The organism is Rathayibacter sp. AY1H2 (genome assembly GCF_002931985.1).
In the GTDB taxonomy this organism is placed as follows: Bacteria; Actinomycetota; Actinomycetes; order Actinomycetales; family Microbacteriaceae; genus Rathayibacter.
On the sequence record NZ_PSUV01000016.1, the window covers coordinates 43,425 to 86,945 of the forward strand.

The following is a 43,521-nucleotide window of genomic DNA, read 5'->3' on the forward strand; positions in this document are numbered from 1 at the left end:
CCGCGTTCCAGCGGATCCGCGTCGTCGTGCGCGTCCCGCTCCTCGGGACCCGGCCCCGCGCTGGAGCCGACTGCGGGACGCCGCGCGGGGAGCGGCGTCCTCGCGAGGCGTATCCGGGGATCCGCGTTCCAGCGGATCCGCGTCGCCGTGCGCGTCCCGCTCCTCGGGACCCGGCCCCGCGCTGGAGCCGACTGCGGGACGCCGCGCGGGGAGCGGCGTCCTCGCGAGGCGTATCCGGGAATCCGCGTTCCAGCGGATCCGCGTCGTCGTGCGCGTCCCGCTCCTCGGGACCCGGCCCCGCGCTGGAGCCGACTGCGGGACGCCGCGCGGGGAGCGGCGTCTTCGCGAGGCGTATCCGGGGATCCGCGTTCCAGCGGATCCGCGTCGCCGTGCGCGACCCGCTCCTCGGGACCCGGCCCCGCGCTGGAGCCGACTGCGGGACGCCGCGCGGGGAGCGGCGTCCTAACCAGCACTGTGCAAGGCGAACGCCGTCACGAACCCGAGCACCGCGTACAGCCCGGTGAGCACGTCGTCGCGGTCGAACGCCTCGGGGATCATCGTGTTCGAGATCATGGCGAGGATCGCGCCGGCGGCGACGGTCGTCACGAAGGCCACGACCGCGCCCGGTGCGGTGGCGAAGACCAGGAAGCCGACCAGCGCTGCGGCGGCCGAGATCGCGGCGATCCCGCCCCAGACGGTGAAGACGTAGCGGGCGGAGCGGCCGTCGGCTTTCATGCCGACCGTCGAGGACAGGCCCTCGGGGAGGTTCGAGATCGCGACCGCGGCGACGATGGGCACGCTGATCGCCGCTCCCGCTCCGCCCTGGGCGACCGAGAGGCCGAGCACGATCGATTCGGGGACCCCGTCGATCAGGGCGCCGGCCGCGATGGCCGCGCCTCCTCCTCCGCCCGATCCCTTCGCGCTCTTGCGGTTCCCCGCGCCGGCGCGGGTGAGCAGCGCGTCCGCGCCGACGAAGACGACGGCTCCCGCGAGCGTGCCGAGGATCGTCGGGAGCAGTCCTCCGTCGTCCGCCGCCTCCTGCACGAGCTCGTAGGCGAGCGCCGAGATCAGCACCCCTGCTCCGAACGCGGAGATCGCGGCGGTGAGCTTCGGGGGCACGCGCACGAACCAGGCGAGCGCGGCGCCGATCAGGAGGGTGGCGCCGCCGATGGCGCCGCTGGCGAGGGCGAGGGTCCAGGGAGGCACGGCTCCACCCTGGCACCGGCGGTGTCCGGCCGCGGCGGGCTTGACGGGGGCGCTCCGGCGGCGCTCGACCCGCCTCCGCCCGCCCCGACAGCTGTCGTGCAGGCGTCGGGCCGCGATGCCCGGCCGATCCTCGGCGATGGAGGGCCGCTCGGGCCGGGCGTCCCCGTAAACTGCCGGAATGGCGGAGTTCAGCGCGAGTGTTTTCCAGAACGAGTTCCTCTCGGACGGCGCCACCGACGTGCACGCCATCGTCACGGTGACCGCGTCCGGCACGGGGGTCGCCGGGTCCGACGGGGCCGCGGCCGAGATCATCATCGTGGACTGCTCCGGATCGATGACCGGCGAGAACATGACGGCCGCGAAGCGCGCCGCCGCCGTGGCCGTCGACCAGATCCTGGACGGCACCTTCTTCGCCGTCGTGGCCGGATCCGAGCGCGCCGACCGCGCCTTCCCGTACCCCAACGCCACCGTCTCGATGGTGCGGATGGAGCCGGGGGCGCGGGCCGCGGCGAAGGAGGCGATCGGCTACCTTCAGGCCGACGGCGGCACCGCGATGGGCACCTGGCTGACCCTCGCCCGCCAGCTGTTCGCGACCGTGCCGGAGGCGACGCAGAGGCACGCGATCCTCCTCACCGACGGCAAGAACGAGCACGAGTCGCGGATGCAGCTGGACGCGGCGATCCGCGCGGCGTCGGGCGACTTCCAGTGCGACGTGCGCGGCGTCGGCTCCCGCTGGATCGTCGAGGAGGCGCGCACCATCGCGAGCGCCCTGCTGGGCACCGTGGGCCTGATCGCGAACCCGGCCGACATGGCTGCCGACTTCGAGTCGCTGATGCGGGCGTCGATGGGCCGGGGAGTCGCCAACGGTGAGCTCCGCGTCTGGACTCCGCAGGGCGCGCAGCTGCTCTTCGTCCGCCAGGTCGCTCCGAACCTCGAGGACCTCAGCTCCCGGCGGAACGCCGTGAACCCGCTCACCGGCGCCTACCCGACCGGCGCCTGGGGCGACGAGTCGCGGGAGTACCACGTGGCGGTCCGGGTCGCGTCGAAGCCGGTCGGCTCGGAGCAGCTCGCCGCGCGGGTGCAGCTCAGCGTGCGCGACGAGGTGGTCGCCTCCGCCCTGGTGAAGGCGCGCTGGACGGACGACTCCGCCCTGACCGCCCGCATCGACCCCGCCGTCGCCCACTACACCGGCCAGACCGAGCTCGCCTCGGCGATCCAGGACGGGCTCGCGGCCAAGGCGCGGGGCGACGAGGCGACCGCCACGGTCAAGCTCGGGCGCGCGGTGCAGCTCGCCTCCGTCACCGGGAACGACGAGGCGACCGCGAAGCTGCGGAAGGTCGTCGAGATCGACGACCCGAACGAGGGCACCGTGCGGCTCAAGCGCGGCGTGGACCGCCTCGACGAGATGGCGCTGGACACCGCGTCGACCAAGACCACGCGGGTGCGCAAGTGAGCTTCCGCTGTCCCGAGGGGCACACCTCCCAGTCCGGCGACTACTGCGACGTCTGCGGGGCGCCCATCGGTGCCGCTGCGGCCCCGTCGCCCGCTCCCGCCGCGCCGACCACCGCGATCCCGACCGGCCCCTCGGTCTGCCCGCACTGCTCGTTCCCGAACGAGCCCGGCGCCCTGTTCTGCGAGAACTGCGGCTACGACTTCACGACCGGCTCCCTCCCCGAGGCCGATCCGTTCACCTCCTCCGGTGCCGTCCGCGCTCCGGGCGAGGTCGGCGGCTCCGCGACGCCGTCGGGGGACCCGGCCCAGCACCTGGGCGAGGCGCCCGCGCCGCAGGCCGATCCCGCGGCTCCCACCGAGCTGGTCCCGGAGCAGGAGGCCGGCTTCGACACCCCCGTCGCGACCGCGCCGCCCGCCGCTCCGCCGACCGAGGTGATCCCGGAGGCCCCTGCACCCGAGGCCGCAGTCCCCGACGCGGCACCCGGGGCCTCAGCGTCGGAGGAGGAGTCCGCGTCCGCGCCGGCCACCGGCTCCGCCCGCCCCGCCACCGCCTCCGCGGACCCGGACCGCCCGTGGATCGCCGAGCTCTGGGTCGACCCGGAGTGGTACGCCGAGCAGCGCGCCGACGACCCGATGCCCTCGCCCGGCCCGCCCGCGACCGTCGTCCTCCGCGAGCGCACCCTGCTCGTCGGACGCCCGTCCGTCTCCCGCGGCATCTCGCCGCAGGTGGACTGCGGCTCCGACTCCGGTGTCTCGCGGCGCCACTGCCAGCTGAGCACCGACGGCTACCGCTGGTGGGTCGAGGATCTGCAGTCGGCGAACGGCACGTACCTCGCCCCGGCCGGGGCGCCGCTCCCGCAGTCGCCGATCGCCGCCGGTCAGCGCCGCGAGGTCGAGGAGGGCGACCGGATCTACGTGGGCGCCTGGACGCGGATCGTGCTCCGTCCCGCGTTCCCGGGCGAGGCCTAGGGACCCGCGTCCGAACGGTCAGCGACCGACGAGCGCTCCGAGCATCCACGACAGTGCCGCGATCGCGCCGACGCCGACCACGCTCGAGCCGATGATCACGGAGCGCCGGATCCGTGCCGCGCGCGAGTCCGAGGCGGTCGGCGCGCCCGAAGCCGAGCCCGTCGTCATCCCGCCGCGGAGCCGGTGCGCGACGTCGTCGGCGGTCGGCCGCTTCTCCGGGTCCCGCTGCGTCATCGAGGTCAGCAGCGCCCGCCACTCCGCCGGCAGGGTGTCGGGCACGGAGGGGCTGCGGTGGAGGCGGGCGATCGCCGCCTCGAGGACGGTGCCCGAGTACTCCCGGTGACCGGTGATCGCCTCGAGGAGGACCAGGCCGAGGGAGAAGACGTCGCTCGCTCCGCTGATCGGCTCGCCCGCGACCTGCTCCGGGCTGACGAAGCTCGCGGTGCCGATCACGACGCCGTCGCTGGTCAGGCGGGAGCCGTCCATGAAGTGGGCCACGCCGAAGTCGGTGAGCTTGGCGGTGCGGGCGTAGCCGCTGGAGGCGACCTCGCTGACCAGGATGTTCGCAGGCTTCACGTCACGGTGCACGACGCCGCGCTCGTGCAGGTAGGCCAGGGCCTCGGCGAGCTGCGTGCCGATCGCAGCGACCTCCGCCGCCGGGAGGGGGCCGGACTCGAGCCGCGCCTCCATCGTGGGGTCGGCGACGAGCTCCATCACGACGTAGCGGCGGACCTCGCCGCCGAAGTTGTGCAGCCCCGCGTCGAAGAGGTTGACGATGCCCGGGTGGGCGAAGGAGCTCAGCATCCGCACCTCGCGCTCCTGGCGGGCCACGTCCTCGGGGTTCGAGGCCTCCGCGCGGAACACCTTCACGGCGACCTCGCGCTGCACGGTCTCGTCGCGGGCCCGGTAGACCGAGCCCATCCCGCCGGAGCCGATGCGCTCGATCAGGTAGTAGCGGCCGGCCACCTTCTGCTGGGCGGCGTTCGCGGCGACGGTACTCATGGCGATCCCGCCTTCCGCTCGAACGGTGCGCTCCGGAGCGCACGAGGTGGGCGCCTGCGACGACGGTACCGCGGGGCGGCGCCGGCCGGGTCGGCGGAACGGGGGGATTGACACTCCCGGCCCCGGACGGGGGGACGAATGGCCGCTCAGCGCACCGATCCGCACCCCCCCCGCCGCGAGGTCAGCGGAGGCCGCTACGCGCGAAGCCCTGCACGAAGTAGCGCTGGAACACCAGGAACAGCACCACCATCGGCACGACGTTCACCAGGGCGAACGCCATGGTCGCTCCGTAGTCGCTGCCGAACTGCCCCTGGAGGAAGAGCAGCCCGATCGGGAGCGTGAACAGCGCGTTCTCCTTCAGGGCGATGAGCGGCCAGGCGAAGTCGTTCCAGGAGCCGAGCAGCGACATGAAGAAGAGCACGGCGATGAGCGGCTTCGAGAGGGGGAGGACGATGGCCGTGAACACGCGGAAGTGCCCGGCGCCGTCGATCCGGGCCGCCTCGATCAGGTCCCGCGGGATCGCGAGGATGAACTGCCGCGCCAGGAACAGCCCGAACGCCGACGCCGCCGTCGGCAGGATCACCGCCCAGTAGCTCCCGTAGAGGCCGAGGTCGGTGACGAGCCGGAAGAGCGCCACCATGATCACCTGCACGGGCAGGGTGAGCGTCGACAGGGCCAGGAGGAAGAGCACGCCGGATCCGCGGAACCGCAGCTGCGCGAAGGCGTAGCCGCCGAGCAGGTTGATCGTCACGGTGATCAGGGCGGTGACCAGGCTGATCGCGAGGGAGTTGCCGAACCAGGTCGCCACGGGGAACGACGAGAACACCCGCTCGAAGTTCACCAGCGTCAGCTCGCGCGGCCAGAGGCGGAGGGTGCCGCCGAGCAGCTCGGACCGCGAGGAGAACGCGACGACGACCATCCAGTACAGCGGGAAGACGATGACCACCGAGACACCGAGGGCGAGGGCGAGGCGGAGCAGGCGCGAGGTGCGCGACGTGCGGATCATTCGACGAAGTCCCTCGAGCGGTTGGTGCGCCACTGCACCGCGGTGAAGATCATGGTCAGGATCAGCAGCACGATGCCGATGGCCGCGGCGTAGCCCTGGTCGCGGGTAACGAACCCGGTGTCGTAGGCGTAGGTCACGAGCACCGAGGTCGCGTTCTGCGGTCCGCCGCCGGTGAGCACGAAGACGATGTCGAACACCTGGAACGAGTAGATGACGTTGAGGATGAGCAGGAAGAACGACGACGGGCCGACCAGCGGCAGCGTCACGTGGCGGAACTGCTGCCACGCGTTCGCTCCGTCGAGCCGGGCCGCCTCGTAGAGCGCCGGGTTCACCCCCTGCAGCCCCGCCAGGTAGATCAGCATGTTGAAGCCGGTGCGCCACCACAGGGTGACGAGCACCACGGAGGCGAAGGCCGCCGCTCCGCCGGACTGCCAGGCGATGCGGGGGAGGCCGATCGTCTGGAGCATGCCGTCGAGCACGCCGCTGTTCTCGTCGAAGATCAGCACGCCCATCAGCGCCGTCGCCACTCCGGAGACCGCCATCGGCAGGATGAGGATGCTGCGGAACACCGGCCGCGCGGGCAGCACCGAGTTCATCAGCACCGCCGCGCCGAGGCCCAGCGCCATCGAGAGCGGGGTCACGATCAGGGTGAACAGCGCCGTGTTCAACGTCGAGCGCCAGAAGAGGCCGTCGCCGAGCAGCCGCGCGTAGTTGTCGAGTCCGACGAAGACGCCGTCGCCGAAGCCGTTCGTGCGCTGGAAGCCGATCAGGAACGCGCCGCCCAGGGGGACGAACACGAACAGGCCGAGCATCAGCAGGTTCGGCGCGAGGAACGCGTAGGCGGCCGCCGTCTCGCGGGCGGGGGCGCGGGAGGTGCGCCGGGGGCGGGCGGTCACCGCCTCCGGCGCGAGGACCGACCGGCTCACTGCGTCGCGGCCGCGATGCCGGAGGTGAGGCCGGCGATGGTGTCCTCGGTGCTGCGCCCGCCGACGAAGGCCTGCTCCAGCTGCTCCTTGAGCACCGTGATGATCGCGGCCATGTCGGGCGAGGCGACCTGCGCCGAGTCGGACGCCTGGACGGTGCCCGCCTGGCCGAGGAACACCTCGGCGAGCTCGGGGCGCACGGCGAACTCGATGCCCGACTCCGTGAGGTCGCGGCGAGTGGGGAGGAGGGAGGCGCCGGCGCAGAAGTCGCGCATCGCCTCCTCCTCCGTCACGAACGCGAGGAAGGAGGCGGCCAGCTCCGGGTTCTTCGCGGCCTTGGTCGCGACGAGGGCGTTGCCGCCGAAGTCGCCGCCTCCGCGCACGTTGCGCGGGGAGTAGGTGGCGCCCCACTCGAAGTCGAGGGTGGAGTCGGCGTCGGGGATGAGGAACGCGCCGGCGAAGGTCATCGCGGTGGTCTGCGAGTACCAGAGGTCGCTGGCGTAGGTGGTCGCCTGCACGGAGCTGCTCGGCGGCACGAGGCCGTCGGTGAAGAAGCTGCGGCTGAAGTCGATCGCGGCGCGGCCGGCGGCGGAGTCGATCGCGGGCCCGGACAGGTCCTCGGTGAGGAAGCGGCCGTCGGCCTGGAAGAGCAGGCTCAGCCAGCGGGTGACGCCGTTGCCCTGCCAGTTGTAGGCGAAGGGGTAGCGCTCGGCGGGGAGCGAGGCGCGCAGCTTCCGCCCGACCTCGGTGAACTCCTCCCAGGTCCACGCCTCCTCGGGCGAGGAGGGGAAGGAGGTGACGCCCGCGTCGGCCAGCACCTGCGTGTTGTAGAGGATCAGCGAGGTGTCGGTGTGGTGGGGGACGCCGAAGGGGCTCCCGCCGCTCTGCACCGCGGCCCAGGCCGGATCGGTGAACCGCTCGGCGACGTCGGAGTCGAGGAAGCCCGACAGGTCCAGGAGCTGGTCGCGGCCGGCGTAGCTGCCGAACGTGTAGTACGGGACCCGGAAGACGTCCGGCGGGTTCCCCGCCTGCAGCTGCGCGTCGATGTTGGTGAACATCTGCTCGTACGGGACCGCGTTGAGGGTCACGGTGGCGCCGGCGTTCGCCGACTGGAACGCGTCGATCGCGCGCTGGAAGCCGGCCAGCTCGGCGTCGGTGCCCCAGGTGGTGAAGGTGAGGGTGTCGCTGCCGGCGCTCGCCGCGGGGCCCGCGGGGGCGAAGCCGCAGCCGGAGAGGACCGGGACGGAGGCGGCGACGCCGAGGGCTCCGAGGAAGCGGCGGCGGTCGAGGACCGCGCGTCCGAGCTGCGAGAGGTCGAGAGCCCCCGAGGGGAGCCCCTTGCTGGTCAGGCCCATGACGGCCTCCTTCCGGGGGCCAGCGGCAGGCTCCCGGGGGCAGGCTATTCCGGCAGGGCCGCGGGAATCGCGGCTGGACGGATCGGCCGATCCATGAGAGGAGCGGCCGATCCGCGCGGCGGGCGTTCAGCCGCGGCGGCCGAGCATCCCCTCGAACGAGCCGTCGAGCGCCCACGGGTCGGGCGTGGAGCCCGAGCGGGAGGAGCGGGCGGCTTGATCGGCCAGCTCGCGTCCGGCGCGCTCGATGCGCGAGGGCAGCGCCCGTCCGTCCTCGGTCGCGCCGCCCCAGTCGTCCGTCGCCGCGAACACGGTGGTCGCGAGGGGCGCCGCGTGCAGGTAGGTGAAGAGCGGGCGCATCGCGTAGTCGACGGCCAGGGAGTGGCGGGGGGACCCGCCCGTGGCCGCCAGCAGCACGGGCAGGCCGCGCAGCGCCTCCGTGTCGAGCACGTCGACGAACGACTTGAAGAGCCCGCTGTAGCTGGTGGTGAAGATCGGCGTCACGGCGATCAGGCCGTCGGCGCCGGCGACCGCGTCGAGCGCGGTCTGCAGAGCGGGGCTCGCGAAGCCGGTGAGGAGGTTGTTCGTGACGTCGTGCGCGAGGTCGCGCAGCTCCACGACGCTCCGCTCGACGGCGAAGCCCTGCTCGGCGAGGGAGGACTCGGCGGCGTCGGCCAGGCGGTCGGCGAGCAGCCGGGTCGAGGACGGCTGGCGGAGGCCGGCCGAGAGGACGGTGATCCTGCGGGTGTCCATGGAGAGCTCCTGACTAGACGGTGACGGGCTCGGCCGCGGGCTGCGCGTCGCGCGCGGCCACGAGGGAGGCGTGGGTGGGGGCGTCGGGCACGTGCGAGGGGCGGCCCTCGGCGAAGCCCGCGCGGAGGGCGGGGAGGATCTCGCCGAGCATGTCCATCTGCTCCAGGACGGTCTTCAGCGGGAGTCCCGCGTGGTCCATCAGGAAGAGCTGGCGCTGGTAGTCGCCGACGTACTCGCGGAAGCCGAGAGTGCGGTCGATGATCTGCTGCGGGGAGCCGACGGTGAGCGGGGTCTGCTCCGTGAAGTCCTCGAGCGAGGGGCCGTGGCCGTAGACGGGGGCGTTGTCGAAGTAGGGGCGGAACTGCGAGACCGCGTCCTGCGAGTTCTTCGCCAGGAAGATCTGCCCGCCGAGGCCGACGATCGCCTGGTCGGCGGTCCCGTGGCCGTAGTGCTCGAAGCGCTGGCGGTAGAGCTGCACCATCTTCTGGGTGTGCGAGGCGGGCCAGAAGATGTGGTTCGCGAAGAAGCCGTCGCCGTAGTAGGCGGCCTGCTCGGCGATCTGCGGGGAGCGGATCGATCCGTGCCACACGAACGGCGCGACGCCGTCGAGGGGGCGCGGGGTCGACTGGAAGCCCTGGAGGGGCGTGCGGAACTGGCCCTCCCAGTCGACGAAGTCCTCGGTCCACAGGCGGTGCAGCAGGTCGTAGTTCTCGATCGTCAGCTCGATGCCGCGGCGGATGTCCTTGCCGAACCACGGGTAGACGGGGCCGGTGTTGCCGCGGCCGAGCATCAGGTCGACGCGGCCGCCGGCGAGGTGCTGGAGCATCGCGTAGTCCTCGGCGAGCTTCACGGGGTCGTTCGTGGTGATGAGGGCCATCGCGGTGGAGAGCGTGATCCTCTCGGTCTTCGCCGCGAGGTAGCCGAGCGTGGTGGTGGGGGAGGAGGACCAGAACGGCGGGTTGTGGTGCTCGCCCAGGGCGAAGACGTCGAGGCCGATCTCCTCCGCCTTCAGCGCGATCGCGAGGGTCGCCTGGATCTTCTCGGACTCGGACGGGGTCCGTCCGGTCGTGGGGTCGGTCGTGATGTCGCTGACCGTGAAGATGCCGAACTGCATCAGGCGCTCCTTCTGTCCTCCGGCCCGGTGGGGCCTGGTCCATGCGTTTGCATGTACATCCTCATTCAACCACGTGCGGCCGGATCTATTCCCGTGGATCCCCGGGCCTCCGCCGGCCTGTCGGAGGACGGCGCCGGTGCCGTGCCCGGACGTCGCCGACCCGCCCCGCTCGCCCCGCGGCCGCCCGAAACATCCCCGCAATACGCCCCGCACTAGAGTCGTGCCATGGGTGACCTCTTCGACGGATACGGGTCCCAGAAGGTCGAGCGGCCCGACACGGGCGCCACCCCCTGGGACGAGATGTTCGCCGACGTGGCGTCGACCGGAGGCCCCGACGGGGTCCGCGGCGCCTACCGCGACATCTACTCCTCGCTCGCGCGGATGACCCAGGAGGAGCTGCGCGGCCGCACCGACGCGCTCGCCTCCTCCTACCTCGCGCAGGGCGTCACCTTCGACTTCGCGGGGGAGGAGCGGCCGTTCCCGCTCGACGCCGTCCCCCGGGTGATCGAGCGCGCCGAGTGGAACGAGGTGCAGACCGGCATCAAGCAGCGGGTCCGTGCTCTCGAGGCGTTCCTCGCCGACGTCTACGGCCCGCAGAACGCCGTGGCCGACGGCGTCATCCCCGCCGGGCTGATCTCGAGCTCGAGCCACTTCCACCGGCAGGCCGCGGGCATCGTCCCCGCGAACGGCGTGCGGATCCAGGTGTCCGGGATCGACCTGATCCGCGATGAGAAGGGCGGCTGGCGGGTCCTCGAGGACAACGTCCGCGTGCCCTCCGGCGTCTCCTACGTCATCTCGAACCGCCGGGTGATGGCGCAGACGCTGCCCGAGCTGTTCGTCTCGATGCGGGTGCGCCCGGTCGGCGACTACCCGAACAAGCTGCTGCAGGCACTGCGCGCCTCCGCCCCCGACGGCGTCGACGACCCGACCGTGGTCGTGCTCACTCCGGGCGTCTACAACTCCGCCTACTTCGAGCACACCCTCCTCGCCCGCCTCATGGGCGTCGAGCTGGTCGAGGGCCGCGACCTGTTCTGCACGGGCGGCAAGGTGTTCATGCGCACCACCTCCGGCCCGACCAGGGTCGACGTGATCTACCGCCGCGTGGACGACGAGTTCCTCGATCCGCTGCAGTTCCGCGCCGACTCGATGCTCGGCTCACCCGGGCTGATGCTCGCGGCCCGGCTCGGGAACGTCACGATCGCCAACGCGGTCGGCAACGGCGTCGCCGACGACAAGCTCGTCTACACCTACCTGCCCGACCTCATCCGCTACTACCTCTCGGAGGAGCCGGTGATCAAGAACGTCGACACGTGGCGGCTCGAGGACCCGGGAGCGCTCGAGGAGGTGCTCGACCGCCTCGACGAGCTCGTCGTGAAGCCGGTCGACGGCTCCGGCGGCAAGGGCCTGGTCGTCGGGCCGGCCGCCTCGGCGAAGGAGCTCGCGGAGCTGCGCTCCCGCCTCCAGGCCGACCCGCGCGGCTGGATCGCGCAGCCGGTCGTGCAGCTCTCCACCATCCCCACCCTCGTCGACGACGGGATGCGCCCCCGGCACGCCGACCTGCGGCCCTTCGCCGTGAACGACGGCACCGACGTCTGGGTGCTGCCCGGCGGCCTGACCCGCGTCGCGCTCCCGGAGGGGCAGCTCGTCGTCAACTCGTCGCAGGGCGGCGGATCGAAGGACACCTGGGTGGTCGGCCTCGAGGAGGCGCGCAGCGCGGAGCCCGAGGCGCGCGACATCCAGGCGCTCGTCGCCGAGCAGGCCGCGGTCACCAGCTCCATCCCGATCGTCTACCCGCTCAACCACACGCCCGACCACTCGCCGCAGGACGCGCCGAACACCGACCAGGACCAGCAGCAGCAGCAGACGCTCGCGGCGGGGGAGGACGACTGATGCTCTCCCGGATCGCCGAGTCGCTGTTCTGGATCGGCCGCTACATCGAGCGGTCCGACGGCACCGCCCGCATCCTCGACGTCCACCTCCAGCTCCTGCTCGAGGACCCGTGGATCGACGAGGACACGGCCTGCCGCTCGCTCCTGTCCGTGATGGGCTCGACCCCGCCCGACGACATGCGCGAGATCACCCGCGCCGACGTGCTGGCGATCCTCGCGATCGACCGCACGAACCCCGCCTCGATCGCCTACTCGCTCGGCGCCGCCCGCGAGAACGCCCGCCGGGCGCGCGAGATCGTCTCGACGGAGCTCTGGGAGTGCCTCAACACCACGCGCACCCGGATGCCGCGCCGCGTCTCGGGCGAGCGGGTGTCGGAGTTCTTCAGCTGGGTGAGGGAGCGCTCCGCCCTCGCCGTCGGCATCATCGAGTCGGCGACCTCGCGCGACGAGGCCTGGCAGTTCTTCACGCTCGGCCGCTCGATCGAGCGCGCCGACATGACCGCCCGCCTGCTCGCCACCCGCTCGCTGACCGAGGCGAGCGGCCCCTCCTGGACCACGATCCTCCGCTCCTGCGGCGCCTACGAGGCGTACCTGCGCACCTACCGGGGCGTGCCGAGCGCGCGGAACGCGGCCGAGTTCCTCCTCCTGGACCGGCTGTTCCCGCGCTCGATCCTCTTCTCGGTCTCGCGGGCGGAGGCGTGCATGCGCGACATCGAGCCGCGCACCGGCCGCATCGGCCACTCCGGCGACGCGCAGCGCGTCCTCGGGCGGATCCGCAGCGAGCTGGAGTTCCGGCCGATCACCGACATCCTCGAGGACCTGCCGCGGCACATGGACAGCGTGCAGGAGGCGACCTCGGCCGCTTCCGAGGCGATCCGCCAGCGGTACTTCCCCACCAACGTCATGCCGAGCTGGATCGGGGAGGCGCTGTGAGCAGGCTGCGCATCAGGCACACCACGGGCTTCACCTACGCGGGGGACGTGGTCGCGTCCTACAACGAGGCGCGGATGCTCCCCGCCTCCTCGGACGGGCAGCTGGTGCTGTTCTCGAACCTCGACATCAGGCCGGTGACCTCGGTGCACGCCTACACCGACTACTGGGGCACCCGCGTCTCGTCGTTCGACGTGCTCGACGCCCACCGCGAGCTCTCGCTGACGGCGACCTCGCTCGTCGAGATCCGGCCGAAGCAGCACCCCGACCACCCGACCGGGTGGGATCAGCTGTCCGAGCAGGTCGAGACGCGCACCGAGTACGTGGAGCAGTCGAAGCAGACCCACCGCACCGCGCCGCCGGAGGACCTCGCGGCGATGGCGCGCTCGCTCGCGGACGAGGCGGCCGGCCCGTGCGAGGCCGCGCTCACGATCGCCGAGACGATCGGCCGGGCGATGACCTACCGGCAGGGCGTCACCGGCGTGCACTCCACCGCGACGGAGTCGTGGACCGCGCGCGAGGGCGTCTGCCAGGACATCACGCACATCGTCCTCGGGGCGCTGCGCTCGGTGGGCATCCCGGCGCGCTACGTCTCGGGCTACCTGCACCCCAAGCCGCACGCCGAGATCGGCGAGACCGTGGTGGGGGAGTCCCACGCCTGGGTCGAGTGGTTCTGCGGAGGAGCCTGGCGCGGCTACGACCCGACGAACCTGATCGACATCGGCGACCGCCACGTCATCGTCGGCCGGGGCCGCGACTACAACGACATCGCGCCGTTGCGCGGGGTGTTCGCCGGGCCCCGCTCGTCGAAGCTCTTCGTCCGCGTCGAGATCACCCGCGAGGCCTGAGGGCGGGCGGCGGTCGCGCCCCGCGTCGGGGGCGACCCGTCGAGTGGGCGGTCCGCGGATCCGCCCGGCGTGCGGACCGGCCGACGGAGCTTAGGCGCGCGGACGCAGCAGGGGGACTCCGCCGGTGGCGGGCAGAGCCTCCGGCCCGGGGGCCGCGAGCCGGGCGGCGCGGCGCAGGCGGAGGTGGAAGGCGAGTCCGATGGCGGCCGCCGCGATCCCGGAGGCGGCGCCGACCAGCATCGCCTGGCGCGGACCGTAGGCGTTCGCGACCCAGCCGATCAGCGGGGCGCCGATCGGGGTGCCGCCGACGAAGATGGCCATGTAGAGCGCCATGACCCGGCCCCGCATCTCGGGGGCGGTCGAGAGCTGCACGTAGCCGTTGGCCGAGGTCATCAGCGTCTGCGCCGCGATGCCGACGAAGGGGAGCAGGATCGCGAACGCCCAGACGGTCGGCATGACGCCGGCCAGCGCGAGCGCGACGCCGAACGCCGCGGAGGCGCCGACGATGAGCCGGAGCCTCGGGCGGTCGCGGCGAGCCGAGAGGAGCGCCCCCAGCACCGAGCCGACGGCTATGGCGGAGGAGAGGAGGCCGAACTCGCTCGCCCCCATGTCGAACTCGACCGTCGCCATCGTCGAGGCGAAGATCGGGAAGTTCAGGCCGAAGGTGCCGATCAGGAACACGATCGCGAGCACCACGAGGATGTCCGGCCGCTTCGACACGTAGCGGAACCCCTCCAGCAGCGCACCCGGGCCGCGGGTGGCGCGCGGGGCGCTGCGGAGCTGGTCGCGGTGCAGTGCGCGCAGCGAGAGCAGGACGGCGAGGAAGCTCGCGGCGTTGAGGAGGAAGACCCAGCCGGAGCCGACCGCGGCGATCAGCACGCCCGCGAGGGCCGGTCCGATCATCCGCGCCGAGTTGAAGGAGGCCGAGTTCAGCGAGACGGCGTTGGTGAGGTCGCGCTCCTCGACCAGCGCCGACACGAACGTCTGGCGCACGGGCGCGTCGATCGCCGCGGCGAAGCCGAGCAGCAGGGCGAAGAGGTAGACCATCCAGAGCTGGACGACCCCGGTCACGACGATGAGCCCCAGGCCGAGCCCGAGCGCGCCCATCGCGCCCTGGGTGGCCATCAGGAGCTTCCGCCGGTCGAAGCGGTCGGCGATGAAGCCGGAGAAGGGCACCATCACGAGCTGCGGTCCGAACTGCAGAGCCATGGTCACGCCGAGCGCCGTCGCGTCGTGGTCGGTCAGGTCGTTGATCACGATCCAGTCCTGGGCCGTGCGCTGCATCCAGGTGCCGACGTTCGAGACCATCGCGCCCGCGAACCAGATGCGGTAGTTCGGCACGGCGAGGGAGCGGAACATCGCGCTCATCGGTCGGCCACCGCGCGCAGGACCGCCGCCGCGTCGTGGAGGAGGCGCAGGTCCTCGGGAGGGAGCTCCTCGAGGCGCGCCACGAGCCAGGCGTCGCGGCTGCGGCGCACGTCGAGCACCAGTGCGGTGCCGGCCTCCGTGGGGCGGATGCGGGTGACGCGGCCGTCGGCGGGGTCGGCCAGGCGCTCCGCGAGTCCTTCGTCGACCAGGCAGCCGACCGTGCGGGTCATCGACGGCGGGCGGACCCGCTCCGCCTCGGCCAGCTCGCCGAGGGTCTTCGCGCCCTCGCGGTGCAGGAGCGCGAGCACGCTGAACTGCGGATCGCTGAGCTCGTGCTGGGCCTTCTCCTGCCGGAGCCGCCGTCCGAGCCGGCCGACCGCTGCCCGCACCTCGCCCGCGAGGGAGGTCAGCGGGAGATCGGTCTGCAGGGTCTCGGTCGATGGCACATAGTTAGCCTAACAAAAGAACTGCCGCTCAGGCGGAGGTCCGCGCGGTCCGCACCGCTCCGATGCTCGCGGCGACCACGAGCGCGATCCCGACGGCCTCGACGGCGCTGAGGCGCTGACCGAGCACGAGGAATCCCGAGAGCGCGGCCGCCCCGGGGGAGAGCGACATCAGGATCGAGAAGGTGGAGGAGCGCAGGCGCCGCAGCGCCAGCAGCTCCAGCGCGTAGGGCACCGCGGAGGAGAGCACCGCCACGGCGAGCCCGAGGAGCAGCACCGGCGGCACCACCAGGGCGGGCCCGGCGGAGGCGAGGCCGAACGGCAGCGACACGATCGCGCCGGCCGCCAGCGCCAGCGCGAGCCCGTCGATCCCCTGGAACCGCCCGCCGGTGCGGCCGGCGAAGACGATGTACGCGGCCCAGAGCACTGCGGCCCCCAGCGCGAAGCCGACGCCGACCGGGTCCAGCGCCGAGAACCCGCCCTGCGACAGGGTCACCACCCCGGCCAGCGCGAGCACCGCCCAGACCAGGCTCAGCACGCTCCTCCCGGCGATCACCGAGAGCGTCAGCGGCCCGAGCACCTCGAGGGTGACGGCGGCGCCCTGCGGGATCCGGGCGATGGCCTCGTAGTAGCAGGCGTTCATCCCGCCGAGGGCGAGACCGTAGGCGGCGACGGTGGCCCAGTCGCTCCGGCTATGGCCGCGCAGCCGCGGACGGCAGACCAGGAGCAGCACGACTGCTGAGAACACCAGCCGGAGCGTGACGGTGCCGATCGGCCCCGCGGCGGGGAAGAGCAGCACGGCGAAGGAGGCGCCCAGCTGCACGCTCGCGACCGACCCGAGCACCAGGCCGATCGAGCCCGCGCTCGCCGGGCGCCGCTCCGGAGCGGCCGCTGCGCTCAGCTGGAGCGCCGCTGCGTCTGGACGGGCGGGACGTTGTAGCCGAGCAGGCCGACGCCGGTCGCGTCCCAGCGCAGCGTGGTCAGCGAGACGTTGTCGACCACCGGGAAGGTGTGCCGGTAGGTCTCGGGGTTGATGCCGAGATAGGCGCACAGCAGGAGGCGGATGAGCGTGCCGTGCGCGACGACGAGCACCCGGCCGTCGGGGTGCTCGCGGTGGATGCGCGCGAGTGAGGTGTTCGCGCGGGCGACGGCGTCGAGGCCGGACTCGCCGCCGGGCATCGGCTGGATGGCCGGCGCCGCGACCCACGCGTGGTACTCGTCCGGGAAGCGCTTCTCCATCTCGTCGGTGGTCAGCCCCTCACCGCGGCCGAAGTCGACCTCGACCAGCGCCGGGTCGGGCTGCAGCTCGAGGTGGGCCGCCCGCGCGGCGGGCACGGCGGTGCGCACGGCCCGGACCAGGGTGGAGGAGTACACCGCCTCGAGGTCGGCGTCGACGGCCCAGGCGGCCAGAGTCGCCGCCTGGTCCTGGCCCCGGGGGGTCAGCGCGATGTCGGAGGAGCCCGCGAAGCGGTTCTCGGAGTGCCAGACAGTCTCTCCGTGCCGGGCGAGGATCAGGGTCGTCACCCCCTGAGCCTACCGACCGCGCGGGCCCGCGGGCCCCGCGCTCAGGCGGCGGGGACGCCGTAGTGCGCGTCGACCATCACCGGGAGGTGGTCCGAGACGCCCTGGGGCAGCGTGGAGACCCGCTCGATCCGCACGGAGTCGCTGATCGCGAAGTCGAAGTGGCCGCTGAAGTAGCGGTAGCGCGCGTAGGTCGGGGAGTCGCTCCGCGAGACCAGGTAGCCGTTCCGGGTCATCCGGCGGTCGAGTCCGCGGAAGAACCACGGGTAGTTGTAGTCGCCGACCATCAGGGAGGGGGTGTCCGGCGCGTACTCGCGCAGCCGGTTGAGCGCCTCGTCGATCTGCTTGCGGCGCAGGGCGTTGCCGGCCGAGAGCGGGGCGGCGTGGAAGGAGGAGACGGCGATCGATCCGCCGTCGCGGTCGTCGAGGCAGACGGCCAGCAGGCGCTCGTGAGCGGGGGACATCACCCGGTCGTGCATGGACTTGCTGAGCTCGAACGCGGCGCTTCCGGAGAGCTCGAAGCGGTCCTGCGAGTAGTAGACGGCCAGGCCCAGGCGGTTGCGGGCCGTGACGGACGCGAGCCGGAGCGAGCCCACCTCCTGCGGCAGCTTCGTGGTGTCGCACTCCTGCAGGCACAGCACGTCGATGTCGTGGCGGGCGGCGAGGGGGGCGATCTCGGCGTGCGCTCGGTGCTCCCGGAGGTTGTAGGAGATCACGCGGAGGGCGCGTTCGGTCGGCTGCATTTCGCCAGTGTAGGGCGCGCCGACCGAGCGCCGGCCGACCCTCCGGCGAACACGGAGGGACCTCCTCGGAACGCGGTCGGAACGTTCGCCGACCGGCCGGGGAGGTCCCTCGCGGAGCCGTGTCAGTGCTGCTCGGTGCCCGAGGCGTCGGTCTCGGCGTCGGTGCCGTGGACGCCGTCGGTGGGGCCCCAGTCGGGCAGCGGGGGGTTCTGCTCCTCGCCGTCGGCGCCGACGCCGTCGGCCAGGGGGGAGGCCGCGCCGCCGACCTCGTCGAGGCCCGCGGAGGTGCCGGTCTCGGTGGCGGGGTCGGGCGTGCGCGCGCCGTCGGTCGTGTCGGTGCCGTCGGTCGTGTCGGTGGGGGTGGGCTCGATGTCGTAGTCGGAGCTGCTCATGTCCCGACGCTACGACTCCACCGCCCGCGGGGGCACCCCCTTGCGCTCCCGCGAACGACGGAGGCCCCCCGCACCGGGAAGGTGCGAGGGGCCTCCGAAGGGGGAGTGCTCAGCGTCCGTAGGCGGAGGCGGCGGGGCAGTCGAACGGGTCGCCGCCGGCCGACAGGCCGACCTTGTTGAGGTAGCGGACGACGATCGCGTACGACTCCATCAACGAGGTCTCGGTGTAGGGGATCTGGTGGGTGGTGCAGTACTCCTTGGCGATGACCTGCGCACGGCGCAGCGCCGGGCGGGGCATGTTCGGGAAGAGGTGGTGCTCCACCTGGTAGTTGAGTCCGCCCATGTAGAGGTCGGTGAACCAGGTGCTGCGGATGCTGCGCGAGGTGAGGACCTGGCGGCGGAGGAAGTCGACGCGCGCCTCCTTCGGCAGCAGCGGCATGCCCTTGTGGTTCGGCGCGAACGAGGCGCCCATGTAGAGGCCGAAGACGCCCAGCTGCACGCCGACGAAGGCGAACGCCATGCCGAGGGGGAGGGCCCAGAAGACGACGGCGAGGTAGAGGCCGACGCGGGTGACGAGCATGGTGATCTCGACCCAGCGCTTGTCGACCTTTCCCTTGCCGAACACGGTGCGGAAGCCGTGCAGGTGCAGGTTGAGGCCCTCGAGCAGCAGGAGCGGGAAGAACGCGTAGCCCTGGCGGCGGGTGAGCCAGGCGTAGAGGCCGCGCGAGCGGGCCGCGTCCTCGGCGGTGAAGGAGACGACGTCGCGCTCGATGTCCGGGTCCTTGCCCAGCACGTTCGGGTTCGCGTGGTGGCGGCTGTGCTTGGTCATCCACCAGGAGTAGCTGATGCCGACGAAGAGGTTCGCGAGGGTGCGGCCGGCGACGTCGTTGGCCTTGCCGGACTCGAACACCTGGCGGTGCGAGGCCTCGTGGGCGAGGAAGGCGAACTGCGTCAGCACGATGCCGAGGGCGGCGGCGAGCAGGAGCTGGAACCAGGAGTCGCCCAGCAGGACGAAGCCGGTGACGATGCCGCCGAGCGCGAGGACCAGCGCGCCGAACATCGTGTAGTAGAAGCCGGTGCGGCGGCGGAGGAGCCCCGCGTCGCGGACCGTGCTGAGGAGACCGGAGTACTCGGTCGTCGGGTTGACGCGGCCGTCGGCGCGGGGGCGGGTGCGGACGACGCGGGGGGCGCCTCCGGTGACGGACGTGGTGGTGGGGGTGCTCATCGGCGCCTCGCTCTTCGTGGTGACCGTCGGCGTCGACGGTCTCTCGGTGAGCGATCCCGACGGGGGCGGTCCGCTCATGGTTCACCGCGTCGGTAGGGGCCGGACGCGGCATCAGGGCGACCGGGGTCAAGGGCAACCTGGTGTGAACACTACGGGGACGGCGGCGGCACCGCACCATGGCGATTGCCAGCCTTCGCTCCGCGCGTGTCGGGAAGGGGAGTGCGCCTCCGGCGGGACCGCCGGAGGCGCACGGGCTCAGGAGCCGATCGAGTCCTGCGGGCGGCCGGACTTGAGCGCGGCGAGGCGCGCCTCCACCTCGGTCATCTCACCGAGATCCTCGAGCGACTCGAACTGCGCGTCCAGGCTCGAGGAGGCGAGCTCCTCCGCGCCGCGGACGCGCGCCTCCTCGCGGCGGATCTTCTGCTCGAAGCGGCTCACCTCGCTCGTCGGGTCCATCAGGTCGATGCTCTTCACGGCGTCCTGGACCTGGCTCTGCGCCTCGACGGTCTTCGAGCGCGCGATCAGCTCGTCGCGCTTGCTCGAGAGCTGCTGCAGCTTCTCGCGCATCTGGTTCAGGCCCGACTTGAGCTTGTCGACGACCTCGGTCTGCGAGGCGATGGTCGGCTCGGCGTCCTTCGCCTCCTTCTCGGACTGGATCTGGCGCTGCAGAGCGACCTTGGCCAGCGCGTCGAACTTGTCGGCGTCGCCGGCGCTCCCGCCGGTGCGCAGCTCGTCGGCCTTGCGGCTCGCGGCGAGGGCCTTGCCGCCCCACTCCTGGGCGTTCTGCACGTCCTCGCGGTAGTCGTCCTCGAGCAGGCGCAGGTTGCCGATCGTGGTGGCGATCGCCGCCTCGGCGTCGCGGATGCTGTCGGTGTAGTCGCGGACCATCTGGTCGAGCATCTTCTGCGGGTCCTCGGCCTGGTCGAGGAGCGCGTTGATGTTGGCCTTCGCGAGCTGCGCGATGCGGCCGAAGATCGACTGTCTCTGAGCCATGGGTGTCTCTCCTTGCGTCGTGGGTGGTGCCGGATGTCGGAGGTGGTGCCGGAGTCGTGGGGGGAGGTGGTGGTCGTCGGTCGTGCGCGGATGCCCAGGGGCGCTCAGAAGCGCCCGCCGCCGCCGCGGCGTCCGCCTCCGCCGCTGCTGCGCCCGCCGCCGAAGCCGCCGCCGCCGGAGCGCCGGGACGAGCCGCCTCCGCCGAAGCCGCCGCTGAACCCGCCTCCGCCGAAGCCGCCCGAGCGGTAGCCGCTGCGGCGTCCGCCTCCCAGGAGCGACTCGACCAGGATCCCGCCGAGGAACGCGCCGGTCGTGTCGCCACCGTAGGGGCTGCCGACGGCGTTCGGGGCGGAGTAGGAGCCGGCGTCGGCCCGCGCCCGCTCGAGCGCCTGCTGGGCGAGCTGCGAGGCGCGCTGGGCGGAGGCGAGAGCCTCGCGGGGGTCGGTGGCGGCGATGCGCTCGGCGTATTCGGCCGAGCGGGCGGCCTCGGCGACGCGGGTGCGCGCCTCCGAGCCGACCGCGCCGCGGCGGGCCGCGATGAAGTCCTCGGCGGCCGAGACGCGGCTGCGGGCGGAGGTGAGCTCGGCGCCGAGGGCGGCCCGCTCGCGCTCGCGCTGGGCCTGCGCGTCGCGGAACCCGCCGACGGCGGCATCGATAGTGGCGTCGGCGGCGGTGAGCGCCTCGAGCAGGGCGAGCGGGTCGTTCGGCCGCACGGAGGCGGCGCGCTCGACGTCGTCGAGGGCGGCCTCGGTCGAGGCGACCGCCGCGGTGACGTTCTGCGCCTGGGCGGCGGACTCCGCGTCCTGGGAGGCGGCGAGCGATCGTCCCTGCGCCACGTCGGCGCGGATCTCGGCGACGCGGCCGGCGAGCGACGCCTCCGCCTTCTGCAGCTCGTCGCCGCGCGTGGCCACCGCGTCGACGAGCCCGGAGGCCTGCTCGGCGGCCTGCTGCCCGGCGCGCAGCAGCACGGCGGCGCGGCCGGAGTCGCCGGCCTGCAGCGCCTGCTGGGCGCCGGCGAGCTGGTCGCGGGTGAAGCGGAGGCGGTCCTCGGCCTGGTCGGCGTCGTCGCCCACGTCGTCGATCGCGGTCGGCGCGTAGCGGGAGGCGAGCTCGGCGAGGCGGGCGCGGGCCGACGGGAGGCGGTCGCCGACCTCGGCGGCGCGAGCCGAGAGCGCGGCGGCGACCTGCGGCGCGTTCTTCTCGAGGTCGCGCAGCTCCTCGAACGCACTCGCGCGCTCGTCGAGCGTCTGCTCGGCGTCGGCGCAGAGCTGGAGGATGCGCTGGTAGCCGTCGCGGCGCTCCTGATCGGTCTCCGGCTCGGCGTCGTCGAGACGCTGCTGCAGGGTGAAGGCCTCGCCGAGCAGGCGCTTCGCGGTGACGAGCGCCTCGCGGAACGCGCCGGTCGCGTCGGCGCCGAACTGCGCCTCCGCGAAGCCGACCTCCTGCTCGCTGGTGCGGACGGCGTCGTCGGCGTGGACGAGGGCCGACCCGGCACGGGTGGCGAGCTCGTCGATCGAGGCCTCCACCGCCTCCTGGGCGCGGCGCTTCCGCGCGCGGCGGACGAGCAGCAGCACCACGAGGCCGATCACGACGAGCGCCGCGAGCACGCCGAGCGCGATCAGCAGCCCCGAGCCGAGGGACTCGCCGGCGCTGGGCGCGTCGAGGCGCTGCCCGATCCCGTCGGCGGCGGCCACCGCGGCTCCGGCCCAGTCGCCGTCGGCGAGCCTCGGCTCGATGTCGTCGGACTGGAGCGAGGAGACCTGCGCGTCGTCGAGGGCGAAGCCCTGCGCGACCGACACCTGGTACTGGCGGGCGTCGACCGCGACGGCCAGGAGGACGTCGTCGGTGCCCAGTCCGTTGCGGGTCGCGGTCTCGTCCGCCCACGCGGCGCGGTCGGACGGATCGGTGAAGGAGTCGACGAAGGCGACGAACAGCTGCACGCGGTGCTGGTCGTAGAGGGCCCGCGAGGCCTGCTCGATCTCGGCGGTCTCTCCGGAGCTCAGCACCCCGACCGAGTCGAGGACGGTGGAGGAGGAGAAGGAGACGGGCGATTCGGCCGTCGCCGCGGTCGCGGGGACCAGCGCGAGGACCGCGGCGATCAGGAGGGCCGCGAGCGCCGGCAGCAGCCGGAAGCTCACGGGGTGGTGGGGTCTCGCCGGCATCGCGCACACTCCTTCGTCGTCGCCTCCCGAGTGTAGACAGCCCCGGTGTCCGAGCAGGGGTCGGGAGGCGGCAGGCCGTCGACCGCGTGCCCGGGGCGCGGGGGATGGGAGAACGCCGGGAGGAGGAATGACCGTGCTCCGCTCGCGGTTACTGCCCGGAGTGCGCCGCAGGTGCACGTGCCTCCCCCCTCAGGGCAGCCCCCTGAGACAGCTCCGTAGAAAGGCGATCCCGTGGATCCGTTCTCCCCCCTCACCGCCGGCGACCTCGACCTCCCCAACCGCATCGTCCTGGCACCGATGACGCGACTGCGCTCCGACGAGCAGGGCGTGCCCGGCGCGATCGTCGCCGAGTACTACGCCCAGCGCGCGAGCATGGGCCTGCTGATCAGCGAGGGCGTCTTCCCCAGCGCCGAGTCCAAGGGCTACGCCGGGCAGCCCGGCATCGAGACCGACGCGCAGGCCGCGGGCTGGCGCGCCGTCGCCGACGCCGTGCACGCCGCGGGCGGGCGCATCGTCATGCAGCTGATGAACGCGGGCCGCGTCTCGCACACCGAGATCACCGGCACCGACCGCATCGTCGCCCCGAGCGCCGTCGCCATCGACGGAGAGGTGCACACCCCCTCCGGCAAGAAGCCCTTCCCGGTGCCGCACGCGCTGACCACCGAGGAGCTGGCGACCGTCCGCGACGAGTTCGTCGCCGCCGCCCGCCGCGCGATCGACGCCGGCTTCGACGGAGTCGAGGTGCACGGCGCCAACGGCTACCTGCTGCACGAGTTCCTCTCGCCCGTCTCCAACGTGCGCACCGACCAGTACGGCGGGACCCCGGCCGAGCGCGCCGCGTTCCCGCTCGAGGTCACCCGCGCGATCGTCGACGAGGTCGGAGCGGGCCGCGTCGGCATCCGCCTCTCGCCGGCCCACAACATCCAGGACGTCGTCGAGACCGACGGCGACGACGTGCGCGCCACCTACGAGGCCGTCGTCGACGGGCTCGCCCCGCTCGGCCTGGCCTACCTCAGCGTCCTGCACGCCGAGCCCGCCGGCGAGCTGGTCCAGGACCTCCGCTCGCGCTTCGACGGCGTCTTCATCGCCAACAGCGGCTTCGGCTCGCCGACCAGCCGCGAGGAGGCGACCGAGCTGATCAGCGAGGGCCACGCCGACGCCGTGGCCGTCGGCCGCCCGGCGATCGCCAACCCCGACCTGGTCGAGCGCTGGCAGGGCGGGCACCCCGAGAACGGGGTCGTCCAGGAGACGGTCTACGGCGGAGGAGCCGAGGGCTACACCGACTACGAGCCCCTCTCGGCGTAGTCGCGACTCACGCGGAAGGCCCGCTCCCTCGAGGGGGAGCGGGCCTTCCGCGTACCGGGGGGATCAGCTCTCGCTGCCCCGGCTCTTCAGCTCGGACTCGATGCGGGCGTCCTGCTCGGGCGAGAGCTCGTGGTCCTCGTCCTCCGGGTCGGCCGTCTCGCCGACGCGGCCCTCGCCGAGGGCGTGGATCGAGGTGATCTCGTCCTCGAGCGCGGCGTCGCGGTCGTGCTCGCTCACGAGCCGGTCTCGATCTCCCCGGCGGAGACGGCCTCGGCGTACTTGCGGAGGTCCGGGCCGGGCTCGAAGTCGATGAAGCGGTCCTTGAGGCGCGCGTTCAGCTCCGCGAACACGTCCTCCCAGGGCTCGCCCTTCTTGCTCGTCGCGAGGTCGAGCACCGCCTCGCGGAGGACCCTGTCCGAGTCCTCGAGGATCTTGTCGCGGGCTTCGTCGTTCCAGCGGATGTCCTGTGCGTCCATGCTCCGACCGTAGGCGCGGGGCCGGGGCGCCCCAAGGACTTGCGGGCGGGGGGCGGGAGGCGTAGGAGCCCCCGCCGCTCCGCGCTCAGGAGAGCGCCGGCAGCACCTCGCGCTCGAACAGCTCGATGCCGGACCGGTCGTAGGCGGCGTCCGGGAAGTAGAGGATGCCGTAGTCCATCCCGCGCGACTGCATGCCGGCGAGCCGGTCGACGATCTGCGAGGGAGTGCCGACCGCGAGCGCGTCGGGGCTGCGGTACTCGGCGACGAAGGACGCCGCTCCCTCCGCGCCGAGGTACGGGACCACGCGCTCCTCGAGACGCTGCAGCGCCGCCTCGACCTCCGCCTCCGTCTCGCCGATCACGACGTTGTAGTTCGAGCTCCGGGTGATCGCCGAGAAGTCGGTGCCCAGGCGCTCGCAGTGCCCGCGGAGGACCGAGCTCTTGTGGTCGAACGCCTCCGGGGTCCCGGCGAAGTTCGTGTACTGCGCGTACTGGGCCGCGATCCGCAGCGTGACCTTCTCGCCGCCGCCGGCGACCCACAGCGGGATGCCGCCCTCCTGCAGGGGCAGCGGTCGGTTCTGCGCGCCGTCCACCTGGTAGTAGCGGCCGTCGAGGGTCGCGGACCCGGTCGTCCAGGCCTGCTGCAGGATCTGCACTCCCTCGTCGAGCCGTCCCAGCCGCTCGGCGATCGGCGGGAAGCCGTAGCCGTACGCGCGCCACTCGTGCTCGTACCAGCCGCCGCCGATGCCCATCTCGACCCGCCCGCCCGAGACGATGTCGACGGTCGTCGCGACCTTGGCGAGGTAGGCGGGGTTCCGGTAGCCCATGCAGGTGCACATCTGGCCCAGCCGCACGCGCGACGTGGTGGCGCCGAACGCGCTCATCAGCGACCACGCCTCGTGCGTCGCCTCCTCCGTCACCTGCGGGACGGTGTGGAAGTGGTCGTAGACCCAGATCGACTCCCAGGCGCCGTCGTCGGCGTGCCGGGCGAGGTCGCTCATGGTGCGCCACTGGTCGGCGGCCGGGACGCCGACGAGGTCGTGGCGCCAGCCCTGGGGGATGAAGAGTCCGAATCGCATGCCGCCGACCCTAGGGCGGCCCGGCCACCGAGGTCGAGGGGGTCGCGGTGCTCGCGTACGCTTCCGACCGATGCTGACCTTCACAGAGGATCTCGGACTCCCCGTCCTCGCGCTGATGATCCTCGCCGCCTTCGCGGCCGGCTGGATCGACGCGGTCGTGGGCGGCGGCGGACTCCTCCAGCTCCCCGCCCTGCTCCTCGTGCCGGGGATCTCGCCCGTGCAGGCGCTCGCCACGAACAAGCTGGCCTCGATCTTCGGCACGACCACCAGCGCGATCACCTACTACCGGCGCGCGAAGCCCGATCTGCGCACCGCACTGCCGATGGCGGCAGTCGCCCTCGCGGGCAGCTACGGAGGCGCGACGCTCGCCGGCCTCCTCCCGGCCGCGGTGTTCAAGCCGATCATCGTCGTCGCGCTGATCGTGGTCGCCGTCGTGACGATCGCGCGCCCGGCGCTGGGCAGCGTCACGGTGCTCAAGCACGCGGGCCGGCGCCACCTCGTCACGGCGGCCGTGCTGGGACTCCTGATCGGCTTCTACGACGGCCTGATCGGACCGGGCACCGGGACCTTCCTGATCATCGCCCTGATCACCGCGCTGGGCTACGACTTCCTGCTCGCCAGCGCCAAGGCGAAGATCGTCAACGTCGCGACCAACCTCGGCGCCCTGCTCTACTTCGTGCCGGGCGGGCACGTGATCTGGCTGCTGGGCCTCCTGATGGGCGCCGCCAACGTGGCGGGCGCGTACCTCGGCTCGCGGATGGCCGTCGCTCGTGGCAGCCGCTTCATCCGGGTCGCGTTCCTCGTCGTGGTCGGCGCCCTCATCCTCAAGGTCGGCTCCGACGTCTGGACCGAGAACCTGGCGCCGCTGCTGCGCTAGCGCGGGCTGCGGGACCGAGCCGCGGAACGAGGACGGGACCCCCGCCGCAGCAGAAGGTCCCGTCCTCGTTCCGATCGCTCGGCGCTCCGCTCCGCCGACCTCAGCCGAAGGGGATCGAGCCGACCAGCACGCCGACGGCGAGCATGACCAGCGAGACGACGACCGCTCGCCACAGCACCTTGCGGTGGTGGTCGCCGAGGTTCACCGCGGCGAGGGAGACGAGCAGGAGGATCGCCGGGACCAGCGGGCTCTGGAGGTGCACCGGCTGCCCGGTGATGGAGGCGCGCGCCATCTCGACCGGCGAGATGCCGTAGTTCGCCGCGCTCTCGGAGAGCACGGGGAGGATGCCGTAGTAGAACGCGTCGTTCGACATGAAGAAGGTCATCGGGATGCTGAGCACGCCGGTGATCACGGCGAGGAACGGTCCGAGCGCCGGCGGGATCACCGCGACGACCCACTCCGCCATGGCGTCGACCATGCCGGTGCCGTTGAGGACGCCGATCAGCACGCCGGCCGCCAGCACCATCGACACGACGCCCACGATGCTCGGCGCGTGCTTGACGATCTCGGCCGCCTGGTCCTTCATCTTCGGGAAGTTGATCAGGAGGGCGACCGCGGAGCCGACCATGAACACGTAGGGCAGCGGCAGGATGTCGGCGACCAGCAGCGTCATCACCGCGAGGGTCAGGACCAGGTTCACCCAGATCAGCTTCGGGCGCAGCGTCTCGCGCTCGGGGTCGAGCATCGTGTCGGCCATCGCGGTGTCGGCGTCGTCGGCCTGCACGCGGGCGGCGACGGCCACCTGGGCTCCGCGCAGGGCCTGGGGACCGCGGAGGAAGGAGAAGCGCTCCCGGGCGACGGTGCGGATGCCCCCGGTCAGGGCCGCGAGGCCGCCGGTGCGGGCGCCGCCCGAGCGGGAGGAGGAGCCGCGGCCGGCGCCGACGAGCTCCTGCTCGAGCATCGGCTCGGCCAGCGCGAGCGAGCCGAGGCGGCGGCGCTCGCCGAGCCCGAGGAACCAGGCGAAGACGAGCGTGACGACCAGGCCCACCGCGAGCGAGGGGAGCATCGGCACGAAGATCTCGCTCGGCGAGACCTGGAGGGCCGCGGCGGCGCGCACCGTCGGTCCGCCCCAGGGGACGATGTTGAGCGTGCCGTTGGCCAGGCCCGCGACGCAGGTCAGCACGACCGGGTTCATCCCGAGGCGCAGGTATATCGGGAGCATCGCGGCGGTGGTGACGATGAAGGTGGTCGAGCCGTCGCCGTCGAGCGAGACCGCGCCGGCGAGCAGCGCCGTGCCGAGCACGACCTTCGCCGGGTCGTCGCCGAGCGCGCGGACGATGAAGCGGATCAGCGGGTCGAAGAGCCCGACGTCGATCATGATCCCGAAGTACATGATCGCGAACATCAGCAGCGCGGCCGTGGGCGCGAGGCTGCCGATCGCCTCGAGGACCATGTCGCCGATGCCGAGGCCGGCGCCCGCGAAGAGGCCGAAGATCGTCGGCACGACGATCAGGGCGACCATCGGCGTCAGCCGCTTGGTCATGATCAGGGCCATGAAGGCCAGGATCATGGTGAAACCGAGTACTACCAACACAGCTGACTCCTTCGTCCAGTGCCTCCGCCCGCGCTCGGCGGGAGAGCCGGCCGGGAGATGGTGGAAACCCTAGGCAGCTCCGCGTCCGGCGCCGGGGTATCGCTCATTACGGCGACATCTGCGCATAGTGTGGCTTCTGCGCATTCTGCGCACGACGACGGCGAGGAGGCTCCGATGCGCTTCGCGACCCACGTCCTGGTCCTGCAGCTCGCCACGGTGTCGGCCGCCGTGCTGGTCTGCGCCGGCCTCGTCACCGCGCTCAGCGTCCAGCAGCTGCGCGGCGAGGCGGAGGGGACGGCGCTCGCCATCGCCCGCACCGTCGCCGAGGACCCCGACGTGCAGGACGCGGTCGCCGCGTCCTCCGCCGTGCCCGGCGCGCCCGCCGCCTCGGAGCTGCGCGGCGGACCGCTCGAGGACGTCGCCGCCGCCGTCGAGCAGCGCACCGGCGCGCTCTTCGTCGTGATCACCGACGATCAGGGCATCCGCCTCGCCCACCCCGACGAGGACCGCCTCGGCGAGCGGGTCTCGACCAGCCCCGACGAGGCGCTCGCCGGGCGCGAGAGCGTCTCGTGGGGCACCGGCACGCTGGGCGAGTCGGCACGGGCCAAGGTCCCGGTCTTCGCCGCGGGGGAGCAGCGGGTCGTCGGGGAGGTCAGCATCGGCTTCGCGCGCTCCAGCGTCTTCACCGACCTGCCGACCGCGCTGCTCGGCGTCCTCGCCGCGGCGCTCGCCGGGCTGGTGCTCGCCGCCGTCGCCTCCGTCTTCATCCGCCGCCGCCTGCTGCGCCTGACGCTCGGCCTCGCCCCGGAGGAGCTCACCTCGCTCGTGCAGGACCAGGCCGCCGTGCTCGACGGAGTCGACGAGGGCGTGCTCGCGCTCGACCGCGACGGGCGCGTCGGCGTCTGCAATGCGCGGGCCGCCGCGATCCTCGGCTCCGACGACCCGACCGGGCGGGCGCTGCACGGGCGGCCGCTCGCGGCGCTCGACCTCCCCGTACCGCTGGCCGACGCGATCGGCGCCGCGCTGGACTCCGTCGAACCGCCCCGCCCCGGAGGCGAGGAGGGCTTCGTCGTCCGTTCCCGCATCGTCTACGTCGACATCCGCCGGGTGACCCGCGGCGACCGCGACCTGGGCGTGGTGGTGGTGCTGCGCGACCGCACCGACCTCGCCGCGCTGAGCCGGCGCCTCGACGCGGTCGGCGCGATGACCAACGCGCTCCGGGTGCAGCGGCACGAGTTCGCCAACCGCCTGCACGTGGTCGCGGGCCTGCTGGATGCGGGGCGGACCGCGTCGGCGCGCGACTACCTCGACGAGGTGCTGACCCGCGGCCCGCTCAAGTACCCGGTGCAGCACGCCGACCGGCTGCAGGAGCCGTACCTCCAGGCGCTCGTCGGCGCGAAGGGGATCGAGGCGGCCGAGCGCGGCGTGCTGCTGACGCTCGGTGAGGAGACGCTGGTGCGCGGCACCGTCGTCGAGCCGGAGGACGTCGCCACGGTGGTCGGGAACCTGGTCGACAACGCGGTGCGCGCGGCGGTCGAGGGGCGGCGCGACGTGCGCTTCGTCGAGGTCGAGCTGCTCGACGACGGCGACGCTCTCTTCGTGACGGTCGCCGACTCCGGCGACGGAGTGCTCGATCCGGACTCGCTGTTCGACCGGGCCGGCGCGGGCGACCCCGTCGAGGACGACGGCCGCGTGCACGGCCGGGGCTTCGGCCTGCCGCTGTGCCGTGAGGTGGCCGCCCGGCGCGGCGGCGAGGTCTGGCTGGCGGACCCCGGCGGAGCGGAGTCGGGGGCCGTGCTGTGCGCGCGCCTCCCCGGAGCGGTGCGGCCGCCGGAGCAGGACGGGGACGGGTCATGAGCGCGGACACGGCGCGGGAGCGCACGGTGCTGGTGGTGGACGACGACTTCCGGGTCGCGCAGCTGCATGCGGACCTGGTCGAGGCGCGGCAGGGGCTGACGGCCCTTCCTCCGGTGCACACGGCGCGCGCAGCGCGGGCGGCCGTCGCCGAGCACGCGCCCGATCTGCTGCTGCTCGACGTGCACCTGCCGGACCAGAGCGGGATCGCGCTGCTCCGCGAGCTCGACACCGACGCGTTCGTCGTCAGCGCCGCCTCCGACGGGGCGACGGTGCGGCGCGCCCTGCACGCGGGGGCGCTCGGGTACCTCATCAAGCCGTTCGAGGCGCGCCTGCTCGGCGAGCGCCTCGACGCGTACGTGCGGTTCCGGAACGTGCTGCGGGAGGACCGCGCGGCCGATCAGGAGGCGGTGGAGCGGGCGCTGCGCATCCTGAACTCGGGCGACGCGACCGCCGCGCAGCCCTCGCGCTCGGCGACCGAGCAGCTCGTCCTGGCGCGCCTGGCCGAGTCGGGCGCCGAGCTGTCGGCCCTCGAGGTGGCCGAGCGCGCCGGCATCTCGCGCGCCACCGCCCAGCGCTACCTCTCGGGTCTCGCGGGCCGCGGCCTCGTCGAGATGACCCTCAGCTACGGCACCACCGGCCGTCCGGAGCACCGCTACCGCGCCCGCTGACCCTCCGCGAGCGGAGTCCGCGCTCGAGCCGGCGGGACGTTCTCGGCGGTCGGGACCCGCTCTCGGGGACCTGAGCGCCTAGGGGAGCTGACTGCGGAGCACCGGCGTGCGGTGCTCGGTCGAGCCGAACGGGGGATCCGCGTGTCAGCGGATCCTCCTAGGCGGTCGGGACCCGCTCTCGGGAACCCGACCGCCCGTGGGAGCCGACTGCGGTGCGCCGCCTCGCGGCGCACGAGACGACTCAGTGCGTCGCGTCGACGTCCGCGCCCGCGGCCTCGGCCACGCGGCGGCGCTCGGAGGCCTCGGCGGCCATGCGGCGGCCCTTGGGGCTGACGAGGGAGGCGATCACCGTGATCACGAGGACGCCGATGATGACCGAGAGCGACAGTCCGGTGCCGATCTCGAAGACCTCCACGTGCTCGCCGTTGTTGATGAACGGCAGGTTGTTCTCGTGGAGCGCGTGCAGGATCAGCTTCACGCCGATGAAGGCGAGGATCGCGGCGAGGCCGATGCTGAGGTAGACGAGGCGGTCGAGCAGGCCGTCGATGAGGAAGTACAGCTGGCGCAGGCCCAGCAGCGAGAACGCGGTCGCCGTGAAGACGAGGTACACGTCGCTGGTGAGGCCGAAGATCGCCGGCACGCTGTCGAGGGCGAACAGGATGTCCGTTCCGCCGATCGCCGCCATGACGAGGATCATCGGCGTGAGGACCTTCTTGCCGTCGATGTGCGTGTAGAACTTGTCGCCGTCGTACTGGTCGCTCGTCTTGAAGATCCGCTTGGCCAGGCGCACCATCACGTTGTCGCTGGAGTGGTCGTCGCCCGGCTTGACCAGGTTGAACGCGGTCAGCAGGAGGATCAGGCCGAAGATGTAGAAGACCCAGGCGAACGAGTTGATCAGTGCGGCGCCGAGGAAGATGAAGCCGGTGCGGGCGATCAGCGCGAAGACGATGCCGAAGAGGAGCACCTTCTGCTGGTCGGCGCGGGGCACCTTGAAGCTCGCCATGATGATGAGGAAGACGAACAGGTTGTCGACCGAGAGGGCCTTCTCGGTGATGTACCCCGCGAAGTACTCCGATCCGGGCGTCGCTCCGCCGAAGACGAGGACGCCGAGCCCGAAGAGCACGGCGATGCCGACGTAGAGCGCCGACCAGATCGACGACTCCTTCAGCGTGGGCTCGTGGGCCTTCCGGACGTGGAAGAAGAAGTCGAAGAGCAGGAGCAGGACGATGAAGACGATCGTCAGGGTCCAGATCAGGGGCGATACGGTCATGAAGGGGCTGGCCTCGCTCGTGAAGGGGGGGTCGGGGGACGGTCGCGGGGGTCGCTCGTCAAGGGAAAAGGTAGCGAGGCACCGTGATGAGCAGGGTGCCCGCCGATGGATCGTGAGTATCTTCTCAGTTCTCCGCGCGTCCCTCGCGCCCAGCGGCCGGGGCGCCACACTGGTCACCATGACCGGCGCCGCTGTCGACAGGACCTTCCAGGACGCCTCCGGCGTCGTCATCCACTACCGCTGGTGGCCGCACCCCTCGCCCCGCGCGATCGTGCAGCTGGCCCACGGGGTCGGCGAGCACTCGGGGCGCTACGTCGAGCTGGCGGAGGCGCTGGTCGCCGCCGGGTACGCGGTCGCGGCGGACGACCACCGCGGGCACGGCCGGACCGGCCTCGAGCAGCACGGCGGCGACTCCTCCCGGCTCGGACTGCTGGGGCCGGGCGGCCTGCGCGCGACCGAGGCGGCGATCCTCCGGCTGACGGAGCTGCTCGCGGAGGAGAGCCCGGGAGTGCCGATCGTGCTGCTCGGCCACTCCTGGGGGTCGCTCATGGCGCAGCGGATCGTCGACCGCCACTCCGGCGCCTACGCCGCGCTCGTGCTGAGCGGCACCGCCTACCGCCTCCCGGGGCACATGAACGCGGGCGACCTGGCGAAGCGGCACCGCGTCGCCGGCGGTCTCGGCCTCGAGTGGCTCTCCCGCGACCCGGAGGTCTGGCAGCGGTTCCACGACGACCCTCTCACCTTCACCACGCCGCTCGCGAAGCGGATCGGGCTGGTCGAAACCCTGCGGCTCGTCGGCCGCCCGAAGCGCGGGCCCGAGCATCCGCTGCCACTGCTGATGGTCGTGGGCGCCGACGACACCCTCGGCGGCGAGCGGTCGGTGCGCGCGCTCGCCCAGGCCTACCGGCGGCGGGCCGGGTACACGGACGTCTCGGTGCGGGTGTACCCGGAGGCGCGGCACGAGCTGTTCCAGGAGCTCAACCGGACCGAGGTCACCGCCGATCTCGTGGAGTGGCTGGGCGAGCGCTTCTCCGCCCCGGCTCGCGCCTAGGCTGGCGTCATGCATGGCGAGTACAAGGTCCCCGGCGGAAAGCTCGTGGTCGTCGACCTCGACGTGGTCGACGGGAGGTTCGCCGGTTTCCGCCTGGCGGGCGACTTCTTCCTCGAGCCCGACACGGCCCTCGACGACATCGACCGCGCGGTCGTGGGCCTCCCGGCCGAGACCGACGCGAAGTCCATCGCCGCCGCCATCCGGCAGGCGCTCCCGGCCGACGCGGTCCTGCTCGGCTTCACGCCCGAGGCCGTCGCGGTCGCCATCCGCCGCTCGCTGCAGAAGGCGACCAGCTGGCGCGACTACGACTGGCGCATCGTGCACGACCGGGCCGTCCCTCCCGCGACCCACCTGGCGCTCGACGAGGTGCTGACCGCCGCGGTCGGCGAGGGCCGTCGCGAGCCGACGTTGCGGATCTGGGAGTGGGACCAGCCCGCCGTCGTCATCGGCAGCTTCCAGTCGCTCCGCAACGAGGTCGACCTCGACAACGCGGCGAAGTACGGCGTCGACGTGGTCCGCCGCATCTCGGGCGGCGGCGCGATGTTCATGGAGGCGGGCAGCGTCGTCACGTACTCGCTCTACGTCCCCGGCGACCTCGTCCAGGGGCTGACCTTCGCCGACTCCTACGCCTTCCTCGACGAGTGGGCCGTCAGCGCGCTGCAGTCGCTCGGGATCGACGCGGTCTACCAGCCGCTCAACGACATCACCTCGCCCTCGGGCAAGATCGGCGGCGCCGCGCAGAAGCGCCTGGGCTCCGGCGCCGTCCTCCATCACGTGACCATGAGCTACGACATCGACGCCGAGAAGATGGTGCAGGTGCTGCGGATCGGCCGCGAGAAGCTCTCGGACAAGGGCATCGCCTCCGCCGTGAAGCGCGTCGACCCGCTGCGCAGCCAGACCGGGCTCAGCCGCGCCGAGATCATCGAGCGCATGAAGGCGACCTTCGTGCAGCTGCACGGCGGCGAGGCGGGGACGCTGACCGAGGAGGAGTACGCGGCGGCGGAGGAGCTGGTGCGGACGAAGTACTCGACTCCGGAGTGGCTGCGGCGCGTCCCCTGACCGGCGGGTCCGGGGCGGCGGTCGCCGGCGCGTGGACCCGGAGCGGAACGCGGCGGACCGGTCCGGCGGGCGCCCCTCAGCTCGCGAGGAGCTCCTGGTAGTCCGGGTGCTCGGCGATGAACCCGGCGACGAACGGGCAGGCCGGGACGATGCGCCCGCCGAAGCGCTCGTGCGCGTCGTCGAGGGCCGCCTCGACGAGGGTCTCGCCGAGGCCCTCGTGGCGGTGCTCGGGCGCGATCTCGGTGTGGAGGAAGACCACGTCGCGGCCGCGGACGGCGTAGTCCGCGACTCCGACGGTCTCGCCGTCGAGCCAGAGCGTGTAGCGGGACGAGTCCTCGTCGTGGCGCACCTCGGAGATCATCGCGCCACTCTACGCCGGAGCCTCCCCGGCATCCGTCGAGCGCGGGCGCGAGGCGCGGAGCGTGTCGCCGGGCTCGCGCGCACTGGCACAATTGCCGGGTGCCCAGGACGATCCAGATCGCGGACGGCGTCCCGGAGTCGCGGAGCGCGGTGTTCCACGCCGACAACCTCGAGGTCCTGCCGCAGCTGGCCGACGGCGCTTTCACCGTCGTCTACCTCGACCCGCCGTTCAACACGGGCCGGGCGCAGGTGCGCACCTCGACCACCTCGGTGCGCTCCACCACAGGCACGATCGCCGGCTTCAAGGGGCGCAGCTACGAGCGGATCCGCGGCGACCTGCTCCGCTACGACGACCGCTTCGACGACTACTGGTCGTTCCTCGAGCCGCGTCTGGCCGAGGCGTGGCGGCTCCTCGCCGACGACGGCACCCTCTACCTCCACCTCGACTACCGCGAGGCGCACTACGCGAAGGTGCTGCTCGACGCGCTCTTCGGCCGCGAGTGCTTCCTCAACGAGATCATCTGGGCCTACGACTACGGAGCGAAGGCCACGCGCCGCTGGCCGACCAAGCACGACACGATCCTCGTCTACGTGAAGGACCCGCGCGGCTACCACTTCGACTCCGCCGCCGTGGACCGCGAGCCGTACATGGCCCCGGGCCTGGTGACCCCCGAGAAGGCCGAGCGCGGCAAGCGGCCGACCGACGTGTGGTGGCACACGATCGTCTCGCCGACAGGCCGCGAGAAGACCGGGTACCCGACGCAGAAGCCGGAGGGGATCCTCCGCCGCATCGTGCAGGCGTCCAGCCGCGAGGGCGACGCCGTCCTCGACTTCTTCGCCGGTTCCGGCACGACCGGCGCCGTCGCGCACGCTCTCGGCCGCCGCTTCGTCCTCGTCGACGAGCACGCCGACGCGGTCGCCGTCATGCGCCGACGCTTCGCCGCCCTCGACCCGGCGCCGCTCTTCCTCTGACGCGGGCCCTCTCGACTCCTCAGACGTGTCGAGGTCGGTCGCTCCCACTGTCCAGAAGGTGTCGCACTCGACATCGATCGCTCCGACTGTCCAGGAGTTGTCGCACTCGACGCCGACTGCGACAACTCCTGGACAGTCGTGGTGGGAGGCGCGCCTCCCCAGGTGCGGGATCAGGGGTTCGTCCACAGAATGCGGATCGCGGGAGTCGGACGAGGATCACGGACCGCCAGAATCGCGGCATGTCCAGCACCGACCTCGGAGCCTTCACCCGGCGAGCGGCACTCCGCGCAGGGGTGACGGACGCCCGACTGCGCACTCCCGCCCTGGCCAGCCCCTTCCACGGAGTGCGCACCCGGGTGGCGCCCGTGACGCACCTGGAACGAGCCGCCGCCTACCTGCCGCGGCTGCGGCCCTGGCAGCTCTTCTCCCACCTGACCGCGGCCGAAGCCTGGGGAGTGCCGCTCCCGGCGCGACCCGGCGAGGACGATCCGATCCACGTGTCGGCGACGACGCCGCACCGGCCCCCCAGGACCCGGGGTGTGATCGGCCACACCCTCACGGAGACGGACAGGGTCGAGCGGCACGGCCTGCCGGTGACGGGAGCGGTGTCGACGTGGATCGCGCTCGCGCCACTGCTGTCCGCCCGCGATCTCCTCGCGGCGACGGACCACCTCCTGTTCGAGCCGCGCTACCCGCGCCGGGACGATCCGCGTCCCCATGTCCGGCTTCACGAGCTGCAGGACCGCCTGGCCTCCCATCGGGGCCGGGGCCGACGCGGCCTGGCTGAGGCTCTGCGGCTGGCATCGACCGGAGCCGCCTCGCGGAGGGAGACCTGGCTCCGCGCTCTCGTCGAGGAGGCGGGACTGCCCGCGCCCGACGTGAACGCCGAGATCAGGATCGGCGGCCGACTGCTCGCGGTCGGCGATCTGGTCTTCGAACGGTGGAAGGTGGTGGCGGAGTACGACGGCGGCCAGCACCGGACGGACGACGCGCAGTTCTCACGCGATCGTGAACGGCTCCTGGCCCTGCACCTCGCGGGCTGGATCGTCGTGGTCGTCCGCGCGGAGGGTCTGACCCGGGGCAGGGCGCGCACGATCGCCGAGCTCCGTGCCGCTCTCGTGGCCCACGGCTGGCGACCGTGATGCACCCCGTCGACGGATCGACCCGCTCGTCCATCCCCGCCCCGCCGCCCGCGTCCGCCTCACCGTCCGGATCCGTTCGCCCGTCCGCATCCGATCGAGCACGCGGAGTTCTCCGACTGTCCAGGAGTCGTCGCACTCGGCGTCGACTGCGACGACTACTGCGTACTCGCGGGCCGGGGTCAGCTGCTGGCGCGGACGACCAGCGACGTCGGCATCAGCGTGCGGTGCTCCACGGGGAGCCCCTCGATGCGGGCGGTCAGCAGCTCCACCATGCGGGCGCCGAGCTCGTCGGGGAGCTGGCGAACGGTGGTCAGCGCGGGGACGGCGTTCCGCGCGAAGAGATCGTCGTCGAAGCCCACGACGGACACGTCCTCGGGGATCCGGCGGCCGGCCTCGCGGAGGGCGGCGTAGGCGCCGACCGCCATCTGGTCGTTCGCGGCGAAGACGCCGTCCAGGTCGGGGTCGCGGGCGAGGAGGCGGCGCATCGCCTCGGTCCCGCTGGCCGGCGAGAAGTCTCCCCACTCGACGAGGTCGTCGGCGAGGCCGGCGTCGGTGAGCGCGCCGCGCCAGCCGATCAGGCGGTCGACGCCCGGCGGCATGTCGGCGGGGCCCGCGATGGTGGCGATCCGGCGCCGGCCGCGTTCGATGAGGTGCGCGGTGGCGACGGCCGCCCCCTCCGTGTTGTCCACGTCCACGAAGTAGGAGCCGCGCTCGTCGGGCGAGAGCGGTCGGCCGCCGAAGACGATCGGCAGCGTGCCCGAGAGCGCCGCGTAGGAGTGGTCGCCCGAGTGGTGCGAGACCACGAGCGCGCCGTCGACGTTGCCGCCGAGCAGGTACCGCCGCGTCTTCTCGCCGTCCGTCTCGGACGCGATCAGCATCGAGAGCGTGTAGTCCGTGTCGGCCAGGCGCATCGCGGCGCCCTGCACGATCGAGGCGAAGAACGGGTCCGCGAAGACGCGCGCGGTCGACTCCGGCACGATCAGCGCGATCGACTGCGTGCGCCGCGAGGCGAGCATCCGCGCCGCGTGATTGGGGACGTAGTCGAGCTCGCCGATCGCCTTCTCGACGGCGGCCACGATCTCGGCCGCCACCTGCGGGGCGCCGTTGACCACCCGCGAGACCGTCGCGCGCGAGACTCCGGCCCGCGCCGCGACCATCTCGAGGGTGGGGGAGCGGCCCCCGCCGCGGACGCCCGTCGGCTCGCTCACGGGTCAGTCCAGGATCGCCGCGGCGCTGCCGCCGAGCAGTCGGGAGTAGACCAGGCCCGAGTCCTTCACGGTCCGCTCCTGCGTGTCGTAGTCGACGCGCACGATGCCGAAGCGCTTCTCGTAGCCCCAGGCCCACTCGTAGTTGTCGAGGAGGGACCACACGAAGTAGCCGCGGACGTCGGCGCCCTGGTCGATCGCGTCGGCGACCTTCTCGACGTGGTCGAGCACGTACTGCGTGCGGTCCGCGTCGTGCACGCGGCCGTCCTCGACGACGTCGTCGTAGGCGGCGCCGTTCTCGGTCACGTAGAGCGGAGGGAGGTTCTCGTACTCCAGGCCCAGGCGGGTCAGCAGGTAGCGCAGCCCGTCGGGGTTCACCTCCCAGTCCATCGCGGTGCGCGGCAGACCGCGCGACGGGAAGGTGATGAACTCGGAGCCGACCCAGGGGGAGCCGACCTCGCGGTCGGTCGCCTGGGCGAAGTCGTCGGCTCCGGCCGGCAGCGGATGCGCCGAGACGTTGTCGTCGTGGTAGTGGTTCACGCCGAGGAAGTCGAGCGGGAGCGAGATGAGATCGAGGTCGCCGTCGACGATCAGCTCGCCGAGCCCGAGCCCTTCGACGTCCTCGAGCAGGTCCTCGGGGTACTCGCCGCGCAGCAGCGGGTCGAGGAAGATCCGGTTCTGGAGGGCGTCGAAGCGGCGTGCGGCGTCGAGGTCGGCCTCGTCCTCGGGGTCGTCGGGGACGGCGTTCGAGAGGTTGAGCGTGATGCCGAGGTTCTGCGCTCCGAGCTGCCGGAGCGTCGAGACGGCCAGCCCGTGGGCGAGGTGCGTGTGGTGCACGGCGGCGAGGGCCTTCTGCTGCGAGATCACGCCGGGGGCGTGCACGCCCGCCCCGTAGGAGAGCAGGGTCGAGCAGAACGGCTCGTTGAACGTCGTCCAGTGCTGCACCCGGTCGCCGAGGCTCTCGTAGACGGCCTCGGCGTAGTCCCGGAAGCGCTCGGCGGTGTCGCGGTTCGCCCAGCCGCCGGTCTCCTCGACGGCCTGCGGGAGGTCCCAGTGGTAGAGGGTGAGCCACGGCAGCACGCCGGCGCCGAGCAGCTCGTCGACCAGGCGGGAGTAGAAGTCGAGGCCCTCGGGGTTCACGGCGCGGTCGCCCGGCTTCACGCGCGCCCAGCTGACCGAGAAGCGGTAGGAGCCGAGCCCCAGCTCCTTCATCAGCCGCACGTCCGCCGGCATCCGGTGGTAGTGGTCCACCGCGACCTCGGGGGTGTCGCCCTTCGCGACCGCTCCGGGGACGCGGGAGAACGCGTCCCAGATGCTGTCCTCCTTGCCGCCCTCGTGGCCGGCGCCCTCGATCTGGGCGGCAGCGGTCGCGGATCCCCAGAGGAAGCCGGCGGGCCAGTCGCGGACGGCGGAGGCGGCGCCTCGGAGGAGAGCAGCGGAGCGCAGGACGCGGTCGGCCGGCGCTTCCCGATCAGGCCCGGTGGGCGCCGTGCCCGTCGCGGGGAGGAGCGGTGCGGATCGAGTCCGTCCGGACGTCCGGCTCGATGCTGCCCGCGGCCAGGTCGGCCCCGGCGCGCGCGGCCAGCTGCGGGTCCGTGCGGCGCAGCTCCTCCGCGCTGTCCTCGGCCGCGAGGTCGTGCGCCTCCTGCATGGCCGACTTCGCTCGCAGCGGCGGGGTCTTGAGGAACCACGAGAGGACGAAGGCCAGCAGGACCACGCCCAGCGCGACCTGGAACACGGTCACGGTCGCGTCGTTGAACCCGGTCAGGAACGGGGCCGACAGGGCGCGGTCCGCGGTGTTCAGGAACGACGTGTCCCCGTCGAGCGCGGAGCCGATCGCGGCGGTGTCCTGCGACTGCAGCAGCTTCAGGATCCCGGCGTTGGCCGGGTCCGCGGCGACGGCCGGATCGGTGACGGCCCGCTGCAGATCCGCCGCGAGCGCCGGGTTCTTGAAGGCCGCGGCGATGGTGTCGGGGATCCGGCTGAACAGCACCGAGAAGATCACGGCGGTGCCCAGGGTGCCGCCGATCTGGCGGAAGAACGTGGAGGCGCTGGTCGCGACTCCCATGTTCGCCACGTCGACCGAGTTCTGCGAGGCCAGGGTGAGGGTCTGCATCATCTGCCCGAGCCCGAGGCCCAGCATCAGCATCCCGCCCATCATGAAGATCACCGGCTTGTCGATCGCCACGAAGGTGAAGTAGAAGAACGCGGCCGACATCAGGAACGTGCCGACGATCGGGAAGGCGCGGTAGCGGCCCGTGCGCGAGATGATCTGACCCGAGACGATCGAGGCGATCATCAGGCCGAGGATCATCGGCAGCATCAGGAAGCCGGACTCGGTCGGCGTGGCGCCGTTCACCAGCTGCAGGTACAGCGGGATCGCCATCATGCCGCCGAACATGCCGAAGCCGACGAGGACGCCCAGCACGGTCGCCATCGAGAAGGTCGGCGAGCGGAAGAGCTTGAGGGGGATGAGCGCGTCGTCGCCCATCATCCGCTCGGCCGCGATGAAGCCGATGACGCCCAGCGCGCCGACGATGTAGCAGACCCACGCGATCGGCGAGCCCCAGCCCCACTCGCGGCCCTGCTCGGCGATCAGCAGCAGCGGTCCCGCGGCGATGACGACGAGGGAGGCGCCCCACCAGTCGATCCGCACCGAGCGCTTGCCGGCGGGCTTGGGCAGGTGGAGGAACCGCACGACGATGAAGAGCGCGACGGCGCCGATCGGGAGGTTGATCAGGAAGACCCAGCGCCAGCCGGTGATGAAGAGGATCTCGGGGGTGCCGGCGAGCAGGCCGCCGATGAGCGGTCCGACGACGCTGGAGATCCCGAAGACGGCCAGGAAGTAGCCCTGGTACTTGGCGCGCTCGCGCGGGGGCAGGATGTCGCCCATCACCGTGAGCGCGAGCGACATGAGCCCGCCGGCGCCGAGGCCCTGCACGGCGCGGAAGCCCGCGAGGCCGAGCATCGAGGTCGAGAAGCCGGCGAGCGTCGAGCCGATCAGGAACAGCACGATCGCGATCAGGTAGAGCGGGCGGCGTCCGAAGATGTCGGAGAGCTTGCCGTAGATCGGCGTCGCGATCGTCGAGACGATCAGGTAGGCGGTGGTCACCCACGCCTGCTGCGAGAGGCCGTCGAGGTCGTCCGCGATGGTGCGCATCGAGGTGCCGACGATGGTCTGGTCGAGCGAGGAGAGGAACATCCCCGCCATCAGCCCGAAGATGACGAACAGGATCTGCCGGTGCGACATCACGGCGCCGGACGGCGTCGAGGTCGGAGCGGATGGAGCGGAGGCGGAGTCGGCCACGGTGGTCCCCTTGTCTGGCGGACGCGTCCAGGCACGGCGATCCGCCGCAAACGTTGCGTGCTGCGCAAAGTTACACCGCGTGCGGAGAGCGCGACAGAGCGTCCGGCGAGCCTGAACGGGATCTCAGGGCCGCCGTGCCGGGGCCGTGCGTCAGGCCGGAGCGGGGACCGCCTCGTCCGCCCAGCCGGCCTCACGGAGCGCTGCGCGGGCCTCGGCTCGGGCCGAGTACGGCGTGCGCACGCCGAGGATGTCGCGGTAGTTCTGGTGCCCGGGGCCGGCCCAGAGGATGGCGTCGCCCTCGTGCGCCAGGGACACGGCGACGCGGATGGCGCGCTTGGGGTCGTCGACCTCGTGGATCTCGGCGTCCGGACGGGCGGCGCGGGCGGCCTCGACGAGGGTGCGCCGGATCGAGGCCGGATCCTCGAAGCGCGGGTGGTGGTCGGTGACGACCAGCACGTCGCTGCCCAGGACGGCGGCTTCGGCCATGGCCGGGCGCTTGAGCGCGTCCCGGTCGCCGTCGGCGCCGAACACCATGACCACGCGGCCGGGAGTGACCTCGCGGACGGCCTCCAGGGTGCGGGCGAAGGCGTCGGCGCTGTGTCCGAAGTCGACGTACACCGTGGGGCCGCGGTCGCCGGAGACGCGCTCGGTGCGGCCGGGGAGGGAGGCGTCCACTCCGCCGTCGCGGTGCAGCGCGGCGCGGATCTCGCCGATCGGCCGACCGGACTCGATCAGCATCACGATCGCCAGTCCGGCGTTGGCGGCCATGTGGGTGCCGATGATCGGGACGGAGGTCGTGATGGCACGGCCCTCGCGGTTGCCGATCCGGAAGCGGGTGCGGCCGAACTCCTGCTCGAGCACCGTCACGGTCCAGTCGGCGTCGACGCCCGGGAGGGAGGTGATCGTGGTGACCGGCACGCCGGCGACCTCGACGAGGCGCGCGCCCGCGGGGGAGTCGAGCGAGACGACGGCCCGGCGCGCGCGATCGGGCTGGAACAGCTGGGCCTTCTCGCCGAAGTAGGTGTCCATGTCGCCGTAGTCGTCGAGGTGGTCGTGGCTGAGGTTCGTGAAGCCGGCGACGTCGAAGACCACGCCGTCGACGCGGTGGCGGGTGAGCGCCTGGGCGCTGACCTCGATCGCGGCCGCGCCGACGCCCTCCTCCTCCATGCGGGCGACGAGCGCGTGCAGCTCCGTCGCCTCCGGGGTGGTCAGGCCGCTGGTCACCGAGGTGTCGCCGATGTGGCGCTCCGCGGTCGAGCTGAGGCCGGGCACGACGCCGAGCTGGCGGAGGATCCCCTCGAGCATGTGGACGGTCGACGTCTTGCCGTTGGTGCCGGTCACGCCGAGCAGCACGGGGGAGCGCTCGGCCGTCCCGTAGACGGCGGCGGCGACGGCGCCCAGGCGGGAGCGGGGGTCGTCGACCACGAGGACGGGCAGACCGGTCGCGCGCGCGGCGTCGGCGCCCGCGGTGTCGGTCAGCACGGCGGAGGCGCCGCGGGCCACGGCCTGCTCGACGAACTCGGCCCCGTGGCGGTTGACCCCGGGCAGGGCGACGAAGAGGTCGCCGGGCTCGACGTCGGCGGCGATCAGCGTCACTCCGCTGATCTCGGCCGTCAGGCCGCCCTCGTCGCCGATCTCGAGCGTCCGAGCGAGGGCGGCGAGAGGGACGGAGGGTGCGGTGAGGGGTCGGAGCATGGGGTCCTTCCATCGACGGCTCCGTGGGGGGCCGTGCGGCCGAGGGGGCGGTCGCACGCGGAGTCGTGGCTGTCACTCAAGCTAGGGGGTCTGCTTATGTGAATCCTTAGAGGATATGCGCGACCCGCGTGGAGGGGCACGGGTGGACAGAACCGATCGCCGGTGCTTCAGCAGATGCGCAGGAACGGGTCTGTCTAGGCTCGGAGGATGACGTCGAACGAGAACGAGCCGACCGATGGGCGCCCCGTCCGCCGCCGAGCCCTGGTCATCGGGGGTGTGGCCGCCGCGGCGGGCCTGACCGCGCTGGGGGTCGGAGCCGCCATCGGGAACGGAGCGCCGGCGCCCTCGCCGACCCCCTCGACGGCGCCGCCCGCTCCGTCGCCCTCCGCCGCCGCGACCACTTCGGCGCCCACAGCGGAGCCGACCGCCACTCCGGCTCCCACACCCACTCCCACCGCCTCCGGGATCGACCTCACCGCGCAGTCCGTCGACGACCCGGCGAGCACCTGGGTCGTCGTCAACAAGCTGCGGACGCTCGCGCCGGTCGACTACGTCCCCGCCGACCTGACCTTCCCCGACGTGCCCTACGTCAACCGGCAGCCGATGCGCCAGGCGACCGCGGACGCCCTCGTCCCGCTCTTCGCCGCCGCCCGCTCCGAGGCCGGCCTCTCGCTGGCGGTGCAGAGCGCCTACCGCTCCTACGACACCCAGGTCAGCGTCTACGCGGGCTGGGTGTCCTCGCGCGGGCAGGCGGGAGCGGATGCGACGAGTGCGCGCCCGGGGCACAGTGAGCACCAGACCGGCTGGGCGGTCGACGTGGTGGGAGCGTCGGGCGCGTGCGCGCTCGAGATCTGCTGGGGCGACACTCCGGAGGGGCAGTGGGTCGGCGCCAACGCCCATCGCTTCGGCTTCCTCGTGCGCTACAAGCCCGACGCCACTCCGATCACGGGGTACGAGTCGGAGCCGTACCACCTGCGGTACGTCGGGACCCAGCTCTCCGGGTACCTGCACGACTCCGGCATCGAGACGCTCGAGCGCGCCTTCGGCCTTCCGGATGCGCCCGATTACGCACCGGGGACCACTTCCTAGGCGGTCTAGCAATCACAGACGGACACGATCGGGCGTGACACGCGCCGCTCGTTACCGTACTGTTATTCGGAGCGCTTTCGGAGGCCCGTCTGACGGATCTCCCACCCCCGCCTGGTGACATAGCCGCTTCCCCTGCTCCCGAGCCCGGTCTCCCGCCGAGCCGCCGACCCGTGAGACCTCTCTGTGCCCCCTCGCTCCACCCGCTCCACCCTGCCCGCCGACCAC

General features: G+C 72.7%; 40 protein-coding genes. 14 read left to right on the forward strand and 26 right to left on the reverse strand.

Annotation, left to right across the window (positions count from 1 at the left end):
- Window positions 1–462: 462 nt before the first annotated feature.
- Window positions 463–1,206, reverse strand: a complete 744-nt coding sequence (locus C5C29_RS12220; RefSeq protein WP_104223842.1) for a ZIP family metal transporter — start codon at window positions 1,204–1,206, stop codon at window positions 463–465.
- 178 nt (window positions 1,207–1,384) lie between these two features.
- On the opposite strand from C5C29_RS12220, the gene C5C29_RS12225 reads away from it, so the two are divergent.
- On the forward strand, window positions 1,385–2,659 hold the full coding sequence (locus C5C29_RS12225) for a VWA domain-containing protein (protein ID WP_104223843.1): 1,275 nt from the start codon (window positions 1,385–1,387) through the stop codon (window positions 2,657–2,659).
- Entirely contained in the window at window positions 2,656–3,627 is a 972-nt protein-coding gene (locus C5C29_RS12230) for an FHA domain-containing protein (RefSeq protein WP_104223844.1), read from the forward strand. Before C5C29_RS12225 ends, C5C29_RS12230 begins: the two co-directional genes overlap by 4 nt.
- 18 nt (window positions 3,628–3,645) lie before the next feature.
- On the opposite strand, the gene C5C29_RS12235 is transcribed toward C5C29_RS12230, so the two are convergent.
- The 6 genes from C5C29_RS12235 to C5C29_RS12260 form a co-directional block, all read right to left on the reverse strand.
- Window positions 3,646–4,629 carry a serine/threonine-protein kinase gene (locus C5C29_RS12235; RefSeq protein ID WP_104308420.1) on the reverse strand — a complete coding sequence of 328 codons (984 nt, stop codon included), beginning with the start codon at window positions 4,627–4,629 and terminating at the stop codon, window positions 3,646–3,648.
- 181 nt (window positions 4,630–4,810) lie between these two features.
- On the reverse strand, window positions 4,811–5,635 hold the full coding sequence (locus tag C5C29_RS12240; protein WP_104223846.1) for a carbohydrate ABC transporter permease: 825 nt from the start codon (window positions 5,633–5,635) through the stop codon (window positions 4,811–4,813).
- The gene (locus tag C5C29_RS12245; RefSeq protein ID WP_258067598.1) at window positions 5,632–6,531 is read right to left on the reverse strand and encodes a carbohydrate ABC transporter permease; all 900 of its coding nucleotides are present in this window, start codon (window positions 6,529–6,531) and stop codon (window positions 5,632–5,634) included. Before C5C29_RS12245 ends, C5C29_RS12240 begins: the two co-directional genes overlap by 4 nt.
- A 26-nt stretch (window positions 6,532–6,557) precedes the next feature.
- Window positions 6,558–7,913 (reverse strand): sugar ABC transporter substrate-binding protein, encoded by a 1,356-nt coding sequence (locus C5C29_RS12250; protein ID WP_104223847.1) that lies wholly within the window; start codon window positions 7,911–7,913, stop codon window positions 6,558–6,560.
- A gap of 126 nt (window positions 7,914–8,039) precedes the next feature.
- A complete protein-coding gene (locus C5C29_RS12255) occupies window positions 8,040–8,663 on the reverse strand; it encodes an FMN reductase (protein WP_104223848.1) in 624 nt (207 codons plus the stop codon).
- A gap of 13 nt (window positions 8,664–8,676) precedes the next feature.
- Window positions 8,677–9,777 (reverse strand): LLM class flavin-dependent oxidoreductase, encoded by a 1,101-nt coding sequence (locus C5C29_RS12260; RefSeq protein ID WP_104223849.1) that lies wholly within the window; start codon window positions 9,775–9,777, stop codon window positions 8,677–8,679.
- A gap of 225 nt (window positions 9,778–10,002) precedes the next feature.
- Here C5C29_RS12260 and C5C29_RS12265 point away from each other — a divergent pair, with 225 nt between their 5' ends.
- Genes C5C29_RS12265 through C5C29_RS12275 form a run of 3 tightly spaced genes read left to right on the forward strand, consistent with a single transcriptional unit; the run spans window position 10,003 to window position 13,444 of the window.
- Window positions 10,003–11,667, forward strand: a complete 1,665-nt coding sequence (locus C5C29_RS12265; protein ID WP_104223850.1) for a circularly permuted type 2 ATP-grasp protein — start codon at window positions 10,003–10,005, stop codon at window positions 11,665–11,667.
- The gene (locus C5C29_RS12270) at window positions 11,667–12,599 is read left to right on the forward strand and encodes an alpha-E domain-containing protein (protein ID WP_104223851.1); all 933 of its coding nucleotides are present in this window, start codon (window positions 11,667–11,669) and stop codon (window positions 12,597–12,599) included. Before C5C29_RS12265 ends, C5C29_RS12270 begins: the two co-directional genes overlap by 1 nt.
- Entirely contained in the window at window positions 12,596–13,444 is an 849-nt protein-coding gene (locus C5C29_RS12275; protein ID WP_104223852.1) for a transglutaminase family protein, read from the forward strand. The genes C5C29_RS12270 and C5C29_RS12275 overlap by 4 nt, the downstream gene beginning before the upstream one ends.
- Window positions 13,445–13,534: 90 nt before the next feature.
- On the opposite strand, the gene C5C29_RS12280 is transcribed toward C5C29_RS12275, so the two are convergent.
- The 9 genes from C5C29_RS12280 to C5C29_RS12320 form a co-directional block, all read right to left on the reverse strand.
- The gene (locus C5C29_RS12280) at window positions 13,535–14,812 is read right to left on the reverse strand and encodes an MFS transporter (protein WP_104223853.1); all 1,278 of its coding nucleotides are present in this window, start codon (window positions 14,810–14,812) and stop codon (window positions 13,535–13,537) included.
- Entirely contained in the window at window positions 14,809–15,258 is a 450-nt protein-coding gene (locus C5C29_RS12285) for a MarR family winged helix-turn-helix transcriptional regulator (protein ID WP_258062292.1), read from the reverse strand. The genes C5C29_RS12280 and C5C29_RS12285 overlap by 4 nt, the downstream gene beginning before the upstream one ends.
- 28 nt (window positions 15,259–15,286) lie before the next feature.
- Window positions 15,287–16,099, reverse strand: a complete 813-nt coding sequence (locus tag C5C29_RS12290; protein ID WP_244229480.1) for a DMT family transporter — start codon at window positions 16,097–16,099, stop codon at window positions 15,287–15,289.
- A 53-nt stretch (window positions 16,100–16,152) separates the two neighbouring features.
- Window positions 16,153–16,779: a histidine phosphatase family protein gene (locus C5C29_RS12295; RefSeq protein ID WP_104223854.1), complete on the reverse strand. Its 627-nt coding sequence runs from the start codon at window positions 16,777–16,779 to the stop codon at window positions 16,153–16,155.
- A gap of 41 nt (window positions 16,780–16,820) precedes the next feature.
- Window positions 16,821–17,519, reverse strand: coding sequence for an endonuclease/exonuclease/phosphatase family protein (locus C5C29_RS12300; protein WP_104308421.1), 699 nt, complete (start codon window positions 17,517–17,519; stop codon window positions 16,821–16,823).
- Window positions 17,520–17,641: 122 nt separating this feature from the next.
- On the reverse strand, window positions 17,642–17,911 hold the full coding sequence (locus C5C29_RS12305; RefSeq protein WP_104226203.1) for a hypothetical protein: 270 nt from the start codon (window positions 17,909–17,911) through the stop codon (window positions 17,642–17,644).
- Window positions 17,912–18,020: 109 nt separating this feature from the next.
- Window positions 18,021–19,136: an acyl-CoA desaturase gene (locus tag C5C29_RS12310; protein WP_104226226.1), complete on the reverse strand. Its 1,116-nt coding sequence runs from the start codon at window positions 19,134–19,136 to the stop codon at window positions 18,021–18,023.
- A 255-nt stretch (window positions 19,137–19,391) separates the two neighbouring features.
- A complete protein-coding gene (locus C5C29_RS12315) occupies window positions 19,392–20,129 on the reverse strand; it encodes a PspA/IM30 family protein (protein WP_104223858.1) in 738 nt (245 codons plus the stop codon).
- A gap of 104 nt (window positions 20,130–20,233) precedes the next feature.
- Entirely contained in the window at window positions 20,234–22,291 is a 2,058-nt protein-coding gene (locus tag C5C29_RS12320) for a TPM domain-containing protein (RefSeq protein ID WP_104308422.1), read from the reverse strand.
- Window positions 22,292–22,522: 231 nt separating this feature from the next.
- Here C5C29_RS12320 and C5C29_RS12325 point away from each other — a divergent pair, with 231 nt between their 5' ends.
- Window positions 22,523–23,596, forward strand: a complete 1,074-nt coding sequence (locus tag C5C29_RS12325) for an alkene reductase (protein ID WP_104308423.1) — start codon at window positions 22,523–22,525, stop codon at window positions 23,594–23,596.
- A 63-nt stretch (window positions 23,597–23,659) separates the two neighbouring features.
- Here the strand turns inward: C5C29_RS12325 and C5C29_RS17180 are convergent, their stop codons facing one another.
- From C5C29_RS17180 to C5C29_RS12335, 3 genes are all read right to left on the reverse strand, one after another.
- Entirely contained in the window at window positions 23,660–23,833 is a 174-nt protein-coding gene (locus tag C5C29_RS17180; RefSeq protein WP_181068063.1) for a hypothetical protein, read from the reverse strand.
- Window positions 23,830–24,072, reverse strand: coding sequence for a hypothetical protein (locus tag C5C29_RS12330; protein WP_068251275.1), 243 nt, complete (start codon window positions 24,070–24,072; stop codon window positions 23,830–23,832). The genes C5C29_RS17180 and C5C29_RS12330 overlap by 4 nt, the downstream gene beginning before the upstream one ends.
- A gap of 85 nt (window positions 24,073–24,157) precedes the next feature.
- Window positions 24,158–25,150, reverse strand: a complete 993-nt coding sequence (locus C5C29_RS12335; protein WP_104223861.1) for an LLM class F420-dependent oxidoreductase — start codon at window positions 25,148–25,150, stop codon at window positions 24,158–24,160.
- Window positions 25,151–25,220: 70 nt separating this feature from the next.
- Here C5C29_RS12335 and C5C29_RS12340 point away from each other — a divergent pair, with 70 nt between their 5' ends.
- Window positions 25,221–26,027 carry a TSUP family transporter gene (locus tag C5C29_RS12340; RefSeq protein WP_104223862.1) on the forward strand — a complete coding sequence of 269 codons (807 nt, stop codon included), beginning with the start codon at window positions 25,221–25,223 and terminating at the stop codon, window positions 26,025–26,027.
- Window positions 26,028–26,127: 100 nt separating this feature from the next.
- Here the strand turns inward: C5C29_RS12340 and C5C29_RS12345 are convergent, their stop codons facing one another.
- Window positions 26,128–27,597: a CitMHS family transporter gene (locus tag C5C29_RS12345; RefSeq protein WP_104308424.1), complete on the reverse strand. Its 1,470-nt coding sequence runs from the start codon at window positions 27,595–27,597 to the stop codon at window positions 26,128–26,130.
- Window positions 27,598–27,795: 198 nt separating this feature from the next.
- Here C5C29_RS12345 and C5C29_RS12350 point away from each other — a divergent pair, with 198 nt between their 5' ends.
- A complete protein-coding gene (locus C5C29_RS12350) occupies window positions 27,796–29,478 on the forward strand; it encodes an ATP-binding protein (protein ID WP_104308425.1) in 1,683 nt (560 codons plus the stop codon).
- Window positions 29,475–30,146, forward strand: a complete 672-nt coding sequence (locus C5C29_RS12355; protein ID WP_104308426.1) for a response regulator — start codon at window positions 29,475–29,477, stop codon at window positions 30,144–30,146. The genes C5C29_RS12350 and C5C29_RS12355 overlap by 4 nt, the downstream gene beginning before the upstream one ends.
- A 241-nt stretch (window positions 30,147–30,387) precedes the next feature.
- Here C5C29_RS12355 and C5C29_RS12360 read toward each other — a convergent pair whose 3' ends face one another.
- Window positions 30,388–31,416, reverse strand: coding sequence for a TerC family protein (locus C5C29_RS12360; RefSeq protein WP_104262726.1), 1,029 nt, complete (start codon window positions 31,414–31,416; stop codon window positions 30,388–30,390).
- Window positions 31,417–31,594: 178 nt separating this feature from the next.
- On the opposite strand from C5C29_RS12360, the gene C5C29_RS12365 reads away from it, so the two are divergent.
- Both C5C29_RS12365 and C5C29_RS12370 read left to right on the forward strand, forming a co-directional pair.
- The gene (locus tag C5C29_RS12365; protein ID WP_104308427.1) at window positions 31,595–32,467 is read left to right on the forward strand and encodes an alpha/beta fold hydrolase; all 873 of its coding nucleotides are present in this window, start codon (window positions 31,595–31,597) and stop codon (window positions 32,465–32,467) included.
- A 9-nt stretch (window positions 32,468–32,476) separates the two neighbouring features.
- Complete coding sequence (locus tag C5C29_RS12370; RefSeq protein WP_104225162.1) at window positions 32,477–33,526, forward strand: biotin/lipoate A/B protein ligase family protein; 1,050 nt, start codon at window positions 32,477–32,479, stop codon at window positions 33,524–33,526.
- 76 nt (window positions 33,527–33,602) lie between these two features.
- Here the strand turns inward: C5C29_RS12370 and C5C29_RS12375 are convergent, their stop codons facing one another.
- Window positions 33,603–33,887 carry a GNAT family N-acetyltransferase gene (locus C5C29_RS12375; protein WP_104225161.1) on the reverse strand — a complete coding sequence of 95 codons (285 nt, stop codon included), beginning with the start codon at window positions 33,885–33,887 and terminating at the stop codon, window positions 33,603–33,605.
- 98 nt (window positions 33,888–33,985) lie between these two features.
- Between C5C29_RS12375 and C5C29_RS12380 the strand changes: the two genes are divergently transcribed.
- Both C5C29_RS12380 and C5C29_RS12385 read left to right on the forward strand, forming a co-directional pair.
- On the forward strand, window positions 33,986–34,858 hold the full coding sequence (locus tag C5C29_RS12380) for a site-specific DNA-methyltransferase (protein ID WP_104225160.1): 873 nt from the start codon (window positions 33,986–33,988) through the stop codon (window positions 34,856–34,858).
- Window positions 34,859–35,097: 239 nt separating this feature from the next.
- Window positions 35,098–36,000 carry a hypothetical protein gene (locus tag C5C29_RS12385; protein ID WP_104225159.1) on the forward strand — a complete coding sequence of 301 codons (903 nt, stop codon included), beginning with the start codon at window positions 35,098–35,100 and terminating at the stop codon, window positions 35,998–36,000.
- Between the two features lie 179 nt (window positions 36,001–36,179).
- Here the strand turns inward: C5C29_RS12385 and C5C29_RS12390 are convergent, their stop codons facing one another.
- From C5C29_RS12390 to C5C29_RS12405, 4 genes are all read right to left on the reverse strand, one after another.
- Window positions 36,180–37,157, reverse strand: a complete 978-nt coding sequence (locus tag C5C29_RS12390) for a LacI family DNA-binding transcriptional regulator (protein WP_104225165.1) — start codon at window positions 37,155–37,157, stop codon at window positions 36,180–36,182.
- Window positions 37,158–37,211: 54 nt separating this feature from the next.
- The gene (locus C5C29_RS12395; RefSeq protein WP_104308428.1) at window positions 37,212–38,651 is read right to left on the reverse strand and encodes a GH1 family beta-glucosidase; all 1,440 of its coding nucleotides are present in this window, start codon (window positions 38,649–38,651) and stop codon (window positions 37,212–37,214) included.
- A 25-nt stretch (window positions 38,652–38,676) separates the two neighbouring features.
- Complete coding sequence (locus C5C29_RS12400; protein WP_104224970.1) at window positions 38,677–40,455, reverse strand: MDR family MFS transporter; 1,779 nt, start codon at window positions 40,453–40,455, stop codon at window positions 38,677–38,679.
- A 207-nt stretch (window positions 40,456–40,662) separates the two neighbouring features.
- Window positions 40,663–42,207: a Mur ligase family protein gene (locus C5C29_RS12405; RefSeq protein ID WP_104308429.1), complete on the reverse strand. Its 1,545-nt coding sequence runs from the start codon at window positions 42,205–42,207 to the stop codon at window positions 40,663–40,665.
- Between the two features lie 207 nt (window positions 42,208–42,414).
- Between C5C29_RS12405 and C5C29_RS12410 the strand changes: the two genes are divergently transcribed.
- The gene (locus C5C29_RS12410; RefSeq protein WP_104308430.1) at window positions 42,415–43,296 is read left to right on the forward strand and encodes a D-alanyl-D-alanine carboxypeptidase family protein; all 882 of its coding nucleotides are present in this window, start codon (window positions 42,415–42,417) and stop codon (window positions 43,294–43,296) included.
- Window positions 43,297–43,521: the final 225 nt, after the last annotated feature.

Coding starts and splice junctions, on each gene's coding strand:
- C5C29_RS12225 (WP_104223843.1), top strand. CDS start 1,385: ATGGCGGAGTTCAGCGCGAGTGTTTTCCAGAACGAGTTCCTCTCGGAC.
- C5C29_RS12235 (WP_104308420.1), bottom strand. CDS start 4,629: ATGAGTACCGTCGCCGCGAACGCCGCCCAGCAGAAGGTGGCCGGCCGC.
- C5C29_RS12240 (WP_104223846.1), bottom strand. CDS start 5,635: ATGATCCGCACGTCGCGCACCTCGCGCCTGCTCCGCCTCGCCCTCGCC.
- C5C29_RS12250 (WP_104223847.1), bottom strand. CDS start 7,913: ATGGGCCTGACCAGCAAGGGGCTCCCCTCGGGGGCTCTCGACCTCTCG.
- C5C29_RS12255 (WP_104223848.1), bottom strand. CDS start 8,663: ATGGACACCCGCAGGATCACCGTCCTCTCGGCCGGCCTCCGCCAGCCG.
- C5C29_RS12260 (WP_104223849.1), bottom strand. CDS start 9,777: ATGCAGTTCGGCATCTTCACGGTCAGCGACATCACGACCGACCCCACG.
- C5C29_RS12265 (WP_104223850.1), top strand. CDS start 10,003: ATGGGTGACCTCTTCGACGGATACGGGTCCCAGAAGGTCGAGCGGCCC.
- C5C29_RS12270 (WP_104223851.1), top strand. CDS start 11,667: ATGCTCTCCCGGATCGCCGAGTCGCTGTTCTGGATCGGCCGCTACATC.
- C5C29_RS12280 (WP_104223853.1), bottom strand. CDS start 14,812: ATGAGCGCGATGTTCCGCTCCCTCGCCGTGCCGAACTACCGCATCTGG.
- C5C29_RS12300 (WP_104308421.1), bottom strand. CDS start 17,519: ATGCAGCCGACCGAACGCGCCCTCCGCGTGATCTCCTACAACCTCCGG.
- C5C29_RS12305 (WP_104226203.1), bottom strand. CDS start 17,911: ATGAGCAGCTCCGACTACGACATCGAGCCCACCCCCACCGACACGACC.
- C5C29_RS12310 (WP_104226226.1), bottom strand. CDS start 19,136: ATGAGCACCCCCACCACCACGTCCGTCACCGGAGGCGCCCCCCGCGTC.
- C5C29_RS12315 (WP_104223858.1), bottom strand. CDS start 20,129: ATGGCTCAGAGACAGTCGATCTTCGGCCGCATCGCGCAGCTCGCGAAG.
- C5C29_RS12320 (WP_104308422.1), bottom strand. CDS start 22,291: ATGCCGGCGAGACCCCACCACCCCGTGAGCTTCCGGCTGCTGCCGGCG.
- C5C29_RS12330 (WP_068251275.1), bottom strand. CDS start 24,072: ATGGACGCACAGGACATCCGCTGGAACGACGAAGCCCGCGACAAGATC.
- C5C29_RS12335 (WP_104223861.1), bottom strand. CDS start 25,150: ATGCGATTCGGACTCTTCATCCCCCAGGGCTGGCGCCACGACCTCGTC.
- C5C29_RS12340 (WP_104223862.1), top strand. CDS start 25,221: ATGCTGACCTTCACAGAGGATCTCGGACTCCCCGTCCTCGCGCTGATG.
- C5C29_RS12345 (WP_104308424.1), bottom strand. CDS start 27,597: ATGATCCTGGCCTTCATGGCCCTGATCATGACCAAGCGGCTGACGCCG.
- C5C29_RS12350 (WP_104308425.1), top strand. CDS start 27,796: ATGCGCTTCGCGACCCACGTCCTGGTCCTGCAGCTCGCCACGGTGTCG.
- C5C29_RS12355 (WP_104308426.1), top strand. CDS start 29,475: ATGAGCGCGGACACGGCGCGGGAGCGCACGGTGCTGGTGGTGGACGAC.
- C5C29_RS12360 (WP_104262726.1), bottom strand. CDS start 31,416: ATGACCGTATCGCCCCTGATCTGGACCCTGACGATCGTCTTCATCGTC.
- C5C29_RS12365 (WP_104308427.1), top strand. CDS start 31,595: ATGACCGGCGCCGCTGTCGACAGGACCTTCCAGGACGCCTCCGGCGTC.
- C5C29_RS12370 (WP_104225162.1), top strand. CDS start 32,477: ATGCATGGCGAGTACAAGGTCCCCGGCGGAAAGCTCGTGGTCGTCGAC.
- C5C29_RS12375 (WP_104225161.1), bottom strand. CDS start 33,887: ATGATCTCCGAGGTGCGCCACGACGAGGACTCGTCCCGCTACACGCTC.
- C5C29_RS12385 (WP_104225159.1), top strand. CDS start 35,098: ATGTCCAGCACCGACCTCGGAGCCTTCACCCGGCGAGCGGCACTCCGC.
- C5C29_RS12390 (WP_104225165.1), bottom strand. CDS start 37,157: ATGGTCGCGGCGCGGGCCGGAGTCTCGCGCGCGACGGTCTCGCGGGTG.
- C5C29_RS12400 (WP_104224970.1), bottom strand. CDS start 40,455: ATGTCGCACCGGCAGATCCTGTTCGTCATCTTCGGGCTGATGGCGGGG.
- C5C29_RS12405 (WP_104308429.1), bottom strand. CDS start 42,207: ATGCTCCGACCCCTCACCGCACCCTCCGTCCCTCTCGCCGCCCTCGCT.
- C5C29_RS12410 (WP_104308430.1), top strand. CDS start 42,415: ATGACGTCGAACGAGAACGAGCCGACCGATGGGCGCCCCGTCCGCCGC.